The 56,382-nt window shown below is 58.6% G+C and carries 55 protein-coding genes (2 of these 55 cut by a window edge); 31 read left to right on the plus strand and 24 right to left on the minus strand.

Annotated features, from left to right (window positions below):
* From phaC to BLT54_RS04905, 4 genes are all read left to right on the plus strand, one after another.
* On the plus strand, positions 1–965 hold the 3' portion of the coding sequence (gene phaC / locus BLT54_RS04890) for a class I poly(R)-hydroxyalkanoic acid synthase (RefSeq protein ID WP_074641811.1). 841 nt of this gene lie to the left of the window's left edge; 965 of the gene's 1,806 nt are visible here — the last part of the coding sequence; its start codon lies beyond the left edge, outside the window; the stop codon is at positions 963–965.
* A gap of 175 nt (positions 966–1,140) precedes the next feature.
* Positions 1,141–1,590, plus strand: coding sequence for a phasin family protein (locus BLT54_RS04895; protein WP_074641813.1), 450 nt, complete (start codon positions 1,141–1,143; stop codon positions 1,588–1,590).
* 266 nt (positions 1,591–1,856) lie between these two features.
* Positions 1,857–2,420 carry a polyhydroxyalkanoate synthesis repressor PhaR gene (phaR, locus tag BLT54_RS04900; RefSeq protein ID WP_074641815.1) on the plus strand — a complete coding sequence of 188 codons (564 nt, stop codon included), beginning with the start codon at positions 1,857–1,859 and terminating at the stop codon, positions 2,418–2,420.
* 175 nt (positions 2,421–2,595) lie between these two features.
* A complete protein-coding gene (locus tag BLT54_RS04905; RefSeq protein ID WP_074641817.1) occupies positions 2,596–3,540 on the plus strand; it encodes a LysR family transcriptional regulator in 945 nt (314 codons plus the stop codon).
* A gap of 53 nt (positions 3,541–3,593) precedes the next feature.
* Here the strand turns inward: BLT54_RS04905 and BLT54_RS04910 are convergent, their stop codons facing one another.
* From BLT54_RS04910 to BLT54_RS04960, 11 genes are all read right to left on the minus strand, one after another.
* Positions 3,594–4,808, minus strand: coding sequence for a DegT/DnrJ/EryC1/StrS family aminotransferase (locus tag BLT54_RS04910; RefSeq protein ID WP_074642430.1), 1,215 nt, complete (start codon positions 4,806–4,808; stop codon positions 3,594–3,596).
* Between the two features lie 182 nt (positions 4,809–4,990).
* Positions 4,991–6,343, minus strand: coding sequence for a glutamine synthetase family protein (locus tag BLT54_RS04915; RefSeq protein WP_143026745.1), 1,353 nt, complete (start codon positions 6,341–6,343; stop codon positions 4,991–4,993).
* On the minus strand, positions 6,343–7,038 hold the full coding sequence (locus BLT54_RS04920) for a type 1 glutamine amidotransferase (protein ID WP_074641821.1): 696 nt from the start codon (positions 7,036–7,038) through the stop codon (positions 6,343–6,345). The genes BLT54_RS04915 and BLT54_RS04920 overlap by 1 nt, the downstream gene beginning before the upstream one ends.
* Before the next feature lie 131 nt (positions 7,039–7,169).
* Positions 7,170–8,513, minus strand: coding sequence for a glutamine synthetase family protein (locus BLT54_RS04925; protein ID WP_074641823.1), 1,344 nt, complete (start codon positions 8,511–8,513; stop codon positions 7,170–7,172).
* The gene (locus BLT54_RS04930; protein WP_074641825.1) at positions 8,510–9,316 is read right to left on the minus strand and encodes an ABC transporter permease; all 807 of its coding nucleotides are present in this window, start codon (positions 9,314–9,316) and stop codon (positions 8,510–8,512) included. Before BLT54_RS04930 ends, BLT54_RS04925 begins: the two co-directional genes overlap by 4 nt.
* Positions 9,313–10,143, minus strand: coding sequence for an ABC transporter permease (locus BLT54_RS04935; protein WP_425429326.1), 831 nt, complete (start codon positions 10,141–10,143; stop codon positions 9,313–9,315). The genes BLT54_RS04930 and BLT54_RS04935 overlap by 4 nt, the downstream gene beginning before the upstream one ends.
* Before the next feature lie 146 nt (positions 10,144–10,289).
* Positions 10,290–11,009: a transporter substrate-binding domain-containing protein gene (locus tag BLT54_RS04940; protein ID WP_074641829.1), complete on the minus strand. Its 720-nt coding sequence runs from the start codon at positions 11,007–11,009 to the stop codon at positions 10,290–10,292.
* Between the two features lie 27 nt (positions 11,010–11,036).
* Positions 11,037–11,852, minus strand: coding sequence for an ABC transporter ATP-binding protein (locus BLT54_RS04945; RefSeq protein ID WP_074641831.1), 816 nt, complete (start codon positions 11,850–11,852; stop codon positions 11,037–11,039).
* A 134-nt stretch (positions 11,853–11,986) separates the two neighbouring features.
* Positions 11,987–12,430: a tellurite resistance TerB family protein gene (locus BLT54_RS04950; RefSeq protein ID WP_074641833.1), complete on the minus strand. Its 444-nt coding sequence runs from the start codon at positions 12,428–12,430 to the stop codon at positions 11,987–11,989.
* A gap of 99 nt (positions 12,431–12,529) precedes the next feature.
* Positions 12,530–13,441, minus strand: a complete 912-nt coding sequence (ppk2, locus tag BLT54_RS04955; protein ID WP_074641835.1) for a polyphosphate kinase 2 — start codon at positions 13,439–13,441, stop codon at positions 12,530–12,532.
* Between the two features lie 84 nt (positions 13,442–13,525).
* Positions 13,526–14,119, minus strand: coding sequence for a LysE family translocator (locus BLT54_RS04960; protein WP_074641837.1), 594 nt, complete (start codon positions 14,117–14,119; stop codon positions 13,526–13,528).
* Between the two features lie 82 nt (positions 14,120–14,201).
* Here BLT54_RS04960 and BLT54_RS04965 point away from each other — a divergent pair, with 82 nt between their 5' ends.
* Positions 14,202–14,645, plus strand: coding sequence for an Lrp/AsnC family transcriptional regulator (locus BLT54_RS04965; protein ID WP_074642433.1), 444 nt, complete (start codon positions 14,202–14,204; stop codon positions 14,643–14,645).
* 91 nt (positions 14,646–14,736) lie between these two features.
* Positions 14,737–15,369: an FMN-binding negative transcriptional regulator gene (locus BLT54_RS04970; RefSeq protein ID WP_074641840.1), complete on the plus strand. Its 633-nt coding sequence runs from the start codon at positions 14,737–14,739 to the stop codon at positions 15,367–15,369.
* A 78-nt stretch (positions 15,370–15,447) separates the two neighbouring features.
* Here the strand turns inward: BLT54_RS04970 and BLT54_RS04975 are convergent, their stop codons facing one another.
* The gene (locus BLT54_RS04975) at positions 15,448–17,091 is read right to left on the minus strand and encodes a CTP synthase (RefSeq protein WP_074641842.1); all 1,644 of its coding nucleotides are present in this window, start codon (positions 17,089–17,091) and stop codon (positions 15,448–15,450) included.
* Between the two features lie 203 nt (positions 17,092–17,294).
* Positions 17,295–17,654 (minus strand): preprotein translocase subunit SecG, encoded by a 360-nt coding sequence (gene secG, locus BLT54_RS04980; protein WP_074641845.1) that lies wholly within the window; start codon positions 17,652–17,654, stop codon positions 17,295–17,297.
* A gap of 137 nt (positions 17,655–17,791) precedes the next feature.
* Here secG and BLT54_RS04985 point away from each other — a divergent pair, with 137 nt between their 5' ends.
* The 3 genes from BLT54_RS04985 (at position 17,792) to BLT54_RS04995 (ending at position 19,965) form a co-directional block, all read left to right on the plus strand.
* Positions 17,792–18,340, plus strand: a complete 549-nt coding sequence (locus BLT54_RS04985; protein ID WP_074642435.1) for a GNAT family N-acetyltransferase — start codon at positions 17,792–17,794, stop codon at positions 18,338–18,340.
* Positions 18,341–18,424: 84 nt separating this feature from the next.
* The gene (locus BLT54_RS04990) at positions 18,425–19,720 is read left to right on the plus strand and encodes an adenylosuccinate synthase (protein WP_074641848.1); all 1,296 of its coding nucleotides are present in this window, start codon (positions 18,425–18,427) and stop codon (positions 19,718–19,720) included.
* Between the two features lie 8 nt (positions 19,721–19,728).
* Positions 19,729–19,965 carry a DUF2842 domain-containing protein gene (locus BLT54_RS04995; protein ID WP_074641850.1) on the plus strand — a complete coding sequence of 79 codons (237 nt, stop codon included), beginning with the start codon at positions 19,729–19,731 and terminating at the stop codon, positions 19,963–19,965.
* A 72-nt stretch (positions 19,966–20,037) separates the two neighbouring features.
* Here the strand turns inward: BLT54_RS04995 and BLT54_RS05000 are convergent, their stop codons facing one another.
* The gene (locus BLT54_RS05000) at positions 20,038–22,185 is read right to left on the minus strand and encodes a hypothetical protein (RefSeq protein WP_143026746.1); all 2,148 of its coding nucleotides are present in this window, start codon (positions 22,183–22,185) and stop codon (positions 20,038–20,040) included.
* Between the two features lie 140 nt (positions 22,186–22,325).
* Between BLT54_RS05000 and BLT54_RS05005 the strand changes: the two genes are divergently transcribed.
* Positions 22,326–22,988 (plus strand): thiamine diphosphokinase, encoded by a 663-nt coding sequence (locus tag BLT54_RS05005; RefSeq protein ID WP_074641856.1) that lies wholly within the window; start codon positions 22,326–22,328, stop codon positions 22,986–22,988.
* Here the strand turns inward: BLT54_RS05005 and BLT54_RS05010 are convergent.
* Positions 22,985–23,914 carry a DMT family transporter gene (locus BLT54_RS05010; RefSeq protein ID WP_074641858.1) on the minus strand — a complete coding sequence of 310 codons (930 nt, stop codon included), beginning with the start codon at positions 23,912–23,914 and terminating at the stop codon, positions 22,985–22,987. The two genes, BLT54_RS05005 and BLT54_RS05010, sit on opposite strands and share 4 nt — an antisense overlap.
* Positions 23,915–23,986: 72 nt before the next feature.
* Positions 23,987–24,385, minus strand: a complete 399-nt coding sequence (locus tag BLT54_RS05015; protein WP_245707951.1) for a YbaN family protein — start codon at positions 24,383–24,385, stop codon at positions 23,987–23,989.
* 164 nt (positions 24,386–24,549) lie between these two features.
* Here BLT54_RS05015 and rpiA point away from each other — a divergent pair, with 164 nt between their 5' ends.
* From rpiA to BLT54_RS05040, 5 genes are all read left to right on the plus strand, one after another.
* Positions 24,550–25,335, plus strand: coding sequence for a ribose-5-phosphate isomerase RpiA (gene rpiA, locus BLT54_RS05020; protein WP_074641860.1), 786 nt, complete (start codon positions 24,550–24,552; stop codon positions 25,333–25,335).
* A gap of 111 nt (positions 25,336–25,446) precedes the next feature.
* Complete coding sequence (gor, locus tag BLT54_RS05025; protein WP_074641863.1) at positions 25,447–26,808, plus strand: glutathione-disulfide reductase; 1,362 nt, start codon at positions 25,447–25,449, stop codon at positions 26,806–26,808.
* A gap of 149 nt (positions 26,809–26,957) precedes the next feature.
* A complete protein-coding gene (gene hflK / locus BLT54_RS05030; protein WP_074641865.1) occupies positions 26,958–28,112 on the plus strand; it encodes an FtsH protease activity modulator HflK in 1,155 nt (384 codons plus the stop codon).
* Positions 28,112–28,987 (plus strand): protease modulator HflC, encoded by an 876-nt coding sequence (hflC, locus tag BLT54_RS05035; protein ID WP_074641867.1) that lies wholly within the window; start codon positions 28,112–28,114, stop codon positions 28,985–28,987. Before hflK ends, hflC begins: the two co-directional genes overlap by 1 nt.
* A gap of 345 nt (positions 28,988–29,332) precedes the next feature.
* Entirely contained in the window at positions 29,333–30,757 is a 1,425-nt protein-coding gene (locus tag BLT54_RS05040) for a DegQ family serine endoprotease (RefSeq protein WP_425429327.1), read from the plus strand.
* 101 nt (positions 30,758–30,858) lie between these two features.
* Here the strand turns inward: BLT54_RS05040 and BLT54_RS05045 are convergent, their stop codons facing one another.
* Positions 30,859–31,386, minus strand: coding sequence for a peptidoglycan-binding domain-containing protein (locus BLT54_RS05045; protein ID WP_074641869.1), 528 nt, complete (start codon positions 31,384–31,386; stop codon positions 30,859–30,861).
* Positions 31,387–31,661: 275 nt separating this feature from the next.
* Between BLT54_RS05045 and BLT54_RS05050 the strand changes: the two genes are divergently transcribed.
* From BLT54_RS05050 to purU, 3 genes are all read left to right on the plus strand, one after another.
* A complete protein-coding gene (locus tag BLT54_RS05050) occupies positions 31,662–31,985 on the plus strand; it encodes a 2Fe-2S iron-sulfur cluster-binding protein (RefSeq protein WP_074641871.1) in 324 nt (107 codons plus the stop codon).
* Complete coding sequence (locus BLT54_RS05055; RefSeq protein WP_074641873.1) at positions 31,985–32,710, plus strand: FG-GAP repeat domain-containing protein; 726 nt, start codon at positions 31,985–31,987, stop codon at positions 32,708–32,710. Before BLT54_RS05050 ends, BLT54_RS05055 begins: the two co-directional genes overlap by 1 nt.
* A 173-nt stretch (positions 32,711–32,883) precedes the next feature.
* Positions 32,884–33,768 (plus strand): formyltetrahydrofolate deformylase, encoded by an 885-nt coding sequence (gene purU, locus BLT54_RS05060; RefSeq protein ID WP_074641875.1) that lies wholly within the window; start codon positions 32,884–32,886, stop codon positions 33,766–33,768.
* 448 nt (positions 33,769–34,216) lie between these two features.
* Here the strand turns inward: purU and purD are convergent, their stop codons facing one another.
* Positions 34,217–35,479 carry a phosphoribosylamine--glycine ligase gene (purD, locus tag BLT54_RS05065; protein ID WP_074641878.1) on the minus strand — a complete coding sequence of 421 codons (1,263 nt, stop codon included), beginning with the start codon at positions 35,477–35,479 and terminating at the stop codon, positions 34,217–34,219.
* Positions 35,480–35,555: 76 nt separating this feature from the next.
* On the opposite strand from purD, the gene xseA reads away from it, so the two are divergent.
* Positions 35,556–37,124, plus strand: a complete 1,569-nt coding sequence (xseA, locus tag BLT54_RS05070; protein WP_074641881.1) for an exodeoxyribonuclease VII large subunit — start codon at positions 35,556–35,558, stop codon at positions 37,122–37,124.
* A gap of 21 nt (positions 37,125–37,145) precedes the next feature.
* Here xseA and BLT54_RS05075 read toward each other — a convergent pair whose 3' ends face one another.
* Both BLT54_RS05075 and BLT54_RS05080 read right to left on the minus strand, forming a co-directional pair.
* Complete coding sequence (locus tag BLT54_RS05075; RefSeq protein WP_245707952.1) at positions 37,146–37,604, minus strand: hypothetical protein; 459 nt, start codon at positions 37,602–37,604, stop codon at positions 37,146–37,148.
* Between the two features lie 47 nt (positions 37,605–37,651).
* A complete protein-coding gene (locus BLT54_RS05080; protein ID WP_074641883.1) occupies positions 37,652–38,722 on the minus strand; it encodes an alkane 1-monooxygenase in 1,071 nt (356 codons plus the stop codon).
* A 99-nt stretch (positions 38,723–38,821) separates the two neighbouring features.
* On the opposite strand from BLT54_RS05080, the gene BLT54_RS05085 reads away from it, so the two are divergent.
* The 5 genes from BLT54_RS05085 (at position 38,822) to BLT54_RS05105 (ending at position 42,856) form a co-directional block, all read left to right on the plus strand.
* A complete protein-coding gene (locus BLT54_RS05085; RefSeq protein WP_074641886.1) occupies positions 38,822–39,481 on the plus strand; it encodes a lysoplasmalogenase in 660 nt (219 codons plus the stop codon).
* A 51-nt stretch (positions 39,482–39,532) separates the two neighbouring features.
* Positions 39,533–40,741, plus strand: coding sequence for a signal recognition particle-docking protein FtsY (gene ftsY, locus BLT54_RS05090; RefSeq protein ID WP_074641888.1), 1,209 nt, complete (start codon positions 39,533–39,535; stop codon positions 40,739–40,741).
* Positions 40,741–41,172 (plus strand): GNAT family N-acetyltransferase, encoded by a 432-nt coding sequence (locus tag BLT54_RS05095; protein ID WP_074641890.1) that lies wholly within the window; start codon positions 40,741–40,743, stop codon positions 41,170–41,172. Before ftsY ends, BLT54_RS05095 begins: the two co-directional genes overlap by 1 nt.
* 123 nt (positions 41,173–41,295) lie before the next feature.
* Positions 41,296–42,198 carry a DMT family transporter gene (locus tag BLT54_RS05100; protein ID WP_074641893.1) on the plus strand — a complete coding sequence of 301 codons (903 nt, stop codon included), beginning with the start codon at positions 41,296–41,298 and terminating at the stop codon, positions 42,196–42,198.
* Between the two features lie 10 nt (positions 42,199–42,208).
* Positions 42,209–42,856, plus strand: coding sequence for an inner membrane-spanning protein YciB (locus BLT54_RS05105; protein ID WP_143026747.1), 648 nt, complete (start codon positions 42,209–42,211; stop codon positions 42,854–42,856).
* A gap of 3 nt (positions 42,857–42,859) precedes the next feature.
* Here the strand turns inward: BLT54_RS05105 and BLT54_RS05110 are convergent, their stop codons facing one another.
* The 3 genes from BLT54_RS05110 to BLT54_RS05120 are packed head-to-tail and all read right to left on the minus strand — an operon-like array spanning position 42,860 to position 45,664.
* Positions 42,860–43,972: an alpha/beta hydrolase gene (locus tag BLT54_RS05110; protein ID WP_074641894.1), complete on the minus strand. Its 1,113-nt coding sequence runs from the start codon at positions 43,970–43,972 to the stop codon at positions 42,860–42,862.
* 1 nt (position 43,973) lies between these two features.
* Positions 43,974–44,690 (minus strand): glutathione S-transferase family protein, encoded by a 717-nt coding sequence (locus BLT54_RS05115; protein WP_074641896.1) that lies wholly within the window; start codon positions 44,688–44,690, stop codon positions 43,974–43,976.
* 50 nt (positions 44,691–44,740) lie between these two features.
* Complete coding sequence (locus BLT54_RS05120) at positions 44,741–45,664, minus strand: alpha/beta fold hydrolase (RefSeq protein WP_074641898.1); 924 nt, start codon at positions 45,662–45,664, stop codon at positions 44,741–44,743.
* A 314-nt stretch (positions 45,665–45,978) separates the two neighbouring features.
* On the opposite strand from BLT54_RS05120, the gene metZ reads away from it, so the two are divergent.
* The 4 genes from metZ to BLT54_RS05140 all read left to right on the plus strand — a co-directional run bounded on the left by metZ (position 45,979) and on the right by BLT54_RS05140 (position 50,677).
* On the plus strand, positions 45,979–47,187 hold the full coding sequence (metZ, locus tag BLT54_RS05125; protein ID WP_074642448.1) for an O-succinylhomoserine sulfhydrylase: 1,209 nt from the start codon (positions 45,979–45,981) through the stop codon (positions 47,185–47,187).
* A gap of 85 nt (positions 47,188–47,272) precedes the next feature.
* Complete coding sequence (gene folE2 / locus BLT54_RS05130) at positions 47,273–48,391, plus strand: GTP cyclohydrolase FolE2 (protein WP_074641900.1); 1,119 nt, start codon at positions 47,273–47,275, stop codon at positions 48,389–48,391.
* A gap of 67 nt (positions 48,392–48,458) precedes the next feature.
* The gene (locus BLT54_RS05135) at positions 48,459–49,907 is read left to right on the plus strand and encodes a TrkH family potassium uptake protein (RefSeq protein ID WP_074641902.1); all 1,449 of its coding nucleotides are present in this window, start codon (positions 48,459–48,461) and stop codon (positions 49,905–49,907) included.
* 32 nt (positions 49,908–49,939) lie between these two features.
* A complete protein-coding gene (locus BLT54_RS05140) occupies positions 49,940–50,677 on the plus strand; it encodes a hypothetical protein (protein ID WP_074641904.1) in 738 nt (245 codons plus the stop codon).
* Positions 50,678–50,863: 186 nt separating this feature from the next.
* On the opposite strand, the gene BLT54_RS05145 is transcribed toward BLT54_RS05140, so the two are convergent.
* On the minus strand, positions 50,864–52,624 hold the full coding sequence (locus BLT54_RS05145; RefSeq protein ID WP_074641907.1) for a serine protease: 1,761 nt from the start codon (positions 52,622–52,624) through the stop codon (positions 50,864–50,866).
* A 257-nt stretch (positions 52,625–52,881) separates the two neighbouring features.
* Here BLT54_RS05145 and BLT54_RS05150 point away from each other — a divergent pair, with 257 nt between their 5' ends.
* The 3 genes in view from BLT54_RS05150 to glyS are tightly spaced (at most 3 nt apart) and all read left to right on the plus strand, a layout consistent with a single transcriptional unit that may run on beyond the window.
* Positions 52,882–53,826, plus strand: a complete 945-nt coding sequence (locus BLT54_RS05150) for a glycine--tRNA ligase subunit alpha (RefSeq protein WP_074641909.1) — start codon at positions 52,882–52,884, stop codon at positions 53,824–53,826.
* The gene (locus BLT54_RS05155) at positions 53,823–54,350 is read left to right on the plus strand and encodes a DUF6446 family protein (protein WP_074641911.1); all 528 of its coding nucleotides are present in this window, start codon (positions 53,823–53,825) and stop codon (positions 54,348–54,350) included. The genes BLT54_RS05150 and BLT54_RS05155 overlap by 4 nt, the downstream gene beginning before the upstream one ends.
* A 3-nt stretch (positions 54,351–54,353) precedes the next feature.
* A protein-coding gene (gene glyS, locus BLT54_RS05160; protein ID WP_074641913.1) for a glycine--tRNA ligase subunit beta crosses the window boundary here: on the plus strand, positions 54,354–56,382 show its 5' portion. Its footprint extends 248 nt past the window's final position; only the first 2,029 of its 2,277 coding nucleotides appear in the window; it begins with the start codon at positions 54,354–54,356; its stop codon lies beyond the right edge, outside the window.

The following is a 56,382-nucleotide window of genomic DNA, read 5'->3' on the forward strand; positions in this document are numbered from 1 at the left end:
TGGTGGAGCAGGGCTATACCGTCTTTGTCGTCTCTTGGGTCAACCCGGATGAAAGCTATGCCGATGTTGGCATGGACACCTATGTCGAAGAGGGATTTTTGACCGCCATTGCTCAAGTCAAAGAGATCACCAAAGAGGCCAAGATCAACGTGATTGGCTACTGTATCGCGGGCACGACGTTGGCGATCACTTTGGGGTTGATGAAACAACGCGGTGACAGGTCGATCAAATCCGCCACCTTCTTTACCACCCTTACCGATTTTGCCGATCAGGGTGAGGTTGGGGTGTTTTTGGACGATGATTTCGTCGATGGGATCGAGGCGGAGGCGGAGCGCACCGGTTTGATGAAGTCGCTTTACATGAACCGCACCTTCTCCTACCTGCGCGCCAACGACCTGATTTATCAGCCCGCGATCCGCTCCTATATGATGGGGGAGGCACCGCCTGCCTTTGATCTTTTGTACTGGAATGGCGATGCCACCAACCTACCGGGGCGGATGGCGGTCGAATATCTGCGTGGTCTGTGTCAGCGCGATGAGTTGTCGACCACGGGTTTCCCGATTGCCGGAACCAAGGTGCATCTCAGCGACGTGGACGTGCCGCTCTGCGCCATTGGCTGTGAGACCGATCACATCGCGGCCTGGACCAGTTCCTATAATGGTGTGCGTCAGATGGGGTCAAAGAACAAAACCTTCATCCTGTCTGAATCCGGGCATATTGCCGGCATCGTCAATCCGCCATCGAAAAAGAAATACGGTCATTACACCAACAGCGATCTGACATTGTCGCCGCAGGAGTGGAAAGCGGGGGCTGATTTTCACCAAGGCTCGTGGTGGCCACGCTGGGAAAACTGGTTGTCATCTAAGGCGGGTAAGATGGTCCCAGCACGTCATCCGGGTGATTCGGGGCGTGCGACATTGGGTCCGGCTCCGGGCGATTACGTTGCGTCACAGGCAACACCCTGAATCTACGTTGTTTTGGGTGACTTTCTGCGGTGCAGCATAAAACACTTGATTTTCTGCGCCGCAGCATGCATATTCTGTTTGCAAGTGCAGAGCGACATCGAACGCCGGTCTGTAACGAATTCAGAGCGGCACACCGGAACGGACCGCTTACTTAGTAACCGCAAAGGACTGTGACATGGCTAAAACTGATGACTTCACCAAAATGATGAAAGACATGATGGGCAATTTCCCGATGGACATGTCCGCAATGCAGGACGCGTTCAAAACCCAAGCATCGCTTGGTGAGAAAATGGCCAAAGTGGCTCTCGAAGCGGCTGAGAAATCCACCGAGATTTCCTCCAAATGGACCAAAGAAGTTCTCGCAAAAGCTTCCGTCGTGGCCTCTGTGAAAGAAGAACCGACCGATTACACCAAAGCGGTCACCGATTTCGCTTCCGCTCAGGCTGAATTGGCTGCTGAAAACATGGCCGCTTTCGCGGAAGTTGCGAAAAAAGTTCAGATGGAAACCGTTGAACTGATGCTCGCAGCCGGCAAAGACGCAGGCGAAGACATGACCGCTGCCGCGAAAAAAGCGACAGATGAAATGACCAAAGCTGCGAAAAAAGTGGCCACTCCGGCCGCCTAAGCTCTTGGGTTTAACGACAGCATGCGCGCGTGGGGTTCGCCTCCCTGACCCCGCCGCATCAGAAACGGGCCTCCTTATCGGGGCCCGTTTTTCTTGGTGCGCGTCGCGTTAGGCGCTGCGCCGCAGAAGTCCCTCAATGTCGCGCCCCCCGCCCATTTTCACCCCATCGACATGATAGCGGTATCGGTTTGGTGGGGATTTCTTTTGCTTTTGGAAAATCCGTCGCTTAGGCTCGCTGCAATGCCAATAAGGGAGGGGAGCCCAGAATGGCCGCCGAAAAAAAAACATACGATAAAACCGCGACGTTGTTGATCAAACGTTATGCGTCGCGTCGCCTCTATAACACTGAGACGTCTGATTATGTCACGCTGGAGGACATCGCGGGATTTATCCGCGAGGGGCGGGATGTGCAGATCGTTGATCTGAAATCCGGGGATGATTTGACCCGTCAGTATCTTTTGCAAATCATCGCGGAACATGAAAGCCGTGGTGAAAGCGTGTTGCCGCTCAATGTCTTGACGGATCTTGTGCGCAGCTACACCACGGATATTCAATCCGTTGTACCGCAATTTTTGGCGCAGAGTTTTGAAATGCTCCGCCATGGCCAAGAGCAGGTGATGCAAAATTTTGGCACCAGTTTGCCGGGGTTTGAGGCGTTGCAAGCCCAACAAGAGGCCTTTCTGAAAGCAATGACAGGGGGGTTGGGCAGTGGGCTTGGGTCCAATTGGACCGCGCCCAAAACCGAAGCTGCGGCCGAGGGCAAAGAAGATTTGGGTGAGATCAAAAAACAACTCGCTGAGCTTCAGGACAAACTGTCCAAACTGCAATAAATGCGACCCATTTGATCCGCTGATCGAGACAAGCCCCGCCCAATCGGCGGGGTTTTGTTTTGCGGGTGCGGCATGAATGTACGGTCTCGTTCGATTAGGCGGGTGACAGTCCGCACCGCACCCCCTAGGCTTGTGATCAACACGAGATCAAACACCAAAAGGGTGACGCAGCGCGATGAGTGACAAGGTTGGGCGGTTGACGCTTTGGGGGGTTGAGGTGTTTTTGGCCGTGTCCGAGGAGGGGTCTGTCTCGGCGGCGGCCAAGCGTTTGGGGGCCTCGCCCTCGGCCATATCGCAACAAATCTCAAACCTCGAAACTGCGCTGGGCACCGAATTGATGAACCGGCGCGAGCGACCGATGAGCCTGACGCCTGCGGGCCGGGTGTTGCGTAAAAGGGCGCAAACGATCCTGTTGGAAGCGGCCCGGGCGCGCTCTGAAATTGCCGGTCTGGACCTCAGCCAATTGGGCCAATTGCGCCTCGGCATGGTCGAAGATTTTGAATCGAGTGTCACACCTTTGTTGATCGCGCAGATGGCCGACACGTTGACCAACACCCGGTTTGAATTGGAAACCGGCCCGTCGCATCGGCTGCTCGATCGGTTGGAACACCGGGCGTTGGATGTCATTGTCGCCGCCGAATTGGATGTGGCTGAGGACTGGCGCGAAAGCCATCCGATGTTACAAGATCCGTTCGTTGCGGTGGTGCCAAAGGGCGATCGCGAGGCGATCTACACCCTGCCGCTGATCCAATACACCCGCCGTCATGCGATGGGGCGGATGGTGGCCAATCACCTGTCAGAACAGGGGATGCGGCTGACCCAGCGGTTTGAATTGGACAGTTACCGCGCCATGTTGGCGATGGTGGCGGGGGGCACCGGGTGGACGATCCTGTCCTCGCTGGGTGTGCTCAATGCCGGGCGATATGCCAGAGCGATTGAGGTGATCCCGTTGCCGACCACGCCGCTGTCGCGCCGGATTTCCCTGACCGTGCGCCGGGATGGCGTGTCCGAGATGGCCAGCGAAATCGCCACGCGCTTGCGCCCTCTGTTGCAGGATCAGGTGGTCACACCCTTGGTCGCGGCCAACCCATGGCTTGAGGGCTACGTCAAACTGCTCTAACGCAAACGCCGCCCAGATGCGGGCGGCGTTTTTGATTTTTAAACTGAACGTGATTATTCGGCGGCGGCGCGCACGCCTTTGACCGCCTCGGCGGCACCAAGCAAAGCGTCGGCGATAAAGTCGAGATCGGGCTGTTGCAACCGCGCCGGAAGGCGGGTGTCGCAGGCCTTGGACAGCATCTCGCGGGTTTTCGGCAGCTCGGGCGTGTCGCCCAGGAATTGCCAGTTCCAAAAGGCGCGGGCGTTGTCGGTGGAGAGGCCAAAGACCTGAACCGAGACACCGCGCGCTTTGGCGGCCTCTTGGAAGGACAGTGCCTCCTCAGAGGAGAAATCCACCAAGTTGAACTGAAGACTGTCGGGCGCGCGGACCTCTTTGTCGAGCTTGGCGGGCACGGTCAGATAGGGCGAAGCCTCAAGCAATGCTGCGACATAATCATGGTTGCGACGGCCATCGGCCACACGGCGCGGCACCTCATTGATTTGCGGACGCACCAGAGTGGCGGACATGTTGGACAGGCGGGTGTTGTACAGCGGCAGCTTGTTTTGCCAACGGTCAAAGGCCTCCACGAGGGCATTGTCGCGTTGCGGATTGTGCTTGGCCCAGTTGTGCTCATAGGCGCCGGACATGATCACGGCGCGGGCATAGACCTCGGCATCATCGGTGATCATGATGCCGCCTTCGCCGCCGTTCAAAAGTTTGTAAGACTGGAACGAGAAACAGCCGATCTTGCCGATTGTGCCAATGTTTTGCCCGTCCCAAACGGTGCCAAGGCTGTGGGCAGCGTCTTCGATCAACGGGATGCCTTTGGCGTCACAGGCGGTTTTGATCGCGTCCATATCGGAGGTGTGGCCACGCATATGCGAGATCATCACCGCGTCGGCACCTTCGATTTTGGCGTGAAAATCGTCCAGATCAATGCGGTAATTGTCGCCGCATTCGACCAAAACCGGTGTGCAATTGGCATGAACGATGGCGGAGGGCACGGCGGCAAAGGTGAAGGCCGGGATCAAAACGCGCGCATCGCGCGGCAGGTCGAGCGCCTTGAGCGAGAGGAACAGAGCGGCGGAGCAGGAGGCAACGGCGAGCGCATATTTCGCGCCGAGCATGGCGGCGAATTCCTGTTCGAGCAACGTCACCGGCGCGTCTTTGGCGGCTGTGTAGCGGAACAAATCGCCTGACAAAAGCAGGCGTTCGACCTCCTCGCGGGCCAAGGAGGGGATCGGTTCGGCATCGTAGACGTTGGGGGCGTGAGAAGCTCCGTCGGACATGTCTTTCACCATTCTTGAATTCTTCTTTCAGAATAACTGTAAGTGGTGTGCGATGAGAAATCTACTCTTGTGCTGTCGCACCGGCGGGTTTTCGCAAAAAATTCACATTTTCCGGGGTGGACGCGCAGCAAAAAGGGGGCAAACCTGCCCCCTTTGCGTGTCGAATATGATCGGAATCCGCTTTAGACGTTGAGCAAAAGATGCTCGCGCTCCCATGGCGAAATCACCTGTAAAAACGCATCGTTTTCGGTGCGCTTCACCTGAATATAGGTGCGGCAGAAATCGCGGCCCAGCACCTCTTGCATCTGATCGGCGCGCTGCAACAGGTCAAGCGCGGAGGCCAAAGTCCCCGGAATGCCCTCGGCAGAGGCATAAGCGTCACCAACATATTCCGCGCGCGGTTCACGCCGCTCCATCAGGCCGAGATAGCCACAGGCCAGCGAAGCCGCAATCGACAGATAGGGGTTTACATCCATGCCCGGCAGACGGTTTTCAATCCGCCGCGCCTCAGGGCCAGAGATCGGCACGCGCAGCCCGGTGGTGCGGTTGTCGCGGCCCCATTCAAGGTTAATTGGAGCGGCGAAATCGCGGACATAGCGGCGGTAGCTGTTCACATAGGGCGCATGGATCGCAATCGTCGAAGCGAGGTGATTTTGCAGACCGGCAATGAAATGATGAAAGGCTTCGGTCTCGGCGCCATTGGCATCCGAGAAGATATTGTCGCCGGTTTTCAGGTCCACGACCGAATGGTGAATGTGCATCGCAGACCCCGGTTCGTCCTGAATCGGTTTGGCCATAAAGGTGGCAAAACAATCGTGACGCAGGGCGGCTTCGCGGATCAACCGTTTGAAATAAAACATTTCATCGGCCAATTTGACCGGATCGCCATGGCGCAGGTTCATCTCGATCTGACCGGCACCGCCCTCTTGCAAGATACCGTCGATCTCAAGGCCCTGAGCCTCGGCAAAGTCGTAAATATCGTCAATGATCGGGCCGTATTCGTCCACGGCGGACATGGAATAGGCCTGACGTTGCGCGGCACGGCGTCCGGTGCGGCCAATCGGCGGCTCAATCGGTTGGTTCGGGTCGGTGTTACGCGCGACGAGGAAGAATTCCATCTCCGGCGCGACAATCGGGTCCCAGCCCTGTTGGTGATACAAATCCACCACGCGTTTCAACACGTTGCGCGGGGCCACGGGCATCAAATCGCCCTTTTGGTCGAACACATCATGGATGACCTGAAGCGTGCAATCGGCAGTCCATGGTGCGGCGGAGGCGGTGGTGAAATCGGGCACCAAAACCATGTCAGGTTCGGTAAACGGCGCATCCGCGTCATCGACCCAATCGCCATTGATGGATTGCAAAAAGATCGAGTTGGGCAGGTAGAAATGCTTTTGCGTGGCGAATTTTGCGGCGGGCATCGCCTTGCCGCGGGCAATGCCGGAGAGATCGGCGACGATACATTCGACCTCATCCAGTTTGCGCCCGTCCATGAAATCAAGGGCGGCCTGTGGCAGTTGATCAAAGAAATCCATCAGATCAGGGCCTCCCGCCCATGTTCAAGAAATCCCGCCATGAGCTCGGCAAAGCGCGCGTCATCGGTGGGTTTTGTGTTCTCATCAAGGGCCGCTGCGATCCGATCCTGCGGATAGGCTGGATCATGCGCGCGTGCGGCCAAATAGTCAGCGATGATGGCTGGCGACAATTCCGGGTGGGGCTGAATCGTCAGGATGCTGTCGCCATAGACCAGCGCGGCATTGGCGCAGAAATCATTCTGGCCCACCACTTCGGCGCCTTTGGGCGGCGTGGTGACCTGATCTTGGTGCCAGGCGTTGAGGTGGATGTGGCCCAAGGCCGGGATGTCATATGCGGTGCGGCCAATCGACCAGCCGCCTTTGAATTTCTCCACCGTGCCGCCCAGGGCCTTGGCGATGATTTGATGGCCAAAACAGATGCCCAACATCCGTCGACCGGAGGCATGAATGTCCCGGATCAGCGCCTCAAGCGGCGGGATAAACGGGTGGTCTTCATAGGCACCATGTTTGGAGCCGGTCAAAAGCCACGCATCGGCGGCCTCCGGCCCGTCAGGGAAGTCCATGTCAACAACGTTCCAGACCTCATAGCTATAGCCATAAGGCGCAAGGAGTTGCGTAAACATGTGATCAAAATCCCCGTGTTTTTGCGCCACCGGGTCAGGCGCGTGTCCGCATTGCAGAATGCCGAGTTTCATAAGTCACCGACTGTTGTGAATGCCTGACGGTAGCGCGTTGGTCAAAACGCCGCAAGGGGGCCACGGGGTCTGTTGCAATAATTTGATCAAATATTTTGCGCGCCCGGTGCCTGAGCGCCTTCACACCGGCGTCACACCGTATCGAGGTACAATTCGACCTGTTCCTCGGGCGTCAATTCGGCCCAGTCGCGGAACTCCTGGCGCTTGGTCAGGGTCAGGTTGCGCACCAATTGCTCTGGAAAAATGCGCCGCATCAGGGGAGAGGCGGCAAATGTATCAATCGCCGTGCCCCAATCGCCGGGCATTTCCGGCAGGTTTTGCGCATAGGCGTTCCCCGTGATGGGCGGGGGCGCTTTCAGTGTGTCGTCCATGCCAATGAGGGCGGCGCCCAGAATGGCCGCGATCATCAGATGCGGGTTCACATCGCCGCCTGAGACCCGGTGTTCGATCCGCCGCGCTTTGGACGCGCCACCCGGCACGCGCACCGCCGCCGTGCGGTTGTCATAGCCCCAACACATCCGGGTGGGCGCGTGCGATCCGGCGACAAGGCGATCAAAACTGTTGCCATGCGGCGCAAAGATCAGGGCCGAGTCCGCCATTGCATGAAGGCATCCGGCAATCGCATGACGCATCAGATCGGTGCCAGCACTTGAGCCATCGTCAAACACATTTTCACCGGCCTCATTGAGCAGGGAGAAATGGGTGTGCATGCCGTTGCCGGCATAATCCTCGTAGGGTTTGGCCATGAATGAGGCGGCAAAGCCATGTTTGCGCGCCAGGCCTTTGACCAAGAGTTTGAACAGCCAGGCATCATCGGCGGCTTTCAACGCGTCGGCGCTATAGACAAGGTTGATTTCAAACTGGCCCAGACCCGCCTCGGAAATCGCGGTGTCGGCCGGGATGTCCATTTCTTCGCAGGCCTCATAGAGGTCGGTGAAAAACGCATCAAAGGCGTCGAGCGCGCGCAGGGCCAATGTCTCCGCGCCGGGCCGCCGTTTGCCAGAGCGGGGTGAGCGGGGCACGCGCAGTTGGCGCGAACTGTCATCGACGATGTAGAACTCCAATTCTGTGGCCACAACCGGGGTCAGCCCGCGCGCCTTGTAGCGATCGACCACACGGGCCAGGGCCTGACGCGGATCGCCATCAAAGGGGCGGCCATCCTCCATAAACATCCACATCGGCAAAAGCGCGGTAGGGCCTTCCAGCCACGGCATCGGGGTAAAGCCGCGCTCAGTCGGCAAAAGCACCCCGTCTTGGTCACCAGTCTCAAACACCAAAGGGCTGTCTTCGATATCCTCGCCCCAAATGTCGAGGTTCAAGACCGAAAGCGGAAACCGCGTGCCTTCCTGTTCGACCTTGCCTGCAAACCGCGCCGACATGCGTTTGCCGCGGGCTTGGCCGTTGAGATCGGCGGCAGCGACGCGGATGGTTTTGACCTCTGGATGTTCGCCCAGCCAACCCGCGTTTTGGATCATCGGATCACCTGTGGACGAAGGCGCAGACGGGGGCGTTTGGAGCTCGGCAAATGGCGGTTCAAATAGCGATTGATCGCGCCAAACGTCAGGATGATGCAGAGCGTCACACAGACGAAATAGCCCGCCAAAATCGGATAGGGGATGAAGGGGTTGAACGTCTTGTCGGCAAAATAAGAGGCGTAATACAGCGCATCGCCCTTTTGTTGCAGCGCCGGGAAGCCGGAGAAAAACACCAGGGTGGTGGAGTGAAAGATAAAAATCGCCTCATTGGTGTAGGCAGGCCAAGCGAGGCGCAACAGCGTCGGCCAGGTGATCCGGCGAAAGCGTTTCCAGCCGGACAGGCCATAGGCATCGGCGGCCTCAATGTCGCCTTTCGGGATGGATTGCAGCGCGCCATAGAAAATTTCGGCGGAATAGGCGGTGGTGTTGAGCCACAAGACGATGGCAGCACCAATCCATGCGCTGGTGAACGCGTCAAAGAGCGGAAAGCTCTGTTTCAAGGAAAGAAACAGGAAATAGCCAAAGAAAAATTGGATGAACAGCGGCGAGCCGCGAAACAAAAAGATGAACCATTCTGCGGCTTTGCGCAGCGGTTTGTACCTGCTGTTTTTGGCCAAAGCCATCGCCGTGGCCGAGAAAAAGCCAAACAGGATGGCGAGAAGGCCAAAGTAGATGTTCCACAACATACCCGACCCGATCAGGGTGATCTGTTCACATAATGTGATGTCGGCACGCGGCAAAAGCCGTTCGCCAATGCCGATGGAGCGCAGACCGTAATCGGCAACCGTTTGCAGGCAACTCATGGTGCAGCCCCCGCTTTGCGCAGGGCCTCGCCACCGGCTGTCGCCTGCCCTTGGCTGAGTTTGCGGGTGACGCGGGAGAGGACGATTTCAGAGACTTTGGTGAAGAGAAGGTAGAACACCAAAAGCGCCAAGAAATACCACATCCGCCAATCTCCATGGGGGTATTCAGTGAACCGTATGTTTTTGGTGCCGCCCAATTCGCGCGCCCAATAGACGACATCTTCGACCCCCAACAGAAACAACAGTGGCGTGGCTTTGATCAACACCATCCACAGGTTCGAGAGGCCGGGCAGGGCGTAAATCCACATTTGCGGCACGATGATGCGCCAAAACGCTTGGCGGTGGCTCATGCCATAGGCCTCGGCGGTTTCGATTTGCCCATGGGGGACGGTGTTCATCGCCCCGGCCAACACATTGCCGGCAAAGGCACCAAACACGATGGCAAAGGTCAACACGGCCAATGCAAAACCGTAGATTTGGTGGACGCTTTCGGGGGCATTGTTGAGTGGCATTTTGGCCGCAGCACAGACAATGAAGTCATTGCCTTGGCGGATCGGTTCGGACCAGTCGGGGCACTTCGCCTGATGGCGCAGCCATTCGATACCCTGGTCCAATGCGATCACGAAAAACAGGAAAAAGGCGATGTCGGGGATGCCCCGAACCAGTGCCATATAGGTCTGCGACACCCAGCGCAGCGGCGCAAATTGCGCGCGGCTGCCGGTGGCGGAGAAAAATCCGAACGCCAAGGCCAGCGGCGCGGTCACCGCCAACAGCATCAAAACCGTCCCAAAGGAGGCGTAAAAAGCGAGATGCTTTCCGGTCGTCATGTAACAGCTCAGCCAAGTCAGGCCTTCGAGCGTGTCAGGAGTGGCGCAATAGGAAAAGATGGATCACCTGTGGGTCAGGGAAAACGCGTTGGGCGAGAGCGGACAAAAGCGGCGGGGCCACATCAGGCAGCCCCGCCAAAACGGGCTTAAAAGCCTGGGCTGTCCTCGCCCAGATAGGCTTTGATCATGGTGTTGAGCGTGCCATCGGCTTTCATCGCTTCAATCCCGGCATCAAATTTTGCGCGCAAGTCCGGGTCGGATTTACGGAACGCCATGCCGATGCCGACAGAAAGCGCGATGTCTTCGCCAGCCCACACCACCGTGGGGTCTTCTTCGACGACGGGCACGAGGGTGTCCTTGTCGGCAAACACAGCGTCGGCTTCGCCGGACAACATGGCGGCCAGGGAATCCTCAAAGGAGGGGAATTCCAAAAGCGTTGCACCGGTGTCGACGACGTATTGGGACTGGATGGTGCTGGACTGTGCCGCCACGATGCCGCCGGTCAGGTCGGCATCTTCGGACATGGCCGCATAAGACGAGTAGGACGGCGGGGTGTAGTTGACGGAGAAATCGACTTTCTCGGCGCGCTCGGGCGTGATCGACATGCCCGCGATGATCGCATCATAGTTGCCGGACAAAAGGTTCGGGATGATGCTGTCCCAATCGTTGGTGACCCATTCGCACTCAAGCTCGGCACGTTTGCACAACTCGTCGCCCAACATCCGCTCAAAGCCTGCGACTTCGCCGCTGTCGTCGATGTAGTTATACGGAGGGTAGGCGCCCTCGGTGCCCAGACGGACGGTTTCAGCAGAGGCGGCGCCGGCCATCAAGGCACATGCGGCAGCGGTTAGGACGAGTGTTTTCATGAAAATTCTCCCATTGGTAGCGCTTGTTTAGGCCGGCACAGTCGCGCTGAGAAACTGTTGCAGGCGTTCGGATTTTGGCTGATTGAAAAGCTGGCTCGGGTGGCCCTCTTCTTCGATCAACCCTTTGTGCAAAAACACCACATGATCGGAAATATCCGCCGCCATGCGCATGTCATGGGTGACGATCATCATGGTCCGGCCTTCTTCGGCCAGTGCCCTGATCACCTTGACCACCTCTTGTTCCAGTTCGGGATCAAGGGCGGAGGTCGGCTCGTCAAACAAAAGGGCTTTCGGTTCCATGCACAAAGCGCGCGCGATTGCGGCGCGTTGTTGTTGGCCGCCGGACATTTGCGCCGGGTAGACGTCACATTTGTCGCCAATGCCGACCTTGTCGAGATAGGCGCGCGCGCTGGCTTCGACCTCTTTTTTGTCCCGGCCCATGACCGTGACGGGAGCCTCCATGACGTTTTCCAAAATCGTCATATGGGCCCACAGATTGAATTGTTGAAACACCATCGACAGGTTGGTGCGGATGCGCAGCACCTGTTTGCGATCCGCCGGACGCCGGTGCAGGCCTTCGCCTTTCCATGTGATCGGCTCGCCCTCAAACAGGATCTCGCCGCTTTGGCTGTCTTCCAGCAGGTTGGCACAGCGCAGTAACGTGGATTTGCCTGAGCCCGACGAGCCGATGAGCGAAAGCACATGACCGCGTGGTGCAGTCATGGAAACGCCCTTGAGAACTTCCAATTCGCCATAGGATTTGTGCAAATCCCGGATTTCGATCACGGGAGTTGCCTCAAGAGGCGGAGCGGCAGGTGCGGTTTTTGAGTCTTTGGTCAACATCAACAAGAGTTAGGGCGAAATCTTAAGCATATGCAATAATGATCATCAGGGTGCCGTAGCGTTTCGCCTGTTTTTTGATCATATGTGTGGCCCACGCCTAGGGCTTGGGCTTGCTTGGGGCCTTATTGCCGGGCTTAGCCCAGTCGTGCCTCGACCCTTTTGCGCGCCAAAGCGCTGTCGCGGTCGTTCACGCCCAAAAGATTCGCAACCAAACGCAAAAGCGTATCTTCGTCGCTGTCGCGCACGCCATCGGCCAAAACCACCGACCAAAGCCCTTCGATCACGCTTTCCCGGTCCTCATAGGGCACGGCCTCTTTGATGGCGCGGGTAAAGCGCACGGTGTCGGGGGCCTCGTCTTCAAGCACCTCGGCCTCGCCGCGCAGTTTCGCCGCCTCAAAGGGCGACAGGGCATAGCGTTCGATCAGGACTTTCTCGATCCGCTGGGCCTCCTCTGGCGCATAATGCCCGTCAGCGCGGGCCACACGGACCAAGAGCGCCGCCAAAGCACGCCGCGCGTCTGTCACTTGAAGACGCGGCGGGGCGGGTTGCAGCAGAGTTTTGAGAAAATCACCAAACATGGGACGGATATAGGATGCCTTTTACAAAAGGGAAAGGCCGGACCGTCGGGTCCGGCCTTGGCTCGCGAGAACGTTAACACCGCCCCGCCTGAAGCGGCCTTAGTATTTGCTCGGCACGTAAAGCTCAGGCGGCAAAACCGCGCGTTCATAGGTCTTGTTATAAACCCGCTCCGGCAAATGCACCTCTTCATGCGGCATTTCGTAATAGTCGAACTGCGACAGCAAATGGTCGATGCAATTCAACCGCGCGCGTTTTTTGTCATTGCCTTCAACAATATACCATGGCGCTTCGGGGATATTGGTGCGAGCGAATGTGTCTTCTTTCGCTTTGGTGTAATCTTCCCAACGGATGCGCGATTGCAAATCCATCGGTGACAATTTCCACTGTTTCATCGGGTCATGGATGCGCATCAGGAATCGCATTTGCTGTTCTTCATCGGTGATCGAGAACCAATATTTGATCACCTTGATGCCAGAGCGCACCAGCATCCGTTCAAAATCGGGAACGTCCTGGAAAAATTGTTCGACCTGATCCTCGTCGGCAAAGCCCATGACCCGCTCCACACCGGAACGGTTGTACCAAGAGCGGTCAAACAACACCATTTCGCCCGCCGCCGGCAGGTGCGGCACGTAGCGTTGGAAATACCATTGGCTTTTTTCACGGTTCGAGGGCGCGGGCAGGGCGACGACGCGCACGACGCGCGGGTTCAGCCGCTGGGTGATCCGTTTGATCACGCCGCCTTTGCCCGCCGAATCGCGGCCCTCAAACAAAACGACCACTTTTTGCCCGGTCTGCTCAACCCAATCATGCAGCTTGATCAACTCGGCCTGGAGCCGCAGCAACTCGCGGAAATAGACCGCGCGTTCGAGCATGTCAGGGTGCTCTTTTTGGTAAATCTTTTTGATTTCGCGCGACAGAATCGAATCTTCGAGCTCAATTTCCCACTCTTCGTCGAGGGTGTCGGCCAGTTCGGCCTCAAGCCAGTCTTGGGCGTCTTTGTCAAAACTCATGATCTACTCCGTCTGTCTGTGCACTGTGTCGCGATTGGAGCCGCAATTCTGGAGTGCCTTTAACCACGCATACATGACGGTTTCTTAATGGAAAAGGATTGGGATCAATGAAGCGAGCAAAAGCGCGGCCATTGTCCAATTGAACGCCGTCAAACGGCGCCTGTTGGTCAAAAAGCGGCGCATTTCCTGACCGAGCCATGCCCAAAGCGTGATCGCCGGAAAGTTGACGATCAAGAAACCGAGGCCGACCATGAGGGCGGCCACCCATGTGGTGTCCTGCGCATAGTTGGTCTGTGCCCCGATCGCCATGATCCAGCCCTTGGGATTCACCCATTGAAACGCCGCCGCTTGTAAAAAGGTCAAAGGTGTCCCGTCCACTTTGCCCCCTTCGGGCGCGCTGGCATGGGCGATTTTCCACGCCAGCCAGCTCATATAGGCGATGGAGGCGACCAACATGATCTGACGCAGTGGCGGGTAGGCCTGAAACATCTGCGCCAGTCCAAGCCCGACGATGAACACCATGAAACTATGCCCGAGCGAGACCCCGAACATATGCGGCAGGGTCCGGCGCAGGCCGAAATTGGCCCCTGAGGCCAGGAGCATCAGGTTATTCGGCCCCGGCGTCACCGAGGAGACAAAGGCAAAGGCCAGAAGGGCGATGAAAAGGGTCATATCCATGCAGGGCAGATTAGTCTTTTTGTGGTGCAATATCCGTGCAAAGATGACGTTGTTTGCGGATAATTTGCACGGAATCACGGGTATGGATGGGATAGACGAAAACATATTGCGCGAACTTGAACGCGACGCCCGCCTCACCAACCTGCAACTCTCAGAGCGTGTTGGCCTGTCGCCCTCGGCGACATCGCGGCGGGTGAGCGCGTTGGAGCAGCGCGGCGTCATTCGTGGTTATCGTGCGATCATTGACCGCTCACAGGTCGGTCAGGGCTTCACCGCCTATATCGCGGTCGGCCTGTCGGTGCACAACAAGGCGGCGCAAAAGGGCTTTGAGGCGGCGATGCGCTACGCCCCCGAGGTCAAGGAATGTCACAACATCGCCGGGGTATTTGAATATTTGCTCCGGGTCGAAACGGCGGATTTGACCGCCTACAAACGCTTTCACACCGAAGTCTTGGGCACCGTGCCGGAGGTGGCCTCGATCACCTCTTACATCGTGATGGAAAGCCCAAAAGATTTGCGCGGCTAAGGCCCAATCGTCGGATTTGTGCCCATGACCCAGATTTCTGTTCCGAGCCAGGGGTGCGCATGTTAGGCGGGGGCAAAGAGGACGCAGCCGCATGTACACACCGAACAATTCCGCCATCAACGACCCCGCAACGCTGGCGCATGTGATGACCGAGATTTCCTTTGGCGCGCTGATCACGCCGACGGCAGAAGGGATCGAGATCAGCCACCTGCCGTGGATCGTGCGCGAAGAGGGCGGTCGGGTCATATTGGAAAGCCATGTGGCGCGGCCCAATCCGCATTGGAAACTGGCGGGCGCGGGTTCTGTGGTGATGTTTCAGGGACCGCAGGCCTATGTGTCGCCCTCATTTTACCCGTCAAAACAAGTGGATGGTAAAGTTGTGCCGACCTGGGCCTATATCGTGGTCCATGCCCATGGGATGTTTGAAAGTTTCAATGGCGCGGAGGAACTTCACGCCCATCTGCGTGATTTGACCCATCGTCATGAGGCGGGACGGGCGGAGCCTTGGGCAATGTCGGACGCGCCCGTGCCTTATCTCGCGGCGCTCAAACGCGGTATCATCGGGTTGCGGTTCACGGTGGATCGGTTGGAGGGCAAATGGAAGGTCAACCAGCACAAATCGACCGCCGACCGTCAGGGCAGCTATGAGGGGCTGATGGCGTCGGGCGAACAGGGCGTGGATCTGGCGCAGGCCTTGGCCTCATTCCCCGCATCTCAAGACTAAGGTAAAGACGAAAAAGGCGCCCTAAAGAGCGCCTTTTGTTAATCTTTCGAGGTCTTACACCGGCTCTTACACCGGCTCTTACACCAAGCGCGAAATCTCTTTGGCCGCGCGCACAAAATCGCGGAACAAAGGCGCAGGGGCGAAGGGTTTGGATTTCAATTCCGGGTGGAACTGAACGCCGATGTACCACGGGTGATCTTTGAGCTCGACGATCTCTGGCAAGCGTCCGTCGGGGGACATGCCGGAAAAGATCAGGCCGCAGTCTTGCAATTTCTCGCGGTATTTCGTGTCGACCTCATAGCGGTGACGGTGGCGTTCTTCGATCTCGGTCCCGCCATAGATTTCGGCCACTTTTGAGCCTTCGGTCAAGGTCGCGCTATAGGCGCCAAGGCGCATGGTGCCGCCCTTGTCGTCACCGGCTTTACGGCGCACGGTGTGGTTGCCCTGTACCCATTCTTTGAGGTGGTAGACCACTGGCTCAAAACGTTTTTTACCTGCCTCGTGATCGAATTCTTCAGACCCGGCGGTGTCAATCCCGGCCAGATTGCGCGCGGCCTCGATGACGGCCAATTGCATGCCCAGACAGATGCCCAAGTAGGGGATTTTGCGGGTACGGGCGAATTCCGCCGCTTTGATTTTGCCCTCTGTGCCGCGCTCGCCAAAGCCGCCGGGGACCAAAATGGCGTGAAAGCCTTCGAGGTAGGGGGCGGGGTCTTCGCGTTCGAAAATCTCGGCATCGACCCATTCGACCTTGACGCGGACCCGGTTGGCCATGCCGCCATGGGTCAGCGCCTCGGCGATGGATTTATAGGCGTCTTCGAGTTGGACATATTTGCCGACGATGGCGACTTTGACCTCGCCTTCGGGATTGAACACCCGGTCGGCCACGTCATGCCACACAGTGAGGTCGGGTTTCGGTGCGGGCGCGATGCCGAAGGCGTCCAACACGGCTTGGTCAAGACCTTCGCGGTGATAGGCCAGCGGCGCTTCGTAGATGGATTTCAAATCCGGGGCCGCGATCACATCCTCTTTGCGCACGTTACAGAACAGGGCGATTTTTTCGCGCTCTTTTTCCGGGATTGGATGCTCGGAGCGGCAGACCAACACATTCGGCTGAAGGCCGATGGTGCGCAGCTCTTTGACCGAGTGCTGGGTCGGTTTGGTTTTCAACTCGCCAGAGGCAGTGATGTAGGGGAGCAGCGTCAGGTGCATGAAAATACACTGGCCGCGCGGGCGATCTTGGGCGAATTGGCGGATGGCTTCAAAAAAGGGCAGGCCTTCGATGTCGCCAACGGTGCCCCCGATCTCGCAGAGCATGAAATCGACCTCATCATCGCCAATTTCAAGGAAGTCTTTGATTTCATTGGTGACATGCGGGATCACCTGAATGGTTTTTCCAAGGTAATCGCCACGGCGCTCTTTTTCCAAAACATTGGTGTACACGCGGCCAGAGGAAATCGAATCTGTGCTGCGGGCAGCCACACCCGTGAAGCGTTCATAGTGGCCAAGGTCGAGATCGGTCTCCGCGCCATCGTCGGTCACAAACACTTCACCGTGTTCAAACGGGCTCATCGTGCCCGGATCGACGTTGAGGTAAGGGTCAAGTTTGCGCAGGCGGACCGAATAACCGCGGGCTTGCAAAAGCGCGCCGAGGGCGGCCGAGGCAAGGCCTTTGCCAAGCGAGGATACAACACCGCCGGTGATAAAAACGTAACGTGCCATGGGCTGGAGTGTCTCCCGTGATAGTCCAAAATTCATGCGGACGCGGTGTTTGATTTCGGTCCAGTAGAGGGGCCAAAAACACCACGGTTCACGGGATTTAAGCGATATCAGATTCGGTCGTCCCGCGCAACCAAACCGCAACATGTTGAGGGGGAAATCCGCTCAACGCCCAAGGGATTGTTAAAACCTGAGGTTTAGGTGGATCAGTCTGCGCGCGGTGCTTCGATCGGTGCATCCGCGGAGGGCGGCAACAAGCTGTCACCCGACGGCAAGGCCGGTGTGGTGGTCTCAGCCGGAGCCGTTTCCTCAATCGTGACACCGTCCATCACAGAGGAGGTGGCCGCATCCCGACGCGCCAAAACAGTGAGCGTCAGGGAGGTGCAGAGAAAGCCGATCGCAAAGATCCAGGTCAGTTTGCCAAGGGCCGTGGCCGCCGCGCGGCCGGTCATGACGTCACCGCCGCCCCCCATGCCAAGGCCGCCACCCTCAGAGCGCTGCAAAAGCACAATGCCAATCAGGCAAAGCGCAAGGATCAGGTGGATGACGAGGATGACATTTTCCATGGATCAGGCCTTTGGGTCGTTCGATGGGGCTACTTAAGAGGTCTGAGCGTTCCGCGCAACCCCGAATGCCGGGGTCTTGGCGCAGGACAGATCGAACAAGGCTTGCCTTTCGCGATTGGGCCTGCATTTTGGCGTATATGGAAAAAGATTTTACCCTGCGCCCCGCTACGCTTTCTGACGCTCATGCCATTGCCGAGGTGCAAGTGGCGGTGTGGCAAAGCGCTTATCGCGACATCCTGCCCGCCGCGTTGATTGAACGCATGTCGGTGGCGGATCGTGAAAACGGTTGGAGCAAAATCCTCACGGCTTATGCGGAATCCGGGCGTGGCGCGGTGTTTGTGGCCGAACAATCGGACGCGATCGTGGGCTTTTTGTCCTGTGGCGATCAGCGAGACGACGACCTTATGGCAGCATTCCCCGGCGAGTTTTCCGCGATTTATGTCGCAGACAGCGCACAACGACAGGGGATTGGCCGGGCTTTGATGGGCGAGGGGGCAAGGGCGCTCAAGGCGATGGGGCATGGTGCCGCAGCCCTTTGGGTCCTGTCCGAAAACGCGGGGGCGCGGGGGTTTTATCAGGCGCTTGGCGGATTTATATCCGCCGAACGGATCGACACGCGCGGGGACGACGGTCTGAATGAGATCGCCTATGGCTGGGCCGATCTTGGCGAAATTTGCGCAATATAAAGCCGCAGCCCTTAAATTGTGGTTTCATCACGCGGTCTGGCTGGCTATACAGCCCCGGGCTTCATCCAATCCAAAGGATTCATTATGGCTAACGTCGTCGTTGTCGGCGCCCAATGGGGTGACGAGGGAAAAGGCAAGATTGTAGACTGGCTTTCTGAACGCGCAGACATCATTGCGCGCTTCCAAGGTGGTCACAATGCCGGCCACACGCTCGTCATCGACGGCAAGGTCTATAAGCTGAACGCATTGCCTTCGGGTGTGGTGCGTGGCGGCAAATTGTCGGTGATCGGCAATGGGGTTGTGCTGGACCCGTGGCATCTTGTGGCGGAAATTGCCAAGATCCGCGAGCAAGGCGTGGTCATTTCGCCAGAGACCTTGATGATCGCGGAAAACACGCCGCTGATCCTGCCGATCCACGGTGAATTGGACCGGGCGCGCGAAGAAGCGGCCTCCAAAGGGACAAAGATTGGCACCACGGGCCGCGGCATTGGTCCGGCCTATGAGGACAAAGTCGGTCGTCGTTCGGTGCGCGTGGCGGATTTGGCCGATGAGGCCACATTGATTGCCCGCGTCGACCGCGCGCTTCAACACCACGATCCGCTGCGCAAAGGTCTTGGCATCGAGCCGGTCGATCGCGACCGTTTGATCAATGATCTCAAAGCCATCGCGGGTGAAATTCTGCCTTATGCGAAACCGGTTTGGAAAGTGCTCAACGAGCAGCGCAAAGCCGGCAAGCGCATTCTGTTTGAAGGCGCTCAGGGTGCGCTTTTGGACATTGATTTCGGCACCTATCCGTTTGTGACCTCGTCGAACGTGATCGCCGGTCAGGCCGCCACAGGCGTGGGCATGGGGCCGGGGGCGATCAACTATGTGTTGGGCATCGTCAAAGCCTATACCACCCGCGTGGGCGAAGGTCCGTTCCCGACCGAATTGCTTGACGACGATGGTCAGCGGTTGGGCGAACGCGGCCATGAATTTGGCACCGTCACAGGCCGCAAACGCCGCTGTGGCTGGTTTGACGCCGCGCTTGTGCGTCAGACCTGTGCAACCTCCGGCGTGACCGGGATTGCCCTGACCAAGCTCGACGTTTTGGACGGGTTTGAGACGCTGAAAATCTGTGTCGGCTATGATCTGGACGGCGAACGGCTGGATTACCTGCCGACCGCTGCGGATCAACAGGCGCGCTGTACGCCGATCTATGAGGAAATGCCCGGCTGGTCCGAATCGACCGAAGGCGCGCGGTCTTGGAACGATCTTCCGGCCAATGCGATCAAATATGTCCGCCACATCGAAGAGCTGATCGAATGCCCGGTGTCGATGTTGTCGACCTCTCCCGAGCGCGAAGACACGATCCTCGTCACCGATCCGTTTGCGGATTAAGGCGCGGCATGGCTCTGAGCTATAAATCCCGTCGCCGTCTGGCGCTTTTGATCCTCGTTCTGGGTCTGCCCGGCTATATCGTGGTGGCGGTGACGGTGATGAACTGGCTGGAGCGCCCGTCGATTTGGGTCGAACTGGCGGTCTATATTGGGCTGGGCGTGCTTTGGGCGCTGCCGCTTAAGGCGGTGTTCAAAGGCATCGGTCAGGCCGATCCTGATGCGCCGCCGCAAGATCACGAAGATTGATCCCAAGATAGTCATATGACTTAAAAAGGCCGCCCCGAAGGGCGGCCTTTTTCGTAGGTCTTTTAACGACATTCAGCGCGGCTTGAACCGCGTGCTGGCCGCAACGGCAAACTGGCCGCGCGTCATCTTTTTGATCTTGCCTTGCCGCAAAAGCTGACCAAACGATCGCAATCGTTCTTCGACCGGCACGTCGGTGGGCATCGCTTGGGTCGCCAGTCGCATGATCTGTGGCCGGGTGGCGGTGTCGCGGCCTTGGACAAAATGGGTATAGGCCGCAGCCGCTTCCAACAGTTCCGGCAGGGTTTCGGCCCCAAGACGTTCGGCGAATTCGGCGAATTCCGTCACCGTCTCAGCAGCGGTTTGATCGGGTTCCTCGGCGGTGTCAAAAACCTGTTCTTGTTGCACCGCAAGGGCCGAGGTCGAAATGCGGCGCGGCCGAACCGGAGTGATATTGGCACCACCGGCGACCTCGACAGGGGCGTCGATGCGTTGTTCCGACACCAACATCAAAGGGGGCAATTGGCGGCGGGTCTGGCCGCTGACCGCGGGGCGACGCGGGCGCACAACACGCGCCAGGTCTTGTTTGTAGACATCCGCATCGTCGTCGTCCTCAGCGGTGGCATCTTTGTCGGTTTTCTCGGCGCGAATCGCACCCACGGCGGCTTTCAGATGTTGGATTGCGTTGCGGCGGCGGGCGTTTTCCCCCTTGGCCATTTCGCGGTCGGTTTCGTCCATCAGGCGTGACATCGACGCATCGGAGGTGGCAAACACATTGCGTGTGTCGCTGTCGCCCTCGTCCGCGCCGTCGTCTTCATCCGTCAACAGTTGGCTGTCGTCGTCGCCTTCGGCGCTGTCGTCGTCATACTCGGCGGCAATCGCGCCGGTTTCGCTGTCATCGTCCAAAATGTCGGCCGCCACTTCCGGTGACAGCGCGCCACTTGCGGCGACTTCGGCCAGTTCGCGCATCAACTCGTCTTCGGCCTCATCATCGAGCGAAGAGGAGCCAAGTTCGCGGCGCAGCGCCGAAGTTAAATCGGCATCGCTGTTGGCGGCCTCGACGACCGTCTCAGCCACAGCTTCGGCCTCACCCTCACCCTCACCCTCTTGCGGCTGAGCTTCATAGTCAGAGCGGCGCATTTTGACGACGCGGGCACGAACGCGACGTAGCGGATCTTGTGGTGCGTCTTCTGGTGTGTCTTCTGCGGCGATCTCGGCCTCAGCGGATGTTTCGCTGGCCTCGGCAATGTCAGCGGCGAGGTTGACGTCGATGTCTGTGGTGGCGCGGTCTGTGGTATCTGCCACGGCCACCGCCTCTTGCGCTGCGGGAGCATCGTCTTGCTGCAGGCTGGAGAGGATCGTGTCGAGTTTGGCCTCGTCATCAGCCTCGGTGCTTGCTGCGTCGTTTTCGACAGGCTCTTGTCCCGTTTCGATCTCTTCGGTGAGACTTTCGTCAGCTTCAGAAACGGTGTCGTCGCTCATCTCATCGGCAAAATCGTCTTCGATCTCGGCCAAGGCGACAGGTTCATCCGCCAGCGCAATGGCCGGGGTCTCTTGTTCTGCCTCGATCTCGTCAAACACCTCAGTTTGATCCGGCGTGGTTTGGAACCCGCCGAAATTCACCGAGGCCTGTTGATCTTCAACAAATTCGGCCTCGCCACGTTGGGCGACAGCGGCACGGATGCGTTCGAGCTTATCTGCAATGGAATTGGCAACTGCGGGGGCAGCGGCTTTGGCTGCGGGAGCTGGTTTGCGCAGAGCCGGTTTGTTTTGTGCAAGAGGGGCAGGCGAGGAAACCGGAGCAGCGGTCTCTTGTGCCGGAGGGACAGTGGCGTTGGACGCAGATTTGGCTTGGGCCTTTTGGGGCTTCGCCTTTTTGCGTTGGGCTTTGGCCTCTTGTGACGCGGCACGGGCGCGGGAGGCGGCGGCATCTCGATCAGCCTCACCGGCATCGACATCGCTGTCATCCTCGATTTGGCGCAACACCAGACTGTTGTCTTGCATGCGGGCTTCGACCCGGCGCTGAATTTCCTTTTCCGCGATGGAATGTAACATTTGGGGGTCGGGCGTCGGAGGTTCGGCCCCGAAATACCGGTCATCCGCCGCGAGATCGCGGAAATACTCTGCAATGGACCGCATCGTGTTGAACGGATCGTCGAATCCCTCCAACGTACAGGAGAACGTCCCGTAGGATACGGTTAGAATTTTACTCTCACTCACCATGCCAATACTCGCTTTCTGCTCTTGCTCAGCACCTATCTGTTTACCATGAATTGGTTCGCAAATAGGAACAGAACAAGGAAATCGCCGTGATCATTTCTTGTTCGAAATGTGGCAAAATGGTTAACGCTGGAGCCTGAAGCATGAAGAATCCTGTCCTGAAAACCGAAAAAAGTGTGACTTTACTGGGCGGTGGACAGGTTGACCGCGAAACCCTTATCGACATTTTAAAATCAGCACCAATTTTGGTCGCAGCCGATGGTGCGGCAGATCGCGCCCTGGCCGAAGGTCTGATGCCGGAGGCGGTGATTGGCGATTTTGACAGTGTGTCGCAGGATGCGCGGGGGGTGATTCCCCCTGAGCGGCTGCATCACATTCCTGAACAAGACAGCACGGATTTCGAAAAATGCCTGAGCCGGATTGACGCGCCGCTGATTTTTGGCGTCGGCTTCACCGGCGCGCGGGTGGATCACGAATTGGCGGTCTACACGGCTTTGACACGTCACCCAAAACAGCGCTGCATCATCGTGGGCGAGTACGATGTGATCGCCCATGTGCCCAGCTCTATTTCCCTCACCCTTGCACCCGGCACGCGCGTGTCGCTGTTCCCGATGGGTCCGGTGACGGGGCGCTCAGAGGGGTTGCGCTGGCCGATTGAGGGGTTGCATTTTGCGCCTTCCGGTCGGGTTGGCACCTCGAATGAAGCCTCTGAGGCACAGGTCGATTTGGCCTTTGATGGGCCTGGGATGTTGCTGATCCTGCCGCGTTCGGACCTTGCCGCGCTGGTCAAAGGCCTCTGTGGTTAAGAGGCGGTGGGCCCCGCGACCACCGGGGGTTTTTGCGCGTGCATCCGTTCGCGGTGGATCAGATACAGCCCCGAGGCGACGATCACCGCGATGCCGATCCAGACGGTGAGGTTGGGGAAATCGCCAAAGACCACAAGCCCCGCGAGGGTCGAAAACGCCAGTTCCAGATAGGACAGCGGCGCGAGTGTGGCGGAGGGCGCAAGGCGCAGCGCCAAGGTCAGAAATTGATGCGACAGGGTGGCCGCCAAGCCCACAGAAATGAGCCAGACCCACATGATCCCCTCGGGCATCACCGGGTCAAACATCCCGCCTTTGCCGTCGAAATAGATCAAAATCGGCAGCGCCATGAGCACAGAGACCACGGCTGTGGCGGCTTGCAACAGGACGGGCGTGTGGTGGCGGAGCGCACGGGTGACCAGCATGTAACAGGCAAACAGGACGCCGGCGGCAAAGGGCAAAAGCGCCACCGCGCCAAAGGTCACAAGCCCCGGCTGCACCACGATCAAAGCGCCGGCAAATCCGACCACGGCGGCCATGATCCGGCGTGGGCCGATCTGTTCATGAAAGATCATCCAGCCCAAAAGCAAGATCACGAAAGGTTCGACATAGGTCACCGCCAAGGCGTCGGCCAAGGGCATGACCGACACTGCGCCGACAAAGGCAAAGGTCGCGCCCAAGGTGAAGAGCGCGCGCAAAGCGATCAGGCCCCAGTCACGGCGGCTGATCTGCCACGACAGGCCCATGATCCCCGACAAAGGCACCAGAACCAGCGCCTGAACCACAAAGCGCCCAACGGTGATTTGCGCCGCCGGATGGGCAACGGAGGCCAATTTGGCGCTGACGTCGATCAGGGGCGCAATGGCGCAAAAGCCGACCATCAAAAGGAGTCCGAACACGGGGTGATCTGGGGGGCGATTTTGGATCATGAGCCTTTGTCAGGCAGAGGGCGCGGGCGCGCAAGTCCGTTTCGAGATGAAAATGCACCTATGCGGTCCGGCTTACCTGTCTGGTCGTGTCAGGATATAGGCCGCCCCCGCACTCATCAAAACCGCTTGCGCGATGAGCACATAGGCGGGCAGGCCAAGGATCAGACAGATCACAAAACTCGCGGCCATCATCGAGATGGAGAGAATTTTGATCCGGCGCGGGATGGCCCCGGTTTCTTCCCAGTTGCGAATGAGGGGGCCAAAATGGGCGTGATCCAGCAACCACATCCGCAGGCGTGGCGAACCTTTGGTGAAAAAGAACGCAGCCAGTATCAGGAATCCGGTCGTCGGCAGGACCGGCAACACCGCACCGATCAGGCCCAAAGCCACGCAAAACCCGCCGAGGGTAAGATGGACATATTTTGACATCCGCTCAACCATGCCTTGTTCTACCACGTCCCCCTTACCCAAGCATTTACGCCCATGCGGCGCGCTGTCCAGTCGTCTTGACGCCGCAGACCGGCGCAGAGGGGGGGACCACGCATTTATCCTATTCAAACGGCGGTGTGCCGCCTATAACCGCCGGTGACACTTTCAGTCACAAACGCGCGCTCAGCCATTGGGGGAAACACAGCATGTCCGACACCCTGTCGCCGATTGACACCGCCAAATTTGTCGCCGCCAAAAAGGCGGTGGAATTTGTCGAGGATGGGATGAAACTGGGTCTGGGCACAGGCTCCACGGCGGCGTGGATGGTGCGGTGTTTGGGCGAATTGGTGCGGGATGAGGGGCTGAATATCGTCGGCGTTCCGACCTCAAGCCGCACCGCCGAACTGGCGCGACAACAGGGGATCAAAGTGATCTCTTTGGATGAGGCGAAATGGCTTGATCTGACGATTGACGGCACCGATGAATTTGATGGCGATCTGAACCTGATCAAGGGCGGCGGCGGGGCGTTGTTGCAAGAAAAGATCGTGGCGACCGCGTCGGATCAGATGATTGTGATCTCGGATGTCTCGAAACAGGTCGAAATGCTCGGCGCGTTTCCTTTGCCCGTCGAGGTCATCCCCTTTGGCTGGCAGACCACCAAGGCACTGATCGAAGAGACGTTGGTGTCGATGGATGTGCTGGGTCAGCATTCGACCCTGCGGATGAACGGCGATGCCGCCTATGTGACGGACGAGGGCAATCACATCGTCGATCTTCACCTGCAACGCATTGGCAACGCGCGGCAATTGACTTTGGTGTTAAACCAAATCCCCGGCGTGGTCGAAAACGGCCTGTTCATCGACATTTGCGATAAGGTCATCATCGGCCATGGCGATGGCCGGGTGACGACGCGGGACATCCTGTCGGGTGAGGAAAGCGAAGATCAGATCGAATTCGCCGAGAGCGAAAATATTTTTGCTGATCTGGAGTGATCACATCTGTCAAAACCGCACAGGGCCACGCGCATAAACCGCGGGGTTTTCCTTTGGCGTCAAACCCCCTACATCTACCCCCAACTTAGACTTCTTCTAAAAGGCGGTAGCATGGACTTCGATTATGATCTCTTCGTGATTGGCGGTGGCTCGGGCGGTGTGCGCGCGGCGCGGCTGACGGCGGCGGATGGGAAAAAGGTCGCGATGGCCGAAGAGTTCCGCATGGGCGGCACCTGTGTCATCCGCGGCTGTGTGCCGAAAAAGCTGATGGTCTTTGCCTCGCAGTACTCGGGGTATGCCGAAGAGGCCGGGACATACGGCTGGGACATCACCTTGGGTGATTTCAATTGGCCGTCGTTTCAAAAGCGGCTGCATGCCGAATTGTCCCGGCTTGAGGCCATTTATACCCGCAACGCCGACACGGCAGGGGTCGAGATCCTGCACCAACGCGCCACGGTGAAAGACCCGCATACGGTCGTGCTGGCCGATGGCACGGAGAAAACCACGAAACATATCCTTGTGGCTGTGGGGGGGACACCGTTTGTGCCCGGTACTGTGCCGGGGATCGAACATGCGATCACTTCGAACGAGATTTTCGACATTCCGGCACTGCCGAAAAAAATCCTCATCGTTGGTGGCGGATATATCGCCTGTGAATTCGCCTGTATCTTCAACGGTCTTGGCTCTGAGGTGACGCAATATTATCGCGGTGCGCAAATCCTGCGCGGCTTTGATGATGAGGCACGCGGCCATATTGCCGAGCTGATCACCGGGCAGGGCATCAATCTGCATGTCGGCACCGATGTTGAACGGCTTGAAAAGCGCGACGATGGCATTTGGGTCAAGGCCACGGATGGGCGCGAAACCCTGTTTGATGTGGTGCTTTATGCCACCGGACGCACGCCCAACACCAAAGGTCTGGGGCTTGAAGCGGCGGGCGTTGAACTGGGCCGTCATGGCGAGGTCAAAGTGGACGCCTATAGCCAAACCAACATCCCTTCGATCTATGCCGTGGGCGATGTCACCGACCGCATCCAACTGACCCCCGTGGCGATCCGCGAGGCGGTGGCGTTTCACGAGACGGTGTTCAAGGGCAATCCGATGAAACCGGATCACTCAAACGTGCCGTCGGCAATTTTCACCCAGCCGGAATATGGCGCGGTCGGTCTGACCGAAGAACAGGCGCGCGAAGAGGGGCCGATTGAGGTCTATTGCGCCGCGTTCCGCCCGATGCAAAACGCCTTTATCGAGAAAAACGAACGGGTGATGTTCAAACTCATCGTCTGTGCCAACTCGCGCAAGGTGCTGGGCTGTCACATCATCGCGCCCCATGCTGGGGAACTGATCCAGATCGCGGGGGTGGCCGTGAAAATGGGCGCCACCAAAGAGGATTTCGACGCGACAGTGGCGGTGCACCCGACCATGTCCGAAGAAATCGTTCTGATGAAAACGCCGACTCGCGTTCATAACTGAGTAAAACACCCCGAAAGGGGCCGAAACCACCCCTGCGACCATCTCGCACCCTTGAAACTCGGGGCGAGAGCGAACAGGTTAGACAAGAGCCTTGGCCCGACAGGACCGTCCTGCCGGGTCAGACCCATACGAGAGAGGAAGAGATCTTTATGGCCAGTAACAATGGCGGCCCTTGGGGCACCGGAGGTGGTGGAAACCGTCCGACCGGTCCCGGCGGCGACAATCGTGGCGGCGACAACCGGAATGGCGGACGCCGTCCCGGTGATCAGCCCCAGATCCCCGAAATCGAAGATATGCTCAACAAGGGCAACGAATATCTGAAGGTGTTGATGGGCGGCAAGGGGGGCGGCGGTGGCCGCTCCGGCGGTTCTGATGGCGACGGCCCCGGCATGTCCAAGGGCGTTATCGCTCTTGTGGTTTTGGGCGCTGTTGGCCTTTGGGCGTTTTCCTCTTTCTACACCGTGAAACCGGAAGAACAGTCGGTCGAATTGTTCCTTGGCAAGTTTTCCAAGATCGGCAATCCGGGCCTGAACTTTGCGCCATGGCCGGTGGTGAGCTACGAGAAAGTCGTGGTGACGGGCGAGCGGACCGAAACGGTCGGCCTCGCCGGCAGTGGTGGGTCGGGCATGATGCTCACGACCGACGCGAATATCGTCGACATCGACTTTCAGGTGGTCTGGAATATCAACGATCCGGCGAAATTCCTTTTCAACCTTTCCGATCCGGTTCAGACCGTACAGGCGGTGTCCGAGGCCTCCATGCGCGAGATCATCGCGGCTTCGACACTGGCTCCGATCCTCAACCGGGACCGTGGTGTGATCGCCGACAGAGCGTTTGAACTGATCCAATCGACACTCGACAGCTACGACAGCGGCATCACCGTGATCCGCGTCAACCTCGACAAGGCCGACCCGCCCACGGACGTGATCAACGCGTTCCGTGACGTGCAGGCTGCCGAACAGGAACGGGACCGGTTGCAGCGTCAGGCCGACGCCTATGCCAACACGGCCCTTGCCGGTGCCCGCGGGTCCGCGGCACAGATCCTTGAAGAAGCCGAAGGCTACCGTGCTCAGGTTGTCAACGCCGCAAAAGGTGAGGCGAGCCGGTTCTCCGCTGTTTTGGCCGAATATCAAAACGCCCCCGAGGTGACGCGCAAACGTCTGTATCTTGAGGCGATGGAAGAGGTTTACGGCGGTCTCGACAAGATCATTCTCGATGATAATGCCGCCAGTGGTCAGGGCGTCGTGCCCTATCTTCCGCTCAATGAGCTTCGGAAATCAACCACCACCGGAGGGTCGAACTGATGAAGAAACTTCCTATTTTCATCGCCGTTCTTTTCGTGGCGGCTGTGCTGGCGTTCTCTTCGTTTTTTGTCGTGGACGAACGTCAAAAAGCGCTGGTTCTGCAATTCGGCCAGATCAAGGCCGTCAAAGAGGAACCTGGGCTTTCCTTTAAAATCCCGTTCATTCAGGACGTCGTTTACTACGATGACCGCATCCTGTCGCTCGAAACGCCGGAAATCGAGGTCACGCCCTCGGATGACCGTCGTCTTTTGGTCGACTCCTTTGCGCGCTACCGCATCGCGGATGTGGTGAAGTTCCGTCAGGCGGTGTCCACCGGCGGGATCCGCTTGGCCGAAGATCGTCTCAAAGGCATCCTGAACGCACAGCTGCGTGAGGTTTTGGGCGCTGACACGATCACCTCGAACACGATCATTTCGGCAGAGCGGGCGTCGTTGGCGCTGCGCATTCGGGACAAGTCCCGGATCGAGGCCGCCTCGTTGGGCATCGACATCATGGACGTTCGGTTGAAACAGACCTTTTTGCCGGAACAGAACCTTGAGGCCACCTTTGCCCGGATGCGGGCAGAACGTGAACGCGAGGCCGCCGACGAGCGGGCGCGTGGTGCAGAGGCCGCACAGCGTGTGCGGGCACAGGCGGATCGGACTGTGGTCGAACTTAAATCTGACGCCAGCCGTCAGGCCGAGATCACCCGTGGTGAAGCCGATGCCGAGAAAAACCGCATCTATGCGGATGCCTATGGTGCCGACCCGGATTTCTTTGAGTTCTATCGCTCGTTGGATGCCTACCGGAAGGGTCTCAATGGCGAGAACACCACCATGGTGATTTCGCCGGACAGCGAATTCTTTGACTACCTGAAATCCAATTCAGGTCGCTGAGAGGCATCTGTTTCTGAGGGACGTCTGACCCCTCTGTGAAAATCAAAAGGGGCGGGTGGGAACACCGGCCCCTTATTTTTTGGCCCAGCTTTATAAGCTGTTCATTTTGGTGTGCTTTACCCTTGTCACAGCCTGCTCACATGCTGTTGACTGAACGCGACCGACCTTGAGTTGTGCCACACCGCACCTATCTATACCCCAAAGACACGTGTCGCGCCCGGCCATGCCATTTCCGGCACAAGCATTCGGGGGCATCAGACGGAGGATATTTTACCGATGATACAGGCTCGCGCCATTTCCACCGATCAAAGCAGAGGGATGGTTCCCTCCCGCGCTGATCTTCGCATGATGGTCTTTGCCCTGATTGGGGTCATTGCACTTCTGTTCCAAACTGTGTCTGCCGAGGCGCGTGGCGCGCCTGAAAGTTTCGCCGATCTCGCCGAAAAGGTCAGCCCCGCCGTGGTGAACATCACCACCACAACCATGGTTGAGGCGGTCGCCAACGATCAGCCGGTTGTGCCCGAAGGCTCGCCGTTTGAGGATTTCTTTCGCGATTTCATGGATCGCAACGGCCAGGGCGGACAGACCCCGCGCCGCTCTCAGGCTTTGGGGTCGGGCTTTGTGATCTCCGAGGACGGCTATATCGTCACCAACAACCATGTGATTGAAGGCGCTGACGAGATTTCGATCGAATTCTTTGAGGGCTTCACCCTTCCGGCCAAATTGATCGGCACTGATCCGAAAACGGACATTGCCGTTCTGAAGGTCGAAAGCGATAAGCCTTTGAAATATGTGCCCTTTGGCGATAGCGACCTGTCGCGCATTGGCGATTGGGTGATGGCCATGGGCAACCCGCTTGGCCAAGGGTTCTCGGTCTCTGCGGGTATCGTGTCGCAACGTGGCCGCGCGCTCCAGGGCGCCTATGACGATTACATTCAAACCGACGCCGCCATCAACCGCGGCAACTCCGGTGGCCCGCTGTTCAACATGGACGGTCAGGTCATTGGCGTGAACACCGCGATCCTGTCCCCGAACGGTGGGTCCATCGGCATCGGCTTTTCGATGGCCTCCAATGTGGTCTCCAAAGTTGTCGATCAGTTGAAAGAATTCGGCGAAACCCGTCGCGGTTGGTTGGGTGTGCGCATCCAGGACGTGACGCCCGATGTGGCCGAGGCCATGGGGCTTGAGGCCGTCAAAGGCGCGCTTGTCACCGATGTGCCTGAGGGGCCGTCGAAAGAGGCGGGCCTTGCATCTGGCGATGTGATCATGACCTTTGACAGCAAAGAGGTCACTGACACCCGCAGCCTTGTGCGCACGGTGGGCGAGACCGAAGTCGGCAAAGCGGTGCGTGTCACCGTGTTCCGTGACGGCAAAACCAAAACGCTGATGGTCACTCTGGGCCGCCGCGAAGAGGCCGAAAACGTCGCCTTCCCGACCGACGATGGGGCGGCACCGCAAGTGCCCGACACCACCCAGATGATGGGCCTGAGCTTGCAGCCGCTGGATGACACGCTGCGCGAAGAACTTGGCGTGACCTCCGGCACCGATGGTTTGGTTGTGGTCGAGGTGGATGAGGCTTCTGAGGCCTTTGCCAAAGGTTTGCGGGCGGGCGATGTGATCACCGAAGCGGGTCAGCAGAAACTGATGTCTGTGGCCGATCTCGAAGCCCGTGTGAGCGAGGCGCGCGAAGGTGGCCGCAAGACCGTGTTGCTCTTGGTGCGCCGCGCTGGTGATCCGCGCTTTGTGGCCCTTGGTGTCGATGACAACTGAGGTCGGTGACAACTGAGCTTGAGCGCCTTCCCTCATAAAGAACGCAAAGGCGGCCCCAAAATATGGCGGGCCGCCTTTTTCTACCTTGGAACGTCAGAAGATCAGCCCTCGCGCGGCACTTCCTTAAGCCCAAGTTGGCGCGCCGCCGCCAGAGACAGGATGTCGCTGTCGACCCCTTGGTCCGATTGATAGGCGCGGATGGCGCGTTTTGTCGCGAAATCCATCCGCCCATTCGCAGCCCCCGCGTGATAGCCCCGCACCGACAGCGCACGTTGCAGTGACGCGATGAACTCGGGCGTCAGCTCCTCTTGGCACAGGGTCTCAAACCACAATTCCTTGCGCTCGCGCACAATCTTTTGCCGGGTTTCCGTGCGGTAGACGGCGGGGTAGGAAACGGTGCCATTGGCCTCGATTTGTGGCGGTTGCACCAAAACCTGCTCTGTGACGGTTTCGATGATCGCGGGGGTGACGTGCCGCCCGTAACAGGTGTTTGGGTCGGCTCCCGGTGGCGCGCCGGGCGTTTCTGAGGCGCGCATGATGCCATCTTCCGGGGCGCTTATCTGGCAGGCGGCCAAAAGTCCCGCCAGAATGAAAAGCGGCAATCGGGCGGGAAAAGGGAGCTGTTTCATCGGCTTGCCTGTCTGCTTTGCCCCTTTGTGGGGTTGTTTGGAACAAGTCTACCGTGAAATTCAGATTTTCCAAAGGGTTTGAATGGTATCGCCTTTGGGAGGACCTGTCAGAGAGCGAGACGGCACACAGGCGCGGTCCCGTGCCTGAAATATAGGCGCGCGGGTTGTCTCGGCACCAACCGGACCACAGGGCGCGACGCAATGGCCCTTTTCACCGGGAAACTGACAGGCTAAGCCTGTGGCAACACGAAGAAATGCGAGAGAAGGACAAGCCTATGGTCAAGATCACCTATGTCGAATTTGGCGGCACCGAACATGTTGTGGACGTGCCGGTGGGGCGCACCGTGATGGAAGGCGCGCGCGACAATGGCGTGCCGGGCATCGACGCTGATTGCGGCGGGGCTTGTGCCTGTTCCACCTGTCACGTCTATGTCGCGCCTGAGTGGGTCGAAAAAATCCCCGCGAAAGACGACATGGAAGAGGATATGTTGGATTTTGCCTATCAACCCGATCCGGTGCGGTCGCGCCTGACCTGTCAGATCAAAGTGACCGATGCGATTGACGGTCTCGTTGTCAACCTGCCCGAAAAGCAAATCTGATGCTGCGTCTGGCCGCGGCTTTTGTGCTGGCGGCCAGCCCGCTTGCCGCCACCGAGATCACGAATGATATCACCGCCGCGCGCTACATTGAGCCGACGGATGTCTACGGCCATGGTGCCGTGGCGGGCGGTGAATATGCGCGGATGCGTGTGACGTTGAGTGACGGCACCGAGCGCAATGTGTCTTTCAAGAAAAGCATTTTCGAGGATACCGCACCGCGCCTGCATGATTTCGATGGCGATGGCTCCCCCGAAATTGTCACCGTCGTCAGCGGCTTTGCCACCGGCGCTTGGGTGCAGGTCTGGTCGCTCAATGCCTCCGGCGCGCTGATCCCGGCCAAATCCAATGCCCCCATCGGTGCGCGCCACCGTTGGCTCGCGGTCGTGGGCATTGCCGATTTTGACGGCGATGGCACCGATGACATCGCCTATATCGACCGCCCGCATTTGGCCAAAGAGCTGGTGATCCTTCCCGTCGATTTGGCGGGGTCGGGGATGTTGGATACTACCGCACGCCTTGCCGGCCTGACCAACCATCACTTTGGCTCCGCCGAAATCGAAGGCGGCATGCGCGACTGTTCCGGGCAAGTGCCGGCGATCGTCACCGCCAATGCGGACTGGTCGCAGGTCATGGAAACCAGATTTGAGGATGGTCAGTTGGCCACCAAACCCGTTGCACCCTATACCGGGGCCGACAGCTTTGCGCCCTTCCTGATCTGTCCGTGATGCGACCATGATGCGCCTGTGATGCGCGTCTGAGGCACAGCGCGACGCCTTTCGGAAACTTAACCGCCCGAAACAGCCGCAAATTTGCCCCTGCCGTGCGTTTTGGCTCTGGCATTCGCTGTCGGCTGTGCCAAAACGCCTCGACCCTTAAAAGAAAGATCGAGGACTTTGACATGACCTCCCATGTGCTGACCGTGACCTGCCCCTCCAAGCGTGGAATCGTGGCCGCGATTTCTGGCAAACTGGCGGAGCTTGGCTGTAACATCACCGATTCCGCGCAATTCGATGATCCGGGCACCGATCAGTTTTTCATGCGGGTGAGTTTTGTCTCAGAAACCGGCCTGACCCAACCTGAACTGGCGCAGGGATTCGTGCCCGTGGCCGAGGCCTTTGACATGCATTGGGCGGTGCAGGATGAGGCCAAAAAGATGAAAGTCGTGATCATGGTCTCGCGCTTTGGTCATTGTCTCAACGATCTTTTGTACCGCTGGCGGATCGGAGCCTTGCCGATCGACATCGTTGCCGTGGTGTCAAATCACATGGATTATCAGAAGCTTGTGGTGAATCACGATATTCCTTTCCACTGCATCAAAGTGACGAAAGAGAACAAACCCGAGGCCGAAGCCGCGATCATGCAGGTGATCGAGGACACAGGCGCCGAACTGATTGTTTTGGCGCGCTATATGCAGATTCTGTCGGATATGATGTGCCAACACATGTCCGGTCGGATCATCAATATCCACCACTCCTTCCTGCCGTCTTTCAAAGGCGCGAACCCCTATAAACAGGCGTTTGAGCGTGGGGTGAAACTGATCGGAGCGACGGCGCATTATGTCACCGCCGATCTGGACGAAGGTCCGATCATCGAACAGGACACGGTGCGGATCACCCATGCACAATCCTCGGAGGATTACGTCTCTTTGGGCCGTGACGTCGAAGCCCAGGTGCTCTCTCGCGCGATCCATGCCCATATCCACCACCGCGTGTTCATCAACGGCAATAAAACGGTGGTGTTTCCGGCCTCTCCCGGCAGCTATGCCTCCGAACGGATGGGTTAAGGGGCGAAAAGGGGCTCTGCCCCTCGTCCGGGCAGCACGCTGCCCCGCCTCACCCCGGGATATTTTAAGACAAAAGAAATGACCCTCCGCTGGAGGAGAGCGGAGGGCCTTCTTCCGTCACGGTCATCGGCGTCCCCGCCTGTACCGTGGGATCATCCTCGCGCATTAACCTTAATGAGCGGTGAACCGGTGGCTTCTTTTGTCTCAAAATATCTCGGGGGTTTTGGGGGCTGGCCCCCAATGTGAGGCAACATGGGGTTGGCGACCGCATAAGACACGGAAAAAGGCGTGCCGTTCGAGCACGCCTCTGTTCTGTCGCGACAGCCAGTGTTTGGGCTTTTACACCAAAGTTCCAAACCGGAGGGCCATTCGAGCCAGTGGTGCATTTCGCACCTTGGTTTATCGCAGGGTAAGGTTAAAATTCCCCTAACCATACTCTGCGCATGTCTTACAGTGCCCGCCAGCCAATATCAGTGCGGTTGAAGCCGCCCGGCCACTCGATCCCGTCGATCATCGCATAGGCACGATCACGGGCTTCTTTTAGGCTCTCGCCGCGCGCCGTCACGTTCAACACACGGCCCCCCACGGACACAATCGCCCCGTCTTTGACGGCAGTGCCCGCATGGAACACCATGTTTTTGCTGTCCTCAGGCAAAGTGTCCAAGCCTTTGATCACAGAGCCTTTTGCGTAAGCGCCAGGATAGCCATTCGCTGCCATCACCACGGTGATTGCGTGATCATCGGCCCAATTGACTTGGGCCTGATCCAATCGGCCCTCAGCGGCCGCCAGCAACAGATCAAGCGCCTGCGCACCGAGCCGCATCATCAACACCTGACATTCCGGGTCGCCAAAGCGGCAGTTGTATTCAACAAGGCGCGGTTGGCCGTCTTTGATCATGAAGCCCGCGTAAAGCACGCCCTGATAGGGCATCCCGCGCTTGGCCATTTCCAAAACGGTTGGTTTGACGATCTCGTCCATGGCTTTTTGGATGACGCTGTCGCTCATCACGGGGGCTGGGGAATAGGCGCCCATGCCGCCAGTGTTCGGCCCGGTGTCACCATCGCCGACGCGTTTGTGGTCTTGCGCCGTGCCGATGGGCAGGACGTTCTCGCCATCACAGAGGATGAACCAAGAGGCCTCTTCGCCCTCCATGAACTCCTCGATCACCACTTCGGCCCCTGCCGCGCCAAATTCGCCGCCGAACATGTCGTCAATGGCGTCCAAGGCGGCCTGTTCGTCCATTGCCACGATCACGCCTTTGCCTGCGGCCAAGCCGTCGGCTTTCACCACGATTGGTGCACCTTGGGCGCGGATGTACTCTTTGGCAGGTGTGGCCTCGGTAAAGCGGGCGTAGCCAGCGGTTGGTGCGCCGGAGGCGTCGCAAATCTCTTTGGTAAAGGCTTTGGACGCCTCCAATTGTGCCGCCGCTTTCGAGGGGCCAAAGGTCAACACGCCAGCGGCGCGCAAATCATCCGCGACCCCAGCGGCCAAGGGGGCTTCTGGACCGATGATGACAAAATCAATCGCATTCTCTTCGACAAACCCGACCACCGCCGCGCCATCGTTGATGTCAAAATTTGCGCATTCGGCGATCATTTCGATCCCCGCATTGCCGGGGGCGACGATCAATTTGCCGCATTTCGGGTTTTGCATCACAGCCCATGCCAAAGCATGTTCGCGCCCGCCACTGCCCAAGATCAGAATGTTCATTCTCGCGTCCCCGCTTTTCATCCGGTTTCCGGCGTTTTAGGGTGAGTGAACAGACGACACAAGCGTGAGCACCCCTATGTCCGAGCTTTTCGAAGAGGACGGCCCACAAGGCCCGTCAAATGCGCCCGAATTCACCGTCTCCGAACTGTCGGGTGCGGTGAAAAAGATCATCGAGGGCGAATTTGGCTTTGTCCGGGTGCGCGCCGAGGTTGGGCGGGTGTCACGGCCACGTTCGGGACATTTGTATTTCGACCTCAAGGACGACAAATCCGTGATCAATGCGGTGAGTTGGAAGGGGCAGGTTTCCAAGATGCAGGTCCAGCCCGAGGAGGGGATGGAGATCATCGCCACGGGGCGGATGACCACATTTCCGGGTGGATCGCGCTACCAGATCATCGTCGATCATGTCGAACCGGCGGGTGCGGGCGCCTTGATGGCAATGCTTGAAAAGCGCAAAGCGGCCTTGGCCGCAGAGGGTCTGTTTGATCCGGCGCGCAAGCAACCTATCCCCTATTTGCCAAAGGTGATCGGTGTGGTGACCTCGCCTTCCGGTGCGGTGATCCGCGATATTTTGCACCGTCTGCGCGACCGTTTTCCGCGCCATGTGTTGATCTGGCCCGTTGCTGTTCAGGGCCAAAACTGCGCCGCCGAAGTGAGCCGTGCGATCGAAGGCTTTAATGCGCTGTCCAAAGATGGGCCGATCCCGCGCCCGGATTTGATCATCGTCGCGCGGGGCGGTGGCTCGGTCGAGGACCTGTGGGGATTTAACGAAGAGATCGTGGTGCGCGCCGCGGCGGCCTCCCGCATTCCGTTGATCTCCGCCGTGGGGCACGAAACCGATACGACGCTGATTGATTTCGCGTCTGACATGCGCGCGCCAACGCCCACAGCCGCCGCCGAAATCGCCGTGCCGGTGCGGCGCGAACTTTGGGTCACGTTGCAAGAGACGCGGGCGCGGATGGAGCGGGCGCTGAGCCTTGGCGTGGCGCGTCGGCGGCAACGGTTGAGCGATCTCTCTCGGGCTTTGCCGCAGCGCGGGCGGCTTTTGGATGGGCCGCGTCAGCGCGTCGATCAGGCCGAGGCGCGGCTTAATCAGGCGTTGATCACCTCGGTGGGCAATCGGCGGCTGAAACTGTCCGAACGTTCCGCCGTCTTGCGGCCCACCTTGTTGCGTGGGATGTTGAAACGCGGGCAGGAGAAAACGGTGATCCTTGGCGGTCGTCTCAGCCCGGCTCTGGCCCGTGCCGTGGCGCAAAAACGCCGTGATTTTACGAGTGCCACCAAAGGTTTGGACCCGATGCGCCTCTCGCGTTATACGGTTCAGGCACGGTCGCAATTGGATCAACTCGCGGCCCGGTTTGAACGCGCCTCAAAGGCCCAGACCGAGCGCTGGCGCGGGGCGTTGGATCGCCGGGCCGGGATGCTTGAGGCGCTGTCTTATCAAAAGACGCTGGAGCGTGGCTATGCTGTGGTTTGGGATGCCTCAAACGGGGTTGTGACCTCGGCCAAGGACGCGAGCCGGATGCATGAGGTGCAATTTGCCGATGGCCGGGCGCGGATTGGCGGCGGCGTGGCTGTGGCCCCGGCACCTGCTAAGACGAAAAAGCCAAAAGGTGGCGGGCCGGATCAGGGGTCTTTGTTTTAACGGGGCCGAGGTTTTAACGGATCAGACGCCGACTTGCGGACCCATGCAGGACAGCGGCCCGTCGCTGGCCCAGGCCTCGTAGAGTTCGGTGCCACTTTCGCCTTGGAACACCGCCTTTAACTTGTCGCTCTCGACAAAGAACTGCCAGCATTGCGGGGCGGAGCCGTCTTCGTAGACGAAACAGATGTTTTGCCCGGATTCGTACCAGATGCCCTCTTTGCAGGTGTCTTGGTCAAAGGCCCAGCGGACGCGGTTGCCGGGCAGGTATTCTTCGGCGCCGTACGGTTGGCCGTCCTCGGCAAAGGTCAGGGTCTTGCCGGTGGCATAGGCTTCGAATTCCGCGCCGGTCAGCGGGTCAGAGCCCGCCGGTGCGGCGAAAGCCGAAGCGGCGACGGTCAAGATCACGGGGGCCAAACAGGCCGGGAGGGACAGCTTTTTCATCATTTGGAAACCATGCCACAGCATTGCGTTTAGCTCCATTCACATTCTTAACATCTGGTTAACTGGCGAAACATCAGGTGAGCCGGTCAACGCGGGGTGGGGGCGGTGTCTGCGTCGGAGATCAGCCGCGCCACCCGTTTGTCCATCACTTTAAACCAAAGCGGCGGGATCAGCGCGAGTGTCGCCATGGCCGGTAATGAGCGTGGCAGTCGCGGCATGTCATCTGACAATTCAAGCGCGATATAGGGTTTCATCGGATGGGCGTGATGATCGGAATGGCGCGGCGCATTGAGCATCAAAAACGAGGTGAACCATTGCGGGCTGTTCCACGAATGCGCGGGGCCGACGGGTTCATATTTTCCCTCTGAAACCTCTGTTCGGCGCAACCCGTAATGTTGAACATAATCCGAGAGCATCAATTGCGAAGAGGCGTAGCCCGCGAGCAATATATATTTGAAAACCCCCAACATTCCGCCGATTTGAAAGGCGATGAACAGACAGATCATTGCCCCGCCGACATAGAGCGCATAGGGGTGTAGATCGGTGCTGTCAGAGCGCGCGCGCAATGCGGTTTCTTCGCGCAATCCAGCCTTGAAAGACCCGATCCACGCGCGTGGTAAAAACCGGTAAAAGCTCATGCCAAGGGGCGCGGAATTGGGGTCGTTCGGCGAGGCGGCATAGCGATGATGGACGCGAACATGGGCGGTGGCGTGATGGCCGAACAACAGCGTGATATAGACCCAAGTGCCCAGCCGCCGCAGCGTTCGATCCGAGCGGTGGATCAGCTCATGAGCGTTGGAATTGGACACCTGACCAAAGAACAGGCCAAAGCCAAAAAACATGAACACCCGTTCCCAAAGAGTAAAAGGTCCGACAGAGAGCGCCCAGACCGCCAAGGCCATCATTGCAAAATGCGAAATGGCCAGAACAGTGGACAGGGCATTGGCGTCGGGAAACTCGGCCTCTGGATCGGCAGGATCGCGGGCAAGGCTGACCAGTTGATCAAAGCCATAGGCCAGTACGGTCATGTAAAGAAACCCGGCCACGGCCCATAGTCCGCCAAACAGCGCGCCCAGTGACAAAAGCGCGACGGGGGCGAGGGTGGACAGAGCAAAAAAGCGAATGATGTGAGCGGTTTTGGCGGGATTGGAACTCATGGACGCACCTTCAGGAATGTGCAGACTATAGGCGGTGTGAGGCATGGGTGCAAAAGCATTAGGGCGTGCCCGTCAAAGAGGGTGGGGAGGACCGGAACGGTGCAGTTTGACATAGACCTTGGTGGCGGGACGGCTGTGGTGGTTCTTGTGGCGATTCTTGCGGCGCTGGCCTATCTGCCCCTCACGTATCGCGACAAAACACTCTGGCACAGCGCGCTCAAAACCGTGCCTGTCGCGATGTTTGCAGGGAGTGCGGCGGCGCAGGGCGCGCCGGGGCTTTTGGTGGCGGGCTTGGCGCTTTCGGCCCTGGGCGATTGGGCGTTGTCGCGTTCCTTTGAGCGGGCGTTTATGGCCGGATTGGTGAGTTTTGCCCTCGCGCATCTGTGTTATCTTGGTCTTTTCATCGGCTTGGTCGAGACGTGGCGCATCCTTCCCGTGATCCTCTTGATTGGCTTTGCTCTTTCAAGCGAGCTTTGGCTGGCGCCCTTCACGGGGCACATGCGTTGGCCTGTGCGGGTCTATGTGGGTTTGATTTGCGCCATGGTGGTGGCGGCGTTGAGCCTGCCTGATCTGTTCCGCTTGGCCAGTGTCGGCGCGCTGCTGTTTATGGCCTCCGATTTGATCCTTGCGCTTCAGATGTTTCGCATGTCGCCGGACACCAAACGGGCGCGCTGGGCGGGCTATGCGCTTTGGACCCTGTATATCCTTGGGCAAATGACGATTCTTTTCGCCTTTGTTGGGGTCAAACCGCATGGCTAGGGCTTTTCTAAAAGGCCAAGACCGATTAAGTGAGCAAGGAACGGAGGCCCTATGTCGCTATTTTCGAAACTGAAATCTCGCCTGATGAAAACCTCGTCGAAACTCGACGAGGGGCTTGAGGCGATTGTCGAAGATGGTGGTGTGGAAAGCAGTGCGGATGAGGCGATTTTGACCGATCCGGTGGTGCCGGAGGGCGTGCCGATTGAGCCGCCACTGGAGCAGCCCGCGCCGATCCCTGAAACATTTGCGCCGCAAACGCCGATTGAGGCGCCCGACGAGACGCCGATTGAGATCCCGCGTGCGGTGACACCGTTGGAAATCCCGGTTGAGACCGTTGTGAACGAGGCTCCCGAGCCGAGTGCAACCGCGAATAAGCCGGGGTTGGTTGGGCGTCTTTTGGGCCGAAAAGAGACCCAGCCGGTGCTGCGTCGCACCCTTGATGATGCGATGTTGGAGCAGCTTGAAGAGCTGTTGATCACCGCCGATATGGGGGTTGAGACCTCGATGCGCGTCACTGCCGCGATGGCCGAGGGGCGGTATGGCAAAAAGCTTTCCGTCGATGAAATCAAGCGCCTGATGGCCAGTGAAATTGCGCGAATCATGGAATCCGTGGCCAAGCCGATGCCGCTTTATCCCAAGACCCCGCAGGTGGTTTTGGTGGTGGGCGTCAACGGATCGGGCAAAACCACGACCATCGGCAAATTGGCCAGCCAATTCAAAGCCGCCGGGAAAACCGTGGTGATCGCCGCGGGTGACACGTTCCGCGCCGCGGCTGTCGAACAGTTGCAAGTTTGGGGCACACGCGCGGGCGTGCCGGTTTTGACCGCGCCCGAGGGCTCTGATCCCGCCTCCTTGGCCTTTGACGCCATGACCAAAGCCGAAGAATTGGGGGCCGATCTGTTGATGATCGACACCGCCGGACGGTTGCAAAACCGCGCCGATTTGATGGAAGAACTGTCCAAAATCGTCCGGGTGATCCGCAAAAAGGACGCCACCGCGCCGCACAACACATTGCTTGTGTTGGACGCGACAACCGGGCAAAACGCGATTTCACAGGTTGAGATTTTCCAAAAGCTCGCGGATGTCTCCGGCCTTGTGATGACGAAACTCGACGGCACGGCGCGCGGTGGTGTGCTTGTGAGCCTCGCCGATAAGTTCGGCCTGCCGATCCATGCGATTGGGGTGGGTGAGCAAATCGACGACCTTGCGCCGTTTGACCCCGAAGATTTTGCCAAGGCCCTGATGGGTCTGGAGGTTTGATGTTAGAAATTCTGCACGCAATCGGCCCGGGCAACTGGGTTTCGGGCGGTGACGTTGTTGAGCGTCGCGAATCCATGCAGGAGCTGTTTTTCGATCACCCGGTGTGCCCGGAGGAGACCGAAGAGGACTGGCCCGATGATCGTCAACTCTACGCCGAAATGGTGGTGGTTGAGGGCGAGCGTTTGGTCGGCACTGCGATGTTGGTGGTCGATCCCGAACGCGAAGACCGCCCGGCGCGGATTTGGGGCATGGGGGTTTTGCCGGCGTTTCGCACGGATTTCATCATCCAAACCTTGGAGGAAACGCTCATTCGTGCCGCCCATCTTGATCCGGCTTACCCGTTTATCGAGGCCACGGATGGCGCGCTTGTGCCCAATCCCTATTCGGACATCGAAGGCCTGCGCGAGCGTCGCGGCCCGCTTGCCGCCTGATTGCAGCCAGAAGCGCGCATGGTGTTTGCCCTCTCATGGCCCCCCTGTCTCATGGCCCTGTCTCATGGCCCCTGTGCGCTTAATCCTCTGGCCCTTTTCAATGGGCTTCTGTAGCAGGGCGCTATGAGCAGTTGGATCCTATCCCTTGAAGGCACAGAGGCCGGTCACCAAGCAGCCCTCACTTTGGCTTTGGCAGCGGCGTTTTTGCACGCCTTGTTTGGCGCGCTGCAAAAGGGACGGCATGACCCGTGGATGTCTCGGGGCGCGATGGATTTTTTCTATTGCATCATTGCGGCGCCTTTTGCGCTTTTCGTGGTGCCATGGCCCGAACCGCATATGTGGATCATTTTTGCGGGCATGTTTGTCATCCATATGGGCTATAAAGTCGCCCAAGGTTACACCTACACCAAAGGCGCTTATACCGTGGTCTATCCGGTGGTGCGCGGCACCGGGCCGTTTTTCGCGGTCATCGGCGCGGGCTTGGTCTTTGGCGAACATTTCACCTTGATCCAATGGTCGGGGGTGATGGTGTTGATTGCCGGGATTTTCGGCCTTGCCGTTTACAACCTGCGCACCATCACATTGGGCCGCGAGACCATGGTGCCCGCCCTGATGTTGGCGGTTTTGACCGGGTCTTTCGTGGCGCTTTACACCACCTATGACGCCTACGGCATCCGCGCCACCGCCGATCCGTTCACGTTTTTGGCGTGGTTCTTTTTCCTTGACGGTCTTGTGATGCCGGTTGTTGCCGCGTTGCGCTATCGTCAGATGGTCGAAAAGCCCGCGCTCGGCCCCTTGGCGCTGCGTGGGTTCACCGGCGGCATCGTGGCGTATTTTTCGTTTGGCTGCATCATGTTGGCCACACGATTGGACAATGTCGGCGAAGCCGCCGTGTTGCGCGAAACCTCGACCGTATTTGCGGCCTTGATTGGCTGGATCGTTTTGGGCGAAAAGGTCGGACCGCGTCGTTTGGCGTTGATGACCTTGATTGCGGTCGGTGCGATCATAGTTGAGATGGGTGGATAAAGGACAGAACATGCCAGAAGACGCACCAGAGACGATCGCCGAAAAAAAGCTCAATCCTGTGGTCAAGACCGTGCTCGAAATGGGGCCGATCTTGGCGTTTTTCGCGGGCTATGTAATCTTGAAAGACAAGGTGTTTACCATCGCGGGGACGGAATATTCCGGGTTTATCGTGATGACCGCCGTGTTCATCCCGCTTTTGGCAGCATCGACTTTCGTGCTGTGGCGGCTGACCGGAAAGCTCTCCGTCATGCAGATCATGACGCTCGTGTTGGTCGTGGTCTTTGGCGGGTTGACGATCTGGCTCAATGACGAACGGTTTTTCAAAATGAAACCGACGATGATTTACCTGCTGTTTGGCGGGGCTTTGGGCGTGGGCTTGCTGCGCAGCCAATCTTATCTGTCGCTGGTGCTGGGCGAGGTCATGCCGTTGGATGCGGAGGGTTGGAAAAAACTCACCTTTCGGATGATGTTGTTTTTCTTCGCGCTCGCCGTGGCCAATGAAGCGATTTGGCGGACGATGGAGACCGACACTTGGGTCAAATTCAAAACCTTTGGCCTGCCCATCGCAATGATCGCGTTTTTCATGGCCCAAGGCGGCCTGATGAGACGCCATTCGACCGAAGACGACACCCCCAAGGACAAAACGCCAAAGGCCTAAGGCTCAATTCCCGGTCGCAGTGTAAGGCAGATAGGCAATCGCGAGGGCGGCGTTGCCGGTCAGCGTCAGCCCGTCAATCAAAACATCCTGACCGGGCGCCCCCGCCACGATGTCGTTGAGCAACTGGCCCGAGGCAATGATTGCCAAGAGTTCGGGTGATTCCAGCATGGCAAAATGCCCAAGCATCCCGGCCCCCGGCGCGTTGGTGACATCAAGCACCAAAACGCCCATGTCGCGCAGTGCGCCGATGTCATCTGTGGCCCCCACACGCGGATGACCGCCTGTCAGGATCGACGAAATCTTAAGCGCGGAATCGCGACGCGAGGCCACAACGGCCAGTTCCACGCCATAGGGTGCCACATCTTCGACCTGACGGCGAAACACATCGACGTCGATATCGGCATCAATCAACACCACGCCGTTGAGCGCGTCCAATGTGCGTCGATCTCCCTCCAAAGCCAGCCGTTTGAGCGCCTCCATCGTCAACAGGCCACCCATCGAATGGGCCAGAATGGTGAGGCTTTGCGCGTCCGATTTGGCCAGCTCTTTGATCGCATCGGCCAAGGCGCGGCGGGCATAAAGCACCGAATCCCGGTCATAGGCATATTGCGACACCCGGCCCGCAGAGGGCCATGAAAACGCCACCATAGGTTCGGTCATCTTGAAATCGGTGGCGATCTGTGCGGCGCGAAACACCGCACTGGCATAGGAGACGTTATAGCCATGCACGAACAAAATGACGCCGCGATCACCCTTGGGACGGCGCGCGATTTGGGCGTTTAAATCGGCGCGAAACGGGGCAACACCGTCATAGGCTTTGCTCTGCGCGACAAAAAATTCGCGTTTGGGATCAATGTTGCGCCTTGGAAACGAGAAATGGCCCGGTTTGCGCTCAGGCGGAACGGAAATCGTGTAGTTGCGATAAAAGACCGCGTCGGAGCGCCGACCTTCAAAGGCCTCATGCGCGTCGGGCGAGACCGTGCGGTTGGTGAGGACAAAAATGTCCTGAGTGCGCTCAGGCGTGAGACCCGGCGGGCTGTTGATCAGCGGTTGCGCGCAGCCGGTGAGAACAAAAGCGCCGCCGCTCAACAGAATGTGCCGCCGGGTGACTGTCACGTTATGTGCCTTTTGAGCTGCCAAAGAGGATCTTTTGCGCGGCCTTGTCATTGGCCGTGTCCGTGCGCCGCTCGGCCCCAAGGGCACGACCGCGTTGCACCGCAGGGCGCGCCGCGATCCGGGCGAGCCAGCGGGCGAGATGGGGTTTGTCGTCCAAGGTTTGCTCTTGGCCTTCCCACAGGGACGCCCAAGGCCAAATCGCCATATCCGCGATGGAATAAAAATCGCCAGCAACGAATTCTTCTTCGGCCAAACGCCGATCCAAAACGCCATAGAGCCGCGCGACCTCGTTGCGGTAGCGGTCTTTGGCATAGGGCAAATCGTGCGGCGGTTCCATTTTGGGCGCGTATTTGAGGAAATGATGCGCCTGTCCGGCCATTGGGCCAAGCCCGCCCATCTGCCACATCAGCCACTGATCTACGGCGACTTGGTCGCGTTCGCCACCGCCATAAAAGTGACCGCATTTGCGCGCCAGATATTGCAAAATCGCCCCGGATTCAAAAATCGAAATCGGCCGACCGCTTGGCCCTTCGGGGTCATAAATCGCGGGCATCCGATTGTTGGGAGCGTGTTTCAAAAACGCGGGATCAAATTGCTCGCCCGCACCAATGTTGACGAATTTGACCTCATAAGGCAGGCCCATTTCCTCAAGCGCGATAGAGATTTTCCAGCCGTTCGGCGTCGGCCAATAAAAGAGCGTAATGGGAGTGTCGATCATGAAAACGGTTCCGTGCGGTCATCAAAGGAAAGAGGGTGGGAAGGATGGCCTCAGGATGACGCTTTGCGCGAAAAGGACAAGAGCGAAGCTGTGCGATGGCCCCGGAAAAGACGCGAATAGCGTGGGGCAGGGGCGTCAGACATCAGATGTTTCAACAATCCGATGGGAAGCTGTTCGGGATGGCGCAGTGCGGTGCGGTACAGATCAAAAACCCCGTCGCGCAGATAGGGTGACCAATGGCACACGCGTTTGTCCGCTTCGGGGATGGTATAGCCCAATTGCGCCAAACAGGCCCGCGTCCCCGCATCGTCAATCTGAAGATCGCACCAGCCGCGCAGCTCTTGGCCAAGCCCGGACCCCAGTGTGCGCGACGCGCCATGATCGGGGGTCAGGGCCAGTTCGGCCATCAGATCGAACAGATCATTTTCGCGTGAGGTTACGTTGATCACCTCGGCGCTGCGCCCGGCGGCGCTGTCCATGGCAAAAAGTGCTGTGCTGCGAAACTCGGCGGCGGCCAAAAGAATCACTCGGCCCACGGCACCCTCAGACAGATGCGGCAGTGCCGACAGGGCCACCCGCGCGCCCAGCGAATGGCCGATCACATGCACCGGACGCTTGATGGTCCAAATCAGCCGTGCCAAGGCCTCGCCTGCAAGACGGGCCTGCGCGTATGCCTGCCAAATCGTGCCGCGCGCCTCCCAGCCCATGGCGATGCACAGGCCTTCGTCCGCCTCCCCGCTGCCAAATCCAAGACCGCGTGGCCAACTGAGCGCCTTTGGGCTGTCCGTGCCGGGATCGAGCGCAAGGATATGATCATGCGGGTCATGTCGGGGCACATGGGGCGAAAATTTATAGCCGTGGATGCAAATCACCACCGGTGCCTGCGCGGGGATTGCCGCCAAGGCGCGCTCTAAAGCGTCCTTGGTCCGGGACGCAGGGAAAGGGCCGTCGACATTGAGTTGCATGAGGGGCATGGACGCCGCTCCCCTGGGTTCGATATGCGCCGATAACTGCACATAGTCTGCGTGGGGTTTGTCACGATGCTGCGACATCGGAGTGAATCTTTGTTAACGGTGCCGCGCGCAGTTGACAGAGTGTCGCAGGGTTTGTACCCCACCAGATGTGGCGATTTGTTCTCCGGATTGCGGGCCACAGGGGTGCTCTTGCAAAGGGCATGCCGAAAATATTCCGCTAAAGAGGTCAGGACGAGACGCTGGGTTGGATGACCCGCCGCGCCCCCGCTCTTGATCGAGAGGGGGCTTTTTTGTTGGCGGAAGGGAACCGTGAAATGAGCAACGCGAAGAGCAAAACCAAGAACACTACGGGGTGGAAAACCCGCACGAAACTCGTGCATGAGGGCATTCGGCGCAGCCAATATGGTGAAGTGTCCGAAGCCCTTTTCCTGACCCAGGGCTTTGTTTATGACACGGCTGAGGCGGCGGAAGAGCGCTTTGTGTCGCTGGGCGAGGATGAGTTTATCTACGCCCGCTACGGCAACCCGACGACCCGCATGTTCGAGGATCGCATGGCCTCTTTGGAAGGCTATGAGGACGCGTTTGCCTGTGCCTCTGGCATGGCCGCCGTCAACGGCGCGCTCATGGCTTTGCTCAAAGCCGGGGACCATGTGGTGTCTTCGCGTGCGCTCTTTGGCTCCTGTCTCTATATTCTCGAAGAGGTTTTGGGGCGCTTTGGTGTTGAGATCACCTTGGTCGATGGCACCGATCTGGACGCGTGGCGCGCGGCCATTCGCCCCGACACGGCGCTGGTGTTCCTTGAAAGTATTTCCAATCCGACTTTGGAGGTCATCGACCTCAAAGCCGTGTGCAATCTGGCCCATGCGGTCGGTGCCAAAGTCGTGGTCGACAACGCCATGTGCACACCGATCTTTTCCTATGCGGCTGAGGCGGGCGCGGATTTGTCGGTCTATTCCACCACGAAACATGTGGACGGGCAGGGGCGCTGTTTGGGCGGGATGATTTGCGGCTCGCGCGATCTGATCCGGGGGCCGATTGAGGCCTATCTCAAACACACCGGCGGTGCGATGAGCCCGTTCCATGCCTGGGTGCAACTCAAGTCGATGGAAACGCTCGACCTGCGGGTGCGGCAACAGGCGACGACGGCTTTGGCCGTGGCCGACGCGCTTGATGGGCATCCGGCGCTCAATGCTGTGCGTTATCCGACCCACAAAGCCCACCCGCAATATGATCTGGCCAAATCGCAAGCGGAGGCGGGCGGCACCGTGTTGACGATTGACGTCAAAGGCGGCAAGGAGGCTTGCTTTAAGTTCCTGAATGCCTTGGATATTTTCACCATCTCCAACAATTTCGCGGATGCCAAATCCATCGTCACCCACCCGGCGACCACCACGCACCAACGTCTGCCGCAAGAACAGAAAGACACGTTGGGCATCACGCCGGGCATGGTGCGCGTGTCGCTTGGGCTTGAAGATCCTGACGATTTGATCGCCGATCTGCGTACCGCTTTGGATGCGTTGTGATCTGACGGCGTTTCTCCCACGTATCTGTTGGTAACGGGCGCAAGACGCCCTATATCAACCGAAACAGCCTTTTGGGGGAGTGCCCATGAACATGTACCCAAGCGATCTTGAGACCTCATCAGAGCGGGCCAAAGCCGAGGCGGCTTTGGCCGTTTTGCGTGATTGGGCCACCCGCGCCACGCCGACCGAAGTGGCCGAACTTGACCCGGCGATTTCGCGGCTTTTGCCGGAGGCGGATGATTTCGCCAATTACCCGGCGCTGCGGCGCGCCTATCCTGAGGATTTCGAGGCCTCGGAGGCCTATCGCGACACGCTGCCCGACCTGCAAAACGGACCCGAAAGCCTGATCAAGGGCGCGAAAAGGCAGATCCAACATGTCGGGATTTCGAATTTCCGTCTGCCGATCCGGTTTCACACCCGCGACAGCCATGATGCGGGGGGCGATCTGACGCTTGAGACTTCGGTCACCGGCACGGTCAGTTTGGAGGCAGAGAAAAAGGGCATCAACATGTCCCGGATCATGCGTTCTTTCTACAAACATTCCGAGCGCACCTTTTCCTTTGACGTGATCCAAGCCGCCCTGCGCGATTACAAAGCTGATCTCGACAGTTTCGATGCCCGCATTCAGATGCGGTTTTCCTTCCCGGTCAAACGCGCCTCGCTGCGCTCTGGCCTGAGCGGGTATCAGTATTACGACATCGCTTTGGAACTGGTGGAGACCAAAGGGAAAATGACAGAAATCATGCATTTGGACTATGTATACAGCTCCACCTGCCCCTGTTCTCTTGAACTTTCCGAACATGCGCGCCGCACGCGGCAGCAATTGGCCACACCGCATTCACAGCGCTCCGTGGCGCGGATTTCGGTCGAGGTGCGCGATCAGCCGGACACGCTTTGGTTTGAGGACCTGATTGATCTGTGCCGTGCGGCTGTGCCGACCGAGACGCAGGTCATGGTCAAACGCGAAGACGAACAGGCCTTTGCCGAACTCAACGCCGCCAATCCGATTTTCGTCGAAGATGCGGCGCGGTTGTTTGCGCAAAACCTCGAAAATGACCACCGGATCGGCGATTTTCGCATCATTGCCTCGCATCAAGAAAGCCTGCATTCCCATGACGCGGTGTCGGTTCTGACCGAGGGCGACACGTTCGCGGCGCAAAGCCTTGATCCGAAACTCTTTGCCACACTTTTCCACGTTGGTTGATCGCAACAGCGCCTGTTCTTATGCCTGTCCTTGACATGCGGAAGTTGCACAGCCAAGCCTTGCCGCTATGACGGATCTGCGGCCTGTAGGATATGTAGTCGGAACGCTCGTGGCCCTTTTGGGGCTGACGATGGTGATCCCATTGTTGGTCGATCTGGCCTATGGCAATGCCGAATGGGGCGTGTTTTTGGAGGCGGGCGTGGTCACCACCGTGGCGGGCGTGTCCATGGCTTTGGCCTGTGCCAATGGCAAATCCGAAGGCCTGTCCATCCAGCAAATGTTCCTTTTGACCACGCTGATCTGGCTCATCTTGCCGATCTTTGGTGGCATCCCCTTTATGCTCGGCGCGACCGAGGCCGGGTTTACGGACGCGTTTTTCGAGGCGATGTCGGGGATGACCACCACCGGCTCCACGGTGTTCTCCGGTCTGGATGATCTCCCCGAGGGGCTGTTGCTCTGGCGGTCGATGTTGCAATGGTTCGGCGGCATCGGGATCATTGTGGTCGCCATGGTGTTCCTGCCCGAATTGAAAGTCGGCGGGATGCAGGTGTTTCGCTCCGAAGCCTTTGATACGGATGGCAAAGTCTTGCCCCGCGCCGCCGAAATTGCCTCGCGGATTTCGGTGATTTACGTCTGGCTCACCGTCGCCTGTTTCATCGCCTATCTGGTGGTTGGGATGAGCGGGTTTGACGCGATCAACCACGCGCTGACCACGCTCTCCACCGGTGGGTTTTCGACCCGCGACGCCTCTTTCGGGGCTTTTCAGGGCCCGGCGGAATATGTTTCGTCGTTTTTCATGATCCTCGCCAGCCTGCCGTTCGTGCGCTATGTGCAATTGATCGCGGGCAGCGCCAAGCCGTTTTGGCGCGACACCCAAATCCATGCGTATTTGGCGGTGATTTTTGGCCTCACCCTGTGTTTCGCGGCCTACCGGCTGATCGTCAACGAAGACCATTTTGAACACTCCTTTCGCGAAGGCCTGTTCAATGTCACTTCGATCATTTCCGGCACCGGCTATGCCTCGGTCGACTACCAGCTTTGGGGCGCCTTCCCCGCCGTCGCGTTCTTTTTCATCGGCTTGATCGGTGGCTGCGCGGGCTCGACGGCCTGTTCGATCAAAGTGTTTCGCTATCAGCTTTTGTTCGCTTCGATGCGGGCGCAAATTCGCAAGATTCACAGCCCAAACGGCGTCTTCACCCCGCGCTACCAAGGCCGGCCTGTGTCAGAGGATGTGCTCTCCTCGGTCATGGCGTTTTTCTCGTTTTTCATCGTCACTTTGGGTATCACATCGGTGCTTTTGGCGGCGACCGGATTGGACCTTGTGACGGCCGTGTCGGGCGCGGCCACCGCACTTGCCTGTGTCGGGCCGGGGCTTGGGGACATCATCGGGCCTTCGGGTAATTTCGCCTCGCTGAATGATCCGGCAAAATGGGTTTTGGCCCTTGCCATGTTGGTCGGGCGGCTTGAGGTCATGTCGGTATTTGCACTGTTCACCATCCGGTTTTGGCGGTCATAATCCCCCCACATACAACGTTTGGGAGACCACGCATGTCTGAGACACCGAATACGCCCGACACTGACCCGCACGTGTTGAGTTATCACCGTGTGCGCCAAGCGCTTGGGGCTGTTGCGTTGCTGCTGCCATTGAGTTTGATCCTTGGTGGGTTGGGGGTGGAGGGCGGTTTGCGTGACAGCCTGTCCAATTACTTTTTCTCGCCCCTGCGCGAGGTTTTTGTCGGCGCGCTTTGGGCCATTGGCGTGTTCTTGATGTCCTACAAAGGCTACGCGCGGCGCTCAGATGAACGGTTCTCCGATCAGGTGCTTGCCCGGATTTCGGGCCTCTCGGCCTTGATGGTTTCGGTGTTCCCATCGCTCGAAGATTGCCCTGTGAAGACTGAGATCTGTGTCTTGCCGGAGCGCACCGTGACCCAAATTCTGGTGCACACCGGACCCTCGGCATGGGTGCACAATATGTCCGCCGTGGTGTTCTTTCTTTGTCTTGTGGTGTTCTGTTTGGTGCAGTTCCCCAAAACCACCGACCTGGCCCGCCGCCGCATCTATCGCGCCTGTGGCTATGGCATTTTGGCGACGCTGGTGTTGATCACCTCCGCCTTTTTGGCGGCGCGTTTGGGCGGTGACGCGGCGGCGGATTTTGTCTCTCGGCACAATCTGATTTTCTGGGGCGAGGCCTTGGGCGTTTGGATTTTCGCTTTGGCGTGGTTGACCAAAGGCAAGGCGGATCAATCTGCGATCCGTTTGATGCGCACCATCGTGCCCGGTGTCTAGGGGGCATCAGTCACGCATCCCATAAAAAAGCCCCGCAAAATGTGCGGGGCTTTGCATTTTTGAGGGGGCTGACCTAAAGCGTTCCGCCACAAACCTGACTCACGGGTTTATGGCGGAACGCCCACACCATTGATATGTCTGGCAGCGTCACGCCTTTCCCCTGTCTCAGGATAAAGGCGTGACGCTTTAGTTCCAGCAGCTCACCAAGACCGTCAAATCGCGGCCCACCGTGACCAATTCGCTATCCGACATATCGCGCGCCGCGTCCGAGGCCGACACGGCGATGCCATTGTTTGAGAGGAAGGTCGCGAGTTTTTCCATGTCATAGGCAAAGGCAACATCATTGGGCAGGGTGCGGGCCTGCGCCTCGGAGAGGGCGTCTTTGTCAACCAACATGCCGATGACCGCGCCTTGACCGTTCAAAAGCGGTCCGCCCGCTTCGCCCGGCAGCGTGGACATGGCCAAACGCAACAGGTCCTCTTCGCCATTCAGGCCTTTGTGCTCGGCCAAAAGGCCATAGTTCAGCGTCGGCGCGCCGAGGCGGCCCTCATAGGCAAAGCCCGACACCGACACTTCGGACTGAAGCCGGGGCAGGTGGCTGTCGAATTGGGCGACAGAGAGGGGGGCGAGAGATTCGGACGGGGTCAAAAGCGCCATGCCGCCTTGGGTCGCGGTGACCGTGGCCTCATAGCTGTCGTCCAAGGTGATTTTCGCGCACTGCGCCACCAGAGCGGCAGAGGTCAAAACCGCGCCGGAGGCATTGACGTAAAAGCCGCTTCCGGCGGCCTCAGGGCGGCGAATCTCAAGCCCTGCCATCAGGTCGATGTCCTGCGTGGCTCCGTCGCCATAGGCATCGGGCAGCACGCCGTCGATCGGGGTGAAAGAGGTTTGCATCGCCGCAAGCGCCATCTCGCGGCGTTGTTCGTCCCCTGCTGGCCAAATCAGGGTCCAGCCTTTGACGGTGCCATTCACCAACCGCGCCTCGGTGTGTGAGACGATGTTGGAATTCATTCCGGTCAGGGTGAAGGATTTGCTGTCGCGGTTGCGCGGGCCGTCCATGGGGACGATCTCAAGCGTCTGCATGATCTCATACAGCCCGCCCAACGTCGCCTCATCGCCGGTTTGCGAGATCAACATGACCTGCACATCGGAGCCATTTTTGGCAGAGTATTTGGCAAAGGGCGGCGTGTAAGCGTCAAAACCCACCATGCCGGTGGGCAGGGTGATGGCAATGCCCGCCACATCGTCGGTGACGGGGGCCAAGGACAGGCTGTCGATGACGTTGTTGTAGGCGGCCAAAACGGCACCGCGTTGGCGGGTGGTCAACACGCCGGTGACGTCATAGCCATTGGCGGCCTGCCAATCGGACATGGCGCGCCGCGTGCCGGGACCAAAAGCGCCGTCGATGCCGGAGTTATACACACCCGCAAATTTCAACGCGCGTTGCAACGCCTCGCGTGCCGGGCGGTCCAGATCGCGTTCGGATTGCCGGGCTTGGGCCGGGGTTTCGTCGATCTCCACCGGGGTCATCGCGGTGTCGATGATGTGTTCCTCTGCCAGCGCGCTCCCGACCGTGTCCGCAGGCGCCATCGGGGTGACGGGGGTCAATGTGGCGACATTGACGCCAACGGGCCAAAACGGTTGTTGAAAGCGGTCGCCCTCGGTCAGATAGCTGTCACCGGGAATGATGCCTTGAGCGCGCAGGTTGCGGCGGGCCGCTTCGGCTTCGGCCTCGGTCGCGTAGGGGCCCAAGGCGATGGCGTGCCAGCGGCCCGGAAGGTTAAATCCGACGACATTTGGCAGCTTCGCGGCATAGCCTTGCGCCGCGTCGGTGGCTTGGGTCAGGGTCGGCTGTGCTTCGACCTGAATCCATTGTTGGGCGTTGGCCGCAGTGAAAGACAACGTGGCGGCAAGTCCAAATGGGACTGCGGCGAAAAACCTATGCATAGAAACCCTTACTTGCTGATGACTGGGCTTGGCCCAATTCTTGTAACTTTTCGCAAAGAAACCATGTTTTACGGGAAGGTCAACAAACAACCCGGTGAGATGTGACGGAAAAAAGTCAGGTGTGGCAGGCAAATCCGCCTGAATGTGCCAGAATGCAGCCGAGATGCGCGTGTGGGTGCCCCTTTCGATTGACGCCCCGTCGGCTCTTGGCTAGTGAGAAGCCGCGTTTCCCAAGCTCCGAAAGCTGAGAGTACTCCATGTCTGAGATGACCGAAAAACCGCGCTCCTTTCAGGAGATCATCCTACGGCTTCAGGCCTATTGGGCCGCAAAGGGCTGTGCCATTTTGCAACCTTATGACATGGAAGTGGGGGCGGGGACCTTTCACCCGGCCACGACCCTGCGCTCGCTCGGCACAACGCCTTGGGCCGCCGCCTATGTTCAGCCGTCGCGTCGTCCGACCGATGGCCGCTATGGCGAAAACCCGAACCGTTTGCAGCATTATTATCAGTACCAAGTGCTGATCAAACCGTCGCCCCCTGATCTTCAGGACCTCTATCTTGGCTCTTTGAAAGCCATCGGCATCGACACCGATCTGCATGACATTCGCTTTGTCGAGGATGATTGGGAATCTCCGACCCTTGGCGCGTGGGGACTGGGCTGGGAAGTCTGGTGTGACGGCATGGAAGTGTCGCAGTTCACCTATTTCCAACAGGTTGGCGGCCATGATTGCCGCCCGGTCTCGGGCGAGTTGACCTACGGGCTTGAGCGTCTGGCGATGTATGTTTTGGGCATTGATCACGTCATGGACATGCCGTTCAACGACCCGCAATCGCCGATCCCGCTCACTTACGGTGACATCTTTAAACAGACCGAAGAAGAATATTCGCGCCACAACTTTGACGCCGCCAACACCGCGATGTTGCTCAAACATTTCGAAGAGGCGGAGGCCGAATGCCACGCGTTGCTCGCCCATGACGCGCTGGACCCGAAAACCGGCAAGCGTATCATCATGGTCCACCCGGCCTATGATCAATGCATCAAGGCCTCGCATCTGTTCAACCTCTTGGATGCGCGCGGTGTGATCTCTGTCACCGAACGTCAGGCCTATATCGGGCGCGTGCGCACATTGGCCAAAGCCTGTGCCGATGCCTTTGTGCAAACCACGGCGGGTGGTTACACCGCCGAGGCAGCAGCGCAATGAACGGCAAATTCGTCGCAGGTGGCATCGTGTTGACAGCAATCGTTTTTGGCGCGGGTCTCTATTACTCGCAAATCTACGCCTACTATAAACCGATCGACGCCAATGCCCCCGCCGCCACCGTGCGCCTGACCACGTTTGACGGCGGGGCTGAGGATATTTTGGCCGAGGATTTCAACGGCATCGACGCCGACACGTCGCCGATCAAATTCCGCGCCTGTTTCACCACGCCGCTCTCATTGCCAATGATGACCGAGACCTTCAAACCCTATACGGACGCGGCCCCTTTGGTGGCGCAGAAATGGTTTGACTGTTTTGACGCCGCACGCATTGGTGCCGACATCGAATCCGGGGCCGCCGTGGCGTTTTTGGGCGAAGAAAACGCCCCCTACGGCATCGACCGCGTGGTCGCCATCTACCCGGATGGGCGCGGCTATGCCTGGAACCAAATCAACCATTGTGGCGCGGCCGTGTTTGACGGCGATCCTGCGCCTGCGGATTGTCCCGCCGCGCCAGAAGGAAACTGATCCATGCCCGATTTGCTGATCGAACTCTTCTCTGAGGAAATCCCGGCGCGGATGCAAAAGCGCGCCTCTGAGGATTTGAAATCCCTTGTCACCAACGGTTTGGTCGAGGCGGGGTTGACCTATGCCTCTGCGGGCGCGTTCGCCACGCCACGCCGTTTGGCCTTGTCCGTTGAGGGGCTGTTGGCCGCCTCTCCGACCACGGTTGAAGAGCGCAAAGGCCCCCGCGTTGATGCGCCCGAAAAGGCGCTTGACGGCTTTCTGCGCGGTGCGGGTGTGACCAAGGACGATTTGGAAATCCGCGACGAGAAAAAGGGCCAGGTCTATGTCGCCAAGATCACCAAGCCGGGCCGTCCGGCAGCGGAGATTGTGGCCGAGGTTTTGGAAAACGCGATCCGCACTTTCCCATGGCCCAAAGCGATGCGTTGGGGCAATGGCAACCTGAAATGGGTGCGTCCGCTGCATTCCATCGTCTGTCTCTTGTCTTCTGAGGAAGGCGCCGAAGTGGTGCCGTTGGAGATCGACGGGATCACCGCGGGCAACACCGTTTGGGGCCATCGCTTCATGTCCAAAGGCGCGTTCAAGGTCTCCGGCTTTGACGATTATGTGACGAAACTCAAACAGAATTTCGTGGTTTTGGACCCGAATGAGCGCGCCGATCACATCTGGCATGACGCCACCACCCAAGCCTTTGCGCAGGGCCTTGACGTCGTGGATGACAAAGGCCTTTTGGCCGAGGTCGCGGGGCTGGTCGAATGGCCGGTCGTGTTGATGGGCAACATTGATGACGCTTTTTTGGGCCTGCCGCCTGAGGTGCTTCAGACTTCGATGAAGGAACACCAAAAATTCTTCTCCGTGCGCAATCCTAAAACCGGCCGGATCGAAAAATTCGTCACTGTGGCCAACCGCGAAACGGCGGACAATGGCGTGACGATTTTGGCGGGCAACCAAAAGGTGCTCTCCGCGCGTCTCTCAGACGCGAAATTCTTTTGGGAAAATGACGTGCGCACCGTTGAGCGAGAAGGGCTTGAGGCCATGGGCGCGCCCTTGGTCAATGTCACCTTCCACAACAAACTCGGCTCTCAGTCTGAGCGCATTGCCCGCATCGCCGCTTTGGCCCGCGAGATCGCGCCCATCGTCGGGGCCGATGCGGATGAGGCCGAGTTGGCGGCAAAGGTCGCCAAGGCCGATCTGTCCTCTGAAATGGTCTATGAGTTCCCCGAGCTGCAAGGCATCATGGGGCGCTACTACGCCAAGAAAGCCGGGCTGTCTGACGCCATCGCGGACGCCTGCCGCGACCACTACTCGCCGCTTGGCCCGTCCGACGACGTGCCGACCGCCCCGGTCTCCGTCGCCGTGGCTCTGGCCGACAAGCTCGACACGCTGACAGGCTTCTGGGCGATTGACGAGAAACCCACCGGATCGAAAGACCCGTTCGCGCTGCGTCGTGCAGCGCTTGGGGTTATTCGGTTGGTGTTGGTGAATGATGTGCGTTCGCCTCTGATGAGAATTGTGATGCCTTTGATCGCAGAATTTGAGCGACTAGAGCACGATAAGATTAGTCATGAAGAACGCGACTACGAGGAGCAAGTTGCGAATTACTGTGGCGTAACCATTGAGCAGCTTACTGAGTATCGGATTCAAAGTGGTAAAGTTATTACAGCGGAATCTGACTCTGAGAAGTGGGAAGCGGCCATGGATCGAATTTTTGGAGGAGTCGATTGGTCCCAAATTGGGCTGCCTGGGGAAACGACTTCGCGCGACCTCCTCGCCTTCTTCCATGACCGCCTGAAAGTGTTCCTGAAAGACGAAGGCATCCGCCATGACGTGATCGACGCCTGCCTTGCCATGCCCGGCAATGACGACATCACCCTTCTGGTCAAACGCGCCCGCGCGCTCTCGGAAACGCTTGCCACCGAAGACGGCAAAAACCTGATCCAAGGCTTCAAACGCGCCAACAACATCCTCACGCAAGCCGAGGAGAAAGATGGCGTTGAATATTCCTTTGGCCCGGACATCAAATTCGCCGAAAGCG

Origin of the sequence: Celeribacter baekdonensis (assembly GCF_900102315.1) — a bacterium.
GTDB classification, from domain to species: domain Bacteria; phylum Pseudomonadota; class Alphaproteobacteria; order Rhodobacterales; family Rhodobacteraceae; genus Celeribacter; species Celeribacter baekdonensis.

Excerpts from the sequence above, each read along its gene's own strand:
- BLT54_RS04945 (WP_074641831.1), bottom strand. The coding sequence starts at position 11,852 with ATGTTGACCAAAGACTCAAAAACCGCACCTGCCGCTCCGCCTCTTGAG.
- BLT54_RS04910 (WP_074642430.1), bottom strand. The coding sequence starts at position 4,808 with ATGTCCGACGGAGCTTCTCACGCCCCCAACGTCTACGATGCCGAACCG.
- purU (WP_074641875.1), top strand. The coding sequence starts at position 32,884 with ATGACCTCCCATGTGCTGACCGTGACCTGCCCCTCCAAGCGTGGAATC.
- ftsY (WP_074641888.1), top strand. The coding sequence starts at position 39,533 with ATGTCGCTATTTTCGAAACTGAAATCTCGCCTGATGAAAACCTCGTCG.
- BLT54_RS04940 (WP_074641829.1), bottom strand. The coding sequence starts at position 11,009 with ATGAAAACACTCGTCCTAACCGCTGCCGCATGTGCCTTGATGGCCGGC.
- metZ (WP_074642448.1), top strand. The coding sequence starts at position 45,979 with ATGAGCAACGCGAAGAGCAAAACCAAGAACACTACGGGGTGGAAAACC.
- ppk2 (WP_074641835.1), bottom strand. The coding sequence starts at position 13,441 with ATGAGTTTTGACAAAGACGCCCAAGACTGGCTTGAGGCCGAACTGGCC.
- BLT54_RS04935 (WP_425429326.1), bottom strand. The coding sequence starts at position 10,143 with ATGACGACCGGAAAGCATCTCGCTTTTTACGCCTCCTTTGGGACGGTT.
- BLT54_RS05075 (WP_245707952.1), bottom strand. The coding sequence starts at position 37,604 with ATGGAGCTAAACGCAATGCTGTGGCATGGTTTCCAAATGATGAAAAAG.
- BLT54_RS05120 (WP_074641898.1), bottom strand. The coding sequence starts at position 45,664 with ATGCCCCTCATGCAACTCAATGTCGACGGCCCTTTCCCTGCGTCCCGG.
- BLT54_RS04960 (WP_074641837.1), bottom strand. The coding sequence starts at position 14,119 with ATGGATATGACCCTTTTCATCGCCCTTCTGGCCTTTGCCTTTGTCTCC.
- BLT54_RS05150 (WP_074641909.1), top strand. The coding sequence starts at position 52,882 with ATGTCTGAGATGACCGAAAAACCGCGCTCCTTTCAGGAGATCATCCTA.
- BLT54_RS04975 (WP_074641842.1), bottom strand. The coding sequence starts at position 17,091 with ATGGCACGTTACGTTTTTATCACCGGCGGTGTTGTATCCTCGCTTGGC.
- rpiA (WP_074641860.1), top strand. The coding sequence starts at position 24,550 with ATGTCCGACACCCTGTCGCCGATTGACACCGCCAAATTTGTCGCCGCC.
- BLT54_RS05050 (WP_074641871.1), top strand. The coding sequence starts at position 31,662 with ATGGTCAAGATCACCTATGTCGAATTTGGCGGCACCGAACATGTTGTG.
- BLT54_RS04970 (WP_074641840.1), top strand. The coding sequence starts at position 14,737 with ATGTACACACCGAACAATTCCGCCATCAACGACCCCGCAACGCTGGCG.
- gor (WP_074641863.1), top strand. The coding sequence starts at position 25,447 with ATGGACTTCGATTATGATCTCTTCGTGATTGGCGGTGGCTCGGGCGGT.
- BLT54_RS04920 (WP_074641821.1), bottom strand. The coding sequence starts at position 7,038 with ATGAAACTCGGCATTCTGCAATGCGGACACGCGCCTGACCCGGTGGCG.
- hflK (WP_074641865.1), top strand. The coding sequence starts at position 26,958 with ATGGCCAGTAACAATGGCGGCCCTTGGGGCACCGGAGGTGGTGGAAAC.
- folE2 (WP_074641900.1), top strand. The coding sequence starts at position 47,273 with ATGAACATGTACCCAAGCGATCTTGAGACCTCATCAGAGCGGGCCAAA.
- BLT54_RS05045 (WP_074641869.1), bottom strand. The coding sequence starts at position 31,386 with ATGAAACAGCTCCCTTTTCCCGCCCGATTGCCGCTTTTCATTCTGGCG.
- BLT54_RS05135 (WP_074641902.1), top strand. The coding sequence starts at position 48,459 with ATGACGGATCTGCGGCCTGTAGGATATGTAGTCGGAACGCTCGTGGCC.
- BLT54_RS05055 (WP_074641873.1), top strand. The coding sequence starts at position 31,985 with ATGCTGCGTCTGGCCGCGGCTTTTGTGCTGGCGGCCAGCCCGCTTGCC.
- xseA (WP_074641881.1), top strand. The coding sequence starts at position 35,556 with ATGTCCGAGCTTTTCGAAGAGGACGGCCCACAAGGCCCGTCAAATGCG.
- BLT54_RS04990 (WP_074641848.1), top strand. The coding sequence starts at position 18,425 with ATGGCTAACGTCGTCGTTGTCGGCGCCCAATGGGGTGACGAGGGAAAA.
- BLT54_RS05095 (WP_074641890.1), top strand. The coding sequence starts at position 40,741 with ATGTTAGAAATTCTGCACGCAATCGGCCCGGGCAACTGGGTTTCGGGC.
- BLT54_RS05010 (WP_074641858.1), bottom strand. The coding sequence starts at position 23,914 with ATGATCCAAAATCGCCCCCCAGATCACCCCGTGTTCGGACTCCTTTTG.
- BLT54_RS04950 (WP_074641833.1), bottom strand. The coding sequence starts at position 12,430 with ATGTTTGGTGATTTTCTCAAAACTCTGCTGCAACCCGCCCCGCCGCGT.
- BLT54_RS04930 (WP_074641825.1), bottom strand. The coding sequence starts at position 9,316 with ATGAGTTGCCTGCAAACGGTTGCCGATTACGGTCTGCGCTCCATCGGC.
- BLT54_RS05080 (WP_074641883.1), bottom strand. The coding sequence starts at position 38,722 with ATGAGTTCCAATCCCGCCAAAACCGCTCACATCATTCGCTTTTTTGCT.
- BLT54_RS04995 (WP_074641850.1), top strand. The coding sequence starts at position 19,729 with ATGGCTCTGAGCTATAAATCCCGTCGCCGTCTGGCGCTTTTGATCCTC.
- BLT54_RS05100 (WP_074641893.1), top strand. The coding sequence starts at position 41,296 with ATGAGCAGTTGGATCCTATCCCTTGAAGGCACAGAGGCCGGTCACCAA.
- BLT54_RS05105 (WP_143026747.1), top strand. The coding sequence starts at position 42,209 with ATGCCAGAAGACGCACCAGAGACGATCGCCGAAAAAAAGCTCAATCCT.
- BLT54_RS05040 (WP_425429327.1), top strand. The coding sequence starts at position 29,333 with ATGATGGTCTTTGCCCTGATTGGGGTCATTGCACTTCTGTTCCAAACT.
- BLT54_RS04985 (WP_074642435.1), top strand. The coding sequence starts at position 17,792 with ATGGAAAAAGATTTTACCCTGCGCCCCGCTACGCTTTCTGACGCTCAT.
- phaR (WP_074641815.1), top strand. The coding sequence starts at position 1,857 with ATGGCCGCCGAAAAAAAAACATACGATAAAACCGCGACGTTGTTGATC.
- purD (WP_074641878.1), bottom strand. The coding sequence starts at position 35,479 with ATGAACATTCTGATCTTGGGCAGTGGCGGGCGCGAACATGCTTTGGCA.
- BLT54_RS05005 (WP_074641856.1), top strand. The coding sequence starts at position 22,326 with ATGAAGAATCCTGTCCTGAAAACCGAAAAAAGTGTGACTTTACTGGGC.
- BLT54_RS04905 (WP_074641817.1), top strand. The coding sequence starts at position 2,596 with ATGAGTGACAAGGTTGGGCGGTTGACGCTTTGGGGGGTTGAGGTGTTT.
- BLT54_RS05000 (WP_143026746.1), bottom strand. The coding sequence starts at position 22,185 with ATGGTGAGTGAGAGTAAAATTCTAACCGTATCCTACGGGACGTTCTCC.
- hflC (WP_074641867.1), top strand. The coding sequence starts at position 28,112 with ATGAAGAAACTTCCTATTTTCATCGCCGTTCTTTTCGTGGCGGCTGTG.
- BLT54_RS05145 (WP_074641907.1), bottom strand. The coding sequence starts at position 52,624 with ATGCATAGGTTTTTCGCCGCAGTCCCATTTGGACTTGCCGCCACGTTG.
- BLT54_RS04965 (WP_074642433.1), top strand. The coding sequence starts at position 14,202 with ATGGATGGGATAGACGAAAACATATTGCGCGAACTTGAACGCGACGCC.
- BLT54_RS05140 (WP_074641904.1), top strand. The coding sequence starts at position 49,940 with ATGTCTGAGACACCGAATACGCCCGACACTGACCCGCACGTGTTGAGT.
- BLT54_RS05155 (WP_074641911.1), top strand. The coding sequence starts at position 53,823 with ATGAACGGCAAATTCGTCGCAGGTGGCATCGTGTTGACAGCAATCGTT.
- BLT54_RS04925 (WP_074641823.1), bottom strand. The coding sequence starts at position 8,513 with ATGATCCAAAACGCGGGTTGGCTGGGCGAACATCCAGAGGTCAAAACC.
- BLT54_RS05115 (WP_074641896.1), bottom strand. The coding sequence starts at position 44,690 with ATGATCGACACTCCCATTACGCTCTTTTATTGGCCGACGCCGAACGGC.
- BLT54_RS04895 (WP_074641813.1), top strand. The coding sequence starts at position 1,141 with ATGGCTAAAACTGATGACTTCACCAAAATGATGAAAGACATGATGGGC.
- BLT54_RS04915 (WP_143026745.1), bottom strand. The coding sequence starts at position 6,343 with ATGGATTTCTTTGATCAACTGCCACAGGCCGCCCTTGATTTCATGGAC.
- secG (WP_074641845.1), bottom strand. The coding sequence starts at position 17,654 with ATGGAAAATGTCATCCTCGTCATCCACCTGATCCTTGCGCTTTGCCTG.